The sequence below is a fragment of the Parapedobacter soli genome (assembly GCF_025460835.1).
Lineage (GTDB): Bacteria > Bacteroidota > Bacteroidia > Sphingobacteriales > Sphingobacteriaceae > Parapedobacter > Parapedobacter soli.
Map to the genome: position 1 here is coordinate 1 of NZ_JAMXAY010000018.1, position 57671 is coordinate 57671.

The window sequence follows — 57671 nt, forward strand, 5'->3', positions numbered from 1 at the left end:
CCCTGCAAATCCAATCCCCAAAATTCTTAAAAGCGAAATCCCTGCACGATGTTACGTTATGAAGGATCGTTGAGTTTTGAATGCCGATAACCGTAACCGAAATAAACCACGAGGCCGATAGCAAGCCATACCAGAAAAATGAACCAATTGCTTGCCCCCAGTTGTGACATCAGATAGAGATTTACCAGGATACCGGCAACAGGCAATAGCGAAAACCGATGGCGGTAGCCCATGATGCTAAGCACGACCCATACCACCCAAAAAATGATGATAAGTAATTTGTGCTCAATAATATCAGCGACTGGCATGTTACGCCATTCAGCAATGGCATCTTGTCCGAAAAGGTAAACACCGTAAACAGCTATCAGCAACCCCGCGGTAATCAGATACCGGCCGTTGATATAAGGTACTTTGAATTTTGATTGCTTTGATATCCCTGAATAGTCCATGTACAATACGCCGGAACATACCAATATAAAGGCAAAAAATGTCCCTACACTGGTAAGGTCTACAAAGAAATCCATCTTGAAGAACAAGGCGGGCACAGCTACCATGATCCCAGCAACAATTGTTGCGAATGACGGTGTTTTATATTTCGGATGGATAGTGGAGAACCGCTTCCAAAGGAGCCCGTCACGGCTCATGGTCATCCAAATACGCGGTTGGGCGAGCTGGAAAACCAGCAATGCACTGGTAATGGCTACCACCGACGTTACCGACACGATCCCCGCCATATAATCTACCCCCACGTATTCAAAAACAAACGACAGGGGGTCTTTCACGTTCAATTCCGTGTAATTGACCATGCCTGTCAGCACGAGTGTAATCAAAATGTAGAGAACTGCACAGATGAGCAAACACAATATCATGGCTTTTGGCAAATCGCGCTGTGGGTTCCGGCACTCTTCCGCCGTGGTGGATATGGAATCAAACCCGATAAAAGCGAAAAATACCGCCGCCACACCGCTAAGCACTCCTTCCACACCATTCGGGGCAAACGGCACCCAGTTCTCGGGCTTCACAAAAAAGGCCCCGCCGAAAATAACAAACAAGATTACTCCAATCTTGATGGCTACCATGATATTGCTTGCGGTCCTCGACTCCTTGATGCCGATATAAACCAGCCACGTGACCAGAAACGTGATTAACCCGGCTGGCAAGTCGAATATAAGTGGAACATCCCCAAAACGCGGGGCTTGCTCGAAAGCCATGGCTGCGGTGCGCTCTGCCGCAGACAACGCTTCGACACCATGCTCCTGCAGCCGCAAATGCGCCTCCGATGCATAGGCGGGGGCCATGGTCATCCACCCAGGCAGGCGAATACCAAACCCATTGAGCATACTCACAAAATACTGCGACCATGAAATGGCCACAACCATATTGGACACCGCGTATTCAAGGATAAGCGCCCAGCCGATAATCCAGGCAAACAATTCGCCAAAAGCCACGTAAGCATACGTGTAGGCACTTCCCGAAACAGGTACCGTACTAGCGAATTGCGCATAAGACAGGGCTGTAAAAACACAGGCAATGGCTACAAAAACAAACAGCAGTGATACCGCCGGACCACCGTTGAAACTGGCCAGGCCAATGGTACTGAATATACCCGCTCCCACAATGGCGGCCACACCGAGCGATACCAAGTCACGTACACCCAGCACCTTCTCCAGACCACCGGCCTTAGCCGATGCGTTTATAATCTGATCTACGGATTTTTTACGGAATAGTCTGTTTGCCATATCGATAATCATTGGCTTAGATTGACCAACAATGGCTCAAACATAAAAAAAATATTTCATCGCAGCGGCGTCGGTGATATGATTATTTAGGCAAATAACGATTTGGATGTCAAGCCAGGTGCATCTCTATATCATCGAAAATAGTATGGAAATCGGCATCCAACAAAGCTGCATAATGTGTCAGCGTGGCTGTCATCCGCTCCGTCTGGTCATCGGTAAGCCGTACGTCCCAGAGGCGGCGGCAGATACTGATGACAGCCTGTGTGATTTGATCAAATTGCCGGTAGCTACCCACATATTGGGCCCGCAAAAAACTATTGAAATATGTAAAGAAGAACGTGGTTTCGGGCACATCACATAGCAGCAGGAACCGACCAACAGCATCACGGTCTACCGCCGCCAGACAAGCGTAAAAATCAGACTCGTGCACAGACTGATGGCGAAGAAGCAAGTGATCCAATAATAGCTCCAATGCGATGTGTGACAGGAAGGAAGGCCGGATTGGCGTACCCGCCACCACGGGCGAAAGCAACTGCTTCAGCTCGTGCGTATGGGTGTAGAAAAAAGGGGCATTGTGAAAATAGCGATCGGCCTCCACGTGCCGTCCCCACCCCCGGTAAATCTCTCGGAGCTTCGGGTTACCATCGAAACGGTCCTCGTATTTATGGGGCAGTACGTTCACATCCTTATCTGCGTTCTTAATCAGGTCGGGCAACACGCACCCCACCACCAGCTCAGGGTTGCGGTTATAGCGTTCGAAATAATAATGTGAGAGAAAATTCATACGGCCCACTTTACGCACATTCAACACTTATTGTGCCAAGGTAACGATTTTACCCGATAATTTACCATGCTTTCTGCTATCTTTGCCGTCAGATTGATTACCGAATTGATTAGTTAGAATAATGGGCTTTGTTGACGAATTACGATGGCGGGGTATGCTGCATGATATCATACCCGGTACAGAAGAACAATTACTCAAAGAGAAAACAGCCGGGTATATCGGCTTTGATCCCACCGGGGATTCGCTGCATGTGGGCCACTTGACCCAACTGATGACACTGATCCATTTCCAGCAGGCCGGGCATCGCCCCGTGGCCCTCGTGGGCGGCGCAACGGGTATGGTGGGCGACCCTTCTGGCAAATCGGCCGAACGCAACCTGCTGGACGAAGATACGCTGGCGCACAACGTAGCCTGCCTGAAAAAACAACTGGCCAAATTCCTCGATTTCTCCGCAGGCGAACACGGCGCAATCATGGTAAACAATTATGACTGGTTCAAGGAATTCCGCTTTTTGGACTTTATTCGGGATGTGGGCAAGCATATTACCGTAAACTATATGATGGCCAAAGATTCGGTAAAAAAACGGCTAGAAGGGGAAAACGGCCTGTCATTCACCGAATTTTCATACCAATTGATACAGGGCTACGATTTTTACTACCTGTGGAAAAACCAAGGCTGTATGCTCCAGATGGGGGGGTCTGACCAATGGGGGAATATCGTTACCGGAACGGAGCTCATCCGACGCAAGGAAAGCGGCTCCGCTTACGGGCTTACCACCCAGCTCATCAAGAAGGCCGACGGCAATAAATTCGGAAAAACAGAGAGCGGTGCAGTATGGCTCGACCCCGAAAAGACATCCCCTTACCGCTATTACCAGTTTTGGCTCAATGCAAGTGACGAGGATGCCAAAAATTGGATTAAAATCTTCACTTTGAAGTCAAAGGGAGAAATAGAGGCGCTTATTGCGGAACACGACGCGGCGCCCCATCTCCGGGTGGTACAAAAAGCGCTGGCGAAAGACATCACCATACGCACCCACTCGGAGGCCGACTATGACACAGCGGTTAATACTTCCGAATTCCTGTTCGGCAATGGGTCTCTTGACTTTCTAAAAGATCTATCGCATAATGCGGTTCTGGATGTATTCGATGGCGTACCGACGTTCCGCATCTCACGGAACACGTTGAGCACAGGCATCCCCATAGTTGATTTATTGGCTGTAGACAGCGCTGTGTTCTCCTCAAAAGGGGAAGCACGCAAAATGATACAAGGTGGCGGCGTGTCGGTAAACAAGTCAAAAATCACCGACCCTGCACAGGAGCTCCACTCCGGCAACCTGGTGAACGACAGGTATCTCATTGTACAACGCGGTAAGAAAAACTATTTCCTGCTGATTGCGGAATAAGAACCGTGGCGACTGGGCAAATCGCCGCATCTAATGAATAAGGATGCCGTGCCCAAATCCCAGGGAGATGTTTTCAGTATCGCTGAGCAGCCCTTTCACCCACAAGGTGTAAATCATGCCTGCCGCAGGTTCAAACTCGAACGTATGTAGCACGTCTCCGCTACTATGTTCGATGAAATCCACGGTGCAGGTTATCCCGCCATCGATCGAAACGAAGTCGGAGGCCTCCTTAAATGCCTTGTCACTGATAATCAACGGGTCGACTGCATCTGAATGGATCTCGAAATCCAACGCCGGCGCATCCGGGCTTAAATGGATGAAGCGGATTTTTGCCTTCCCCTCAGCAGGCTCGGTCAGGTCATCTTCCGTGGATATGACTTCTATATTTTCATATCCTACCACATATAACGAATAGAAGCTTCCCGGCACGAAATTTACCGTTTTCTGAACAATGGGTTCAGCATTGGGGTAGTCCACCGGATCGACAATACTTACCACCCTACTATTAGGCCATGCATTCTTGTAGGGCAACGTATCGGAATAAGCGAAACCCTCATCTTCCCGTACGATATCATTGAAGTTAAGCTTATTATAGTCTAGAAATATATCGAGTTGACCCGATCCGGGAACCCCGTTCAACGCGCGCACAGCAGATACCCGGTATAATTGGTCGTCATCTTTAAAACATCCGCCCAACACCACACTGATGACTACTAATGCAGTAGCCAAAAACCATGTTTTCTTTTTCATCTTTACATTTACAGACTGCTTCATCTGACTCTCTTGTTTTAATTAACCCATGCTAACCTACGCCATCCAAATAACTGCCGATACATCTTCCCGGTTGGCACGTCTTATCATTCATTCTGAAAAAATAACGAGCTAGCCCGCGACATCGCTACATATCAGTAAAAAAATCAAAACAGGTATTGGATCCGTTTTGAACATTGCGTTACATGGCAACACGACCGATAATCAGCAAAAAATACGTAAGTTTGTCTCAAACAAAACGTGTACTTTACATGTCCGGAAAAGGGAACTCATTCAGAAAAAACGTTCGAAATAACACGGAGGGCCAATCTGCCAGACGGAAAAAGCGAGAACCAAAAACGTCAAAAACAAAATCACTAGGCATTTTTGGGAGCAAAGCGATAAAAATTGTGGGTTTGTTCCTGCTTATCCTGTCTGTATATTTCCTTATTGCCTTCATTTCATATTTATTTACCTGGAAAGAAGACCAAAGCTATGTATCTGCAGCGAATGGCGGCTGGCATACATTATTCCAAACACGCGAAGAGCTTGCCCTGGCCGGCGTGGATAGTCCGGTTGTGCAAAATTGGATGGGTAAGGTGGGAGCACTGCTTGCTCACCAGTTTATTTACAAATGGTTTGGTATCGCCTCATTCCTCTTTGTGGGTATTTTATTCATTATCGGGTACCGGTTATTATTCAAAGTAAAAATTATCTCCATTTGGAAGGTATTGGGATATGCCCTGTTTTTGCTGGTCTTCGTTTCGGTGGCATTAGGGTTTATCCACGGCTTCGTGAGTGATTACCCACATTTTTTGGAGGGTGAGTTTGGCTATTGGTCCAACCGCTTGCTCGAGGCACAAATCGGTACTGTGGGCGTAGCGGGGTTATTGATTTTCACCATTTTTACCACGCTTATTCTTTTATACAACCTAGATTTCAAACTAAAGCCACGCCGTAATGGTATCGGTATCCCGGATCAAACGGATGACTCCACATTGGAAGCGAACGTGATGCGCAATGAAGAACGTTATACCCAGGAGTCGGAATACCGCGTGGATCCTGTGGAGTTCAGCCTCAACCGTGCTCGGGAGGAAGAGTCCCGTAACGAGAAATTACAGCAAAACATGAGTACCTCCAAGTCGGCAAAGGTGGACGAAAGCGCCGCTCCGGATTTTACAGTGGAGGCGGCATCGGCGGAAAAGCCAGAGGCCAAGAACGAGCTCAAGACTCCTGCGCTGACCGTTGCCGCCATCAAAGAAGAAAAACCCAGTACGGCAGACGAGTTGGTTGAGAAAGTAGGGCAATACGACCCGAAACTGGATTTATCCGGTTATCAATACCCTACGCTCGACCTGTTGCGCGATTATGGCTCGGGCAAAATCACGGTGAATAACCATGAGCTCGAAGCGAACAAGGACAAGATTGTGGACACCTTGGGCAATTACAACATCGAGATATCCAAAATCAAGGCAACCATCGGCCCCACGGTAACACTCTACGAAATCATCCCCAAGCCCGGCGTACGTATATCGAAAATCAAAAACTTGGAAGATGACATCGCGCTGAGTTTGGCTGCATTGGGGATACGTATCATAGCTCCAATGCCTGGCAAGGGCACCATCGGCATTGAAGTACCCAACAGCCACCCCGAAATGGTATCCATGCGGTCGGTACTGGCAACGGAGAAATTCCAACATACCGATATGGATTTACCCATCGCATTAGGCCGTACCATATCAAACGAGGTATATATTGCCGACCTAACCAAAATGCCCCACTTATTGGTTGCCGGGGCCACCGGACAAGGTAAGTCGGTCGGTATCAACGCTATCCTTACGTCACTGTTGTATAAGAAACACCCTGCCGAACTAAAGTTCGTACTGGTCGACCCTAAGAAAGTAGAGCTTTCGCTATTCAAAAAGATTGAGCGCCACTTCCTAGCCAAGCTACCGGGAGAAGAGGATGCTATCATCACAGATACCAAAAAGGTAATCAACACGCTTAACTCGTTGTGCATCGAAATGGACGCACGGTACGATCTGCTGAAGAACGGCCAGGTACGGAACCTGAAGGAGTACAATAAAAAATTCGTGAACCGGCGCCTTAATCCTGAGGAAGGTCACCGGTTTCTCCCATTCATTGTGCTAATCATCGACGAGTTTGCGGACCTGATGATGACTGCCGGCAAAGAGGTGGAAACACCTATTGCCCGACTGGCCCAGCTGGCCCGCGCTGTGGGTATCCACTTAGTTATCGCTACACAACGCCCGTCGGTAAACATCATTACCGGAACCATCAAAGCCAATTTCCCGGCACGGTTGGCCTTCCGCGTTCTATCCAAAGTCGACTCGCGCACCATCCTCGACTCGGGGGGTGCCGACCAGCTGATTGGTCGGGGCGATATGCTGTTGGCAACGGGAAGCGATTTGATCCGGATACAATGTGCTTTTGTAGACACGCCCGAAGTGGAAGAAATCTCTGATTTCATCGGTAACCAACGGGGCTATCCATCTGCACTCCTCCTACCTGAATATGTAGGTGAAGACGGCGAGGGTGGTGCAGGCGACTTCGATATCAGTGACAGGGATTCTATGTTTGAAGAGGCCGCCCGCCTGGTGGTACTCCATCAACAGGGGTCCACTTCACTTATACAACGTAAGTTAAAGCTCGGCTACAACCGTGCCGGACGAATCATCGACCAATTGGAGGCTGCGGGCATCGTAGGACCATTTGAGGGCAGTAAGGCGAGAGAGGTACTATTCCCCGACGAATATTCATTGGAACAGTTTTTGGATGGGTTGAATAAAGAAGGTGAGAGATGAAAAAGTCGACTTTTAACGTAATCGCATTAGCAATACTTCTCGGAGGTATTGCTTTACCGGGATATACACAAACCGATGCTGGGGCAAAGGCGCTCCTCGACAAGGTAAGCCAAACCTACGGAACATACAAAACCATCCAGGCTGACTTCTCCCTTGAAATGAAGCAAGGTAGCCAGCAAACAAATCACAAAGAGTCTGGTACGGTTTATATGAACACGCCGGAAGGCAAATATCGGATTTCCATGGGTAACCAAGATATCATCAGCGACGGGAAAACCCAGTGGATGGTGCTCAAAGACATGGACGAGGTACAGGTTACTGATGTAGATCCCTCGTCTGATGCAATATCGCCGACGAATATCTTTTCTTTTTACAAAACGGGTTACAAATACATGTCATCAGCCGATGAGACTGCCGGCGGCAAACAGCTAGCGGTGGTAGAAGTTACACCCGAAGACACCAGTTCACCCTATTTTAAAATAAAACTGCGTATCGACGAAAAAACCCACTTGATACACGACGTGACAGTATTCGACAAAGGTGGGAATCGGTTCGTATACACCTTTAAAAGCACCAAAGCAAACCCACAGCTTGCCCCGAACATGTTTGTATTTAAACAAGCAGATTATCCTGAGATGGAAATCGTCGACCTCCGATAAGTTCGCTATTAATCGTCCTCCGCACGAGAAAGAAAGCTATAACGCACTCATTCGTGAGTCGTCAGCCGACGACGTTTCGGCTAGACGTATGGCATTGCTCCGGTAACCGTGGAGGTTCGGATGCTCGATGATTTCTTTTACCGAAATCAGTTTATACACATAGCTGCCTGTTTCCTTATTCAGCTTCAGCCGGAAATAGTTATCTTCTTTCTGCCTGTTTATGGCCCGTAAGAGTGCCCCCTCGCCGGCATTGAAGGCTGCGGCCACAAGAGTCCAACTATTGAACTCCCGGTATAATGCCTTGATATATTTGGCTGCGGCAACTGTAGACTTCTCGATGTCTTGGCGTTCGTCGGCGGTGTCGTCAACTCGCAATCCGAACGACCTTGCTGTGGCTGGCATAAACTGCCAATAACCAGAAGCGCCGCGGTGTGACGTTGTGCCGCTAGTAAAGCCGCTTTCAACCAAAGGGATGTACTTGAAGTCTTCCGGGACACCATGTGAACGGAGTATGGCCGCCACTTTTGGCAGGGCACTCAAAGCTTTACGGTGCAATCCATGCGAGCGTTGTTTTGCATAGGAATATTCGCGGAGGTAACGCATCATTTTTCCCTCGATCCGTTGGTCGCCTAACGGCAGGTTTTCGTCGGCGAAAGACAATGAAGCAAAGTAGGGGGTATTTCGGATTGCACTGATATCCTCTTGCATCAATAGCTGCAATGATAACGAATCATCAGTCCACTTTTCCGAATGTCGCTCATCAGCCGACACTTCGTGGGTGTACAGCTTAGAGAGCGACACCAGGAGTAAAACCGCGCTAAAACAGAGCAGTTGTTTTTTTATCATTCAAACCCTTTTCTGCAATTCAAACGCCGTAAAACGACACGTGAAATTGCTTGATCCAAAAAGCTGGCGACAAAAGTAAAAATTATATCATTAACATACAAATAGTTACAAAACAACACCTTGTATTTTAACATAATTTAACGTACCTTTTCGGGTTATTTTTTCGTAAAAAAAGAGCTATACGTCGTATAAGCGGTATTTTTTGACTACTTTTGCAGCTTACATTTTTTACGGTAAAAATCATGCCATTTAGTAACAAAAGGAACAGTCGGGACGACAACTCCAAACAGCGGCGCAGGTCAACCTCCAACCATCCCCGCGCGAAGGGTCGCAATTTTGCAAAGCAAAGAACTACCGATGACGAGCAGTGGCAACCGAATACAGGGTCAAGTAGATTCAGCGGAAAGCGCAAAAATACGGACGCCAGTACTCATCGGGACGGCACACAGCGGCGGGGCGGCCAGTATACTTCGGACAGGTCAGAAAGGCGTCCTTATGGCAATAAGCCATACGACCCATCCAAGAAACGGCGCGAGCGGACGGAAACCCGTAAAAACCCGCCGGTCGACAGCCGAACCCAAGACGACGGGCTTATCCGGCTAAACCGTTACATTGCCAACTCAGGTGTCTGTTCCAGGCGTAAGGCCGATGAGTTAATCGAAGCAGGTGTTATTACCGTAAACGGCGAAGTTGTCACCGAACTGGGCAGCAAAGTGGACCCTGCGAAAGATGACGTACGATACAATGGCGAGCGCTTGAAACGGGAGAAAATGGTGTACATACTACTAAACAAACCGAAAGATTATATCACCACAACTGATGACCCACAAGAAAGGCGGACGGTGATGCAACTTGTGGCCAATGCTTCACGGGAGCGGATTTATCCGGTAGGCCGATTGGACCGAAACACGACAGGGTTACTGCTATTGACCAACGACGGTAATCTCGCAGAGAAACTGTCACACCCACGAAATAACGTGGCCAAGATATATAATGTCGAGTTGGATAAAAATCTGACACAGGGTGATTTGAACAAAATAGCCTTCGGTTTGGAGCTCGAAGACGGGTTTGTAAAACCCGACGCCGTTAGCTATGTGCAAGGTGGCAGTAAACGTGAAGTAGGCATCCAGATCCACAGCGGCAAGAACCGCATTGTAAGACGCATCTTCGAGCACTTGGGTTACGACATTATCCGACTGGACCGGGTGGTCTATGCCAACCTCACCAAAAAGGACCTTCCCCGTGGCCGGTGGCGCCACCTCGAAGAAAAAGAAATCATCCAACTCAAACACTTTATCAAGTGATTGTAGATTATTTTTGAATTACGACTAATATCATGACAGATCCCAAATCCCTTACGTCCGTAGCTGCATTTCACAAAACATTCAAGCATCCGATATTACCGGAGCCAGCCATCCCCGACGAAAACCGTTGTAAGTTACGGGTGGCACTGCTGGCTGAGGAACTCGGCGAACTAGAAGAGGCCATTGCTGCCAACGACCTGGTAGAGGTAGCAGACGCACTGTGCGACCTGCAGTATGTGCTGTCTGGTGCCGTGCTGGAATTTGGTTTAGCGGATAAATTTGCGGAGCTATTCGATGAAGTACAACGCTCAAACATGAGTAAGGCATGCAAAACCGTGCAAGAGGCAGAGGAAACTGTAGCCCATTATCAAGCGAAAGGGGTGCCGTGCTTCTACGAACAAGCCGATGGACATTATTTGGTATACCGTACAGAAGACCGGAAAACGCTCAAATCCGTTCACTACTCACCCGCCGACCTGAAATCAATCCTACATAGGGACTGATAAACAACTTAACCTCGGCGTATATAATTACTGCCCTGGTAGGCCCCACGGCGCTCCAGTTCCTTATCGATGTAGGTCTGGATTGCGGATTTCCCCTTCCCCCAATTCGGGGCAATCAACAATTCTTGATCTGCCAATCCGAAGAGGCGCTGGATAACGATATCAGGGCGCAACAAGGGGATAAACTCGCAAAGGAAATCAGAATACTCCTCCAAGCTGAATACGTGGAATGGCTCACGTTTATAATGTACCCCCATGATGGAACCCTCCACAATGTGGAGGTGATGGAGTTTGACGAATTTAATCTGTGGGAACTTATTGATTTCATCTGCATAACGTAGCATCATCTCCCGTGTTTCCCATGGGAATCCGAAAATGGTGTGTACACAAATATCCAGCGGGCTTCCTTGAGCTAACGCCAACGCCGCCTCCAGCTCCTGATGGGTGCACCCCCGGTTAATGCGGCTCAATGTATCGTCATAGATAGACTCCATACCCATCTCCAAATCCACATCGTAGCGACCGGCATAACTCTCGAGCAAAGCTATCTTTTCAAAGTCAATGCAGTCGGGGCGCGTACCCACTGACAGCCCGACTACCTGCCCGGGCACGGTGCGCTCGGCCTCGGCCAGTGCCTCGTCATACATCGTCTTGAGGTAATGAACGGGCGCGTATGTATTGGTGTTTGGCTGAAAATAGATAATGAATTTTTCTGCCCCATAACCGTTTACCGCTCGTTGGATACCCTCTTCCACTTGTTGGCGGATCGTGGGCAACTTCCGGGCCGAATCGGGTGTAAAAGAATCAACATTACAATATGTACATCCGCCATATCCTTTACTGCCGTCACGGTTCGGACATGTAAATTGACCGTCTACAATGATTTTGAATACACGCTTACCCTCATATTTAGCACGCAGATACGCACCGTAATGGTTGTAAGGCTTCTGCCCAATGTCGAGGAGTGTGCTCATATAGCAGGCAAAGATACGGGTTTATGACGAAAAAAAACCGCCAGGAGCTGAAGCCCTGACGGTTTTATCCGTTATTATAGGATCAGTTAATCTTCTTCTTTAGAAGCGAGCAGCTGATCGTATTCTTCTTTAGAACCTACGATAATGCCCTCGTAGTCACGTAAACCCGTTCCTGAAGGAATCAGGTGACCTACGATAACGTTCTCCTTCAGACCAAGTAGATTGTCGCGCTTTCCGGCTATCGATGCTTCGTTCAACACCTTAGTGGTTTCTTGGAAAGATGCAGCCGAAATGAACGATTTAGTTCCTAATGATGCCCGGGTAATACCTTGCAACAACGGACTGGAGGTAGCAGGGATCGCATCGCGTACCTCCACGAGTTTTAAATCGCGGCGCTTTAACCCGGAGTTTACTTCCCGCAACTTACGCTGCGATACGATCTGTCCAGGTTTCAACTCATCTGAATCACCCTCATCTACAACAACTTTCTTGTCGTAAATCATATCGTTCTCCTCTACGAAGTCCCATTTATTTACGGCTTCGCGCTCCAAGAAGCGGGTATCACCCGGATCTTCAATCTCGACTTTCTGCATCATCTGATGCACAATGGTCTCGAAATGTTTGTCGTTGATTTTCACCCCTTGCAGGCGGTAAACCTCCTGTATACCGTTAACGAGGTATTCCTGCACGGCCGATGGACCCTTAATAGCTAGGATATCGGCTGGTGAAATCGACCCATCTGAAAGCGGCATACCGGCCTTTACAAAGTCGTTGTCCTGAACAAGGATGTGCTTCGATAACGGTACGAGGTACTTCTTAACTTGCCCGTCGCGCGACTCGATCGATATCTCACGGTTACCGCGTTTCACCCCGCCCAATGTTACCACACCGTCTATTTCAGTCACCACCGCCGGGTTAGAAGGGTTACGTGCTTCAAACAATTCGGTTACACGTGGCAAACCACCCGTGATGTCACGCGTTTTGCCCGTAGATCTTGGGATCTTGGCAAGGATAACGCCTTCCTTCACAGTAACACCGTCGTTAACAGATACGTGTGCCCCAACGGGTATGTTATAGGTACGGATAACCGCACCCTTGCTATCTACAATCTTGATTGCAGGGTTCTTCGTCTTATCGCGCGTATCGATAATTACTTTCTCACGGTGACCGGTTTGTTCGTCGGATTCCTCACGGAAAGTAACACCTTCGATAATGGCTTCAAACTCAACCTTACCACCGAATTCGGAGATGATAACAGCGTTGTACGGATCCCACGAGCATATACGTTGTCCCTTCGTCACTGTATCTCCCGCATTCACGTAAAGGAAAGCCCCGTAAGGGATATTGTTAGTCATCAGCACCTTTCTTGTTTCGGGCTCAATGATCCTAAATTCGCCCGACCGGCCGATAACTACTTGGTCAAGGACACCATCACCTTCATGTGGAACCGACCGGATGTTTTCGAGCTCGATAACACCATCAAATTTCGCAAATATCTGCGATTCTGCTGCAATGTTTGAGGCCGTACCACCCACGTGGAATGTACGCAATGTAAGCTGTGTACCCGGCTCACCGATAGACTGGGCGGCAATTACACCAACGGCTTCGCCCTTTTGCACCCGTTTACCGGTAGCGAGGTTACGGCCATAACACAACGCGCAAACGCCTCGCTTGCTCTCACAGGTCAATACCGAACGTATCTCCAGTCCTTCCACTGAAGAGTGTTCAATCCGATAAGCAATCTCTTCATCGATATCCTGATCGGCAGCAACCAGCAACTCACCCGATGCCGGATCGTACACATCGTGCAACGAAACCCGACCTAGGATGCGGTCATACAACGGTTCGACAATGTCTTCATTATCTTTCAGCGCAGTGGTATAAACACCCCTCAAGCCCCCGCAATCTTCGTCGACCACAATCATGTCTTGGGCTACGTCGTGCAAACGTCTGGTAAGGTAACCAGCGTCAGCCGTTTTCAGTGCCGTATCCGCAAGACCTTTACGCGCACCGTGTGTTGAGATAAAATATTCCAGTACGGACAATCCTTCCTTAAAGTTAGAAAGGATCGGGTTTTCGATGATTTCCCCGCCCGATGCGCCCGACTTCTGTGGCTTCGCCATCAAGCCCCGCATGCCGCAAAGCTGACGAATCTGCTCCTTGGACCCACGGGCACCCGAATCAAGCATCATGTATACCGAATTGAACCCTTGGTTGTCGGTCGAAAGGATTTCCATCACATTTGCCGTCAACCGGTTATTGATACGGGTCCAGATATCGATAATCTGGTTATAACGTTCGTTGTTGGTAATGAAGCCCATGTTATAGTTATTCATCACCTCCTCAACTTCTTTAGTCGCTTGGTCGATAAGGTCGGCCTTGGCATCCGGGATGTTCAAATCCTGCAGGTTAAACGAGAGCCCTCCTTTGAATGCCATCTGGAAACCGAGTTCCTTGATATCATCCAGGAACTTCGCCGCACGGGCCATACCGGTAATTTTCACCACTTTACCAATGATATCGCGCAGCGATTTCTTGGTCAGCAGCTCATTCACGTATCCGATTTCCTCCGGGACCACCTGGTTGAACAACACGCGGCCCACCGTCGTTTCAATGACACGTTCCTCAACACTACCATCGATGCCCTTAATTTGGGTCTTCACCTTGATCGAGGCATGCAAATCGATTTGCCTTTCATTATGTGCAATGATCACCTCTTCGGCCGAATAGAAGGTCATCCCCTCTCCTTTTACCACCCGGGTTTCGTCGGTTTTACGGCCTTTGGTCATATAGTAAAGCCCCAACACCATATCCTGCGAAGGAACCGTGATTGGCGTACCGTTCGCGGGGTTCAGGATGTTGTGCGAAGCAAGCATCAATATCTGTGCTTCCAGGATAGCCGCATTGCCCAACGGCAAGTGCACGGCCATCTGGTCACCGTCGAAGTCGGCGTTGAATGCCGTACACACAAGCGGATGGAGTTGGATTGCCTTACCTTCTACCAATGTCGGCTGGAACGCCTGTATACCCAAACGGTGCAATGTCGGCGCACGGTTGAGCAATACCGGATGCCCTTTCAGTACGTTCTCCAGAATATCCCATACAACAGGGTCTTTCCGGTCTACTATTTTCTTTGCTGATTTAACGGTCTTCACGATACCGCGCTCGATCATCTTACGGATGATGAACGGCTTATATAGTTCAGCAGCCATATCTTTAGGCAAGCCACATTCATGGAGCTTCAGATTCGGGCCGACTACAATCACCGAACGGGCGGAATAATCCACACGCTTACCCAACAGATTCTGGCGGAACCGGCCTTGCTTTCCTTTAAGGATATCTGATAGCGATTTCAGTGCACGGTTACCTTCCGTCTTTACTGCATTTACCTTACGGGAATTATCGAACAACGAATCGACCGCTTCCTGCAGCATCCGCTTTTCGTTACGGAGAATTACTTCAGGCGCCTTGATTTCCATCAGACGCTTCAACCGGTTGTTACGGATAATTACACGGCGGTACAAATCATTGAGGTCGGAAGTCGCAAACCGCCCCCCTTCCAACGGTACCAGCGGCCTCAACTCGGGAGGGATGATCGGAACAATCTTTACAATCATCCACTCCGGCCTGTTTTCTATGCGGTCTCGCGATCCGCGGAACGCTTCTACCACCTGCAGGCGCTTCAACGCTTCGTTTTTACGCTGTTGCGACGTTTCGTTGGCAGCTTGGTGGCGCAAATCATAAGAAAGCTGGTCGAGATCCAGGCGCTTCAGCAGCTCTTCAAGCGCTTCGGCACCCATCTTTGCGATAAATTTCTGCGGATCTGTATCATCCAAGAACTGGTTTTCCTTCGGCAGCGTATCCAATATATCCAGGTATTCTTCCTCCGAGAGGAAATCCATGTATTGGATACCATCTTCTTCTTTTACCCCCGCTTGGATCACTACATACCGTTCGTAGTAGATGATCATATCAAGCTTCTTGGTGGGCAGCCCAAGCAGATAACCGATTTTATTGGGTAAGGAGCGGAAATACCAAATGTGGGCTACGGGCACAACCAGGCTGATGTGTCCCATACGCTCACGGCGAACTTTCTTCTCTGTTACCTCTACCCCGCAACGATCGCACACGATACCCTTATACCGGATACGTTTATATTTACCGCAATGACACTCGTAATCCTTTACCGGACCAAAAATACGTTCGCAAAACAAACCATCACGTTCCGGCTTATATGTCCGGTAATTGATCGTTTCGGGTTTCACCACCTCACCGCTTGAGCGCTCGAGGATTGTCTCGGGTGATGCCAAGCTGATTGTAATGGAGGTGAAGTTGCTCTTTATCTTATTATCTTTTTTGTAAGACATACTTTCGTTTCTAAAGTTAAAACGCTATGCTGATTAATCCAACGTGATATCCAAACCTAAGCCTCTCAGCTCGTGCACGAGTACGTTGAACGATTCCGGCACAGACGGGGTCGGCAGGTTGTTGCCTTTAACAATGGCCTCATAGGTCTTAGCCCTACCTACCACATCGTCGGATTTCACGGTCAGGATTTCTTGAAGAATATTTGACGCACCGAATGCCTCCAGTGCCCACACTTCCATCTCACCGAAACGCTGTCCACCGAACTGGGCTTTACCGCCCAAAGGTTGCTGCGTAATGAGCGAATAAGGGCCAATGGAACGTGCGTGCATCTTATCATCAACCATGTGGCCGAGCTTTAACATATAAATCACGCCCACAGTGGTCGGCTGGTCAAAGCGCTCACCGGTCAGCCCATTATAGAGATACGTCCGTCCCGATGCTGGGAGTTTGGCTTTTTCCACCCATTCTTCCACTTCTTCGGTAGATGCACCGTCGAAAATCGGCGTAGCAAACTTCACTCCTAACTTCGTGCCGGCCCAGCCTAAAACAGTTTCATAGATCTGGCCAAGGTTCATCCGCGATGGTACCCCTAACGGATTCAAGACAATATCGACCGGAGTTCCGTCTTCGAGGAATGGCATATCCTCATCACGTACAATCCGTGCGACGATGCCTTTGTTTCCATGCCGGCCGGCCATCTTATCCCCTACTTTGAGCTTCCGCTTCTTGGCGATGAATACTTTAGCCATCTGAACGATACCAGACGGCAACTCATCGCCCACGCTGATCGCAAACTTATCGCGCTTATAGGCACCTAGCTCTTCGTTCAACTTGATGTTATAGAAGTGGAGCGTTTGCTTAATCAATTCGTTCTTATCATCATCGGTAGTCCATCCGGTCGGATTAATATTAGCATATTCCAGTTCGGTAAGGATACGTTGCGTGAACTTCGACCCCTTTGGTACCAAGAGCTCTTTATATACATTGTAAACCCCCTGTGATGTCTTGCCGTTCACAATCGTAAACAGCTTCTCTATCAACTTATCTTTCAGGGCCTTCAATGCCTTCTCGTGCCGGGCATCTAATTGGTCGAGTGCTTTTTTCTCCTCATCCTTCGCCACCTTTTTCGCACGCGAAAACAGCTTGGTATCGATTACCACGCCATTGATCGACGGCGGGGTCTTCAACGATGCATCCTTGACGTCGCCCGCCTTATCGCCAAAGATGGCGCGGAGAAGTTTCTCCTCAGGCGACGGGTCGGATTCACCCTTAGGGGTGATTTTACCAATGAGGATGTCCCCATCGCGCACCTCGGCACCCACCCGGATAATTCCGTTTTCGTCCAGGTCCTTGGTTGCTTCTTCTGAAACGTTCGGAATATCAGCCGTGAGCTCTTCCTCTCCACGTTTCGTATCGCGCACTTCCAACTCAAACTCCTCGATATGCAGCGAAGTGAAAATATCTTGGCTCACCACGCGTTCGGAAATCACAATGGCGTCCTCGAAATTAAACCCTTGCCAAGGCATAAACGCAACTTTCAAATTACGCCCCAGGGCAAGCTCGCCGTTTTGGGTGGCATAGCCCTCACATAGCACCTGCCCTTTTTCAACTTGCTGTCCTTTTTTAACGATGGGCTTCAAGTTAATACAGGTGCTCTGATTCGTTTTCTTGAACTTGATCAAACGATAGGTTTTGACGTCATCGTCAAAAGAAACCAATCGATCATCATCGGTACGTTCGTACCTGATTTTAATCTCATTGGCATCTACATATTCTACAACGCCTTTGCCTTCCGCATTGATCAGTGTGCGGGAGTCTCGGGCTACGCGTCCTTCCAATCCGGTACCCACAATAGGGGCTTCCGGGCGCAGTAGGGGCACCGCTTGACGTTGCATGTTAGATCCCATCAGCGCACGGTTGGCATCGTCATGCTCCAGGAATGGGATCAGCGACGCAGCGATGGATGTAATCTGATTGGGTGCAATATCCATCAAATCCAACATCTCCGGCTCGATAACCGGGAAGTCGCCCTCATACCTGGCTTTTACCTTCGGTGTGATGAAATTGCCTTTATCATCATATTCAGCATTTGCTTGCGCAATGGTTTTGCCATCTTCGTCTTCTGCAGACAGGTAAATCACGGGTTCCTCAACCACAACACGGCCATTCTCGACACGCCGATAGGGGGTCTCTATAAAGCCGAGGTTATTGATCTTTGCGTGTACACATAGCGACGAAATCAGACCGATATTGGGTCCTTCTGGTGTCTCAATTGTACATAACCTACCGTAGTGCGTGTAGTGTACGTCGCGCACCTCAAATCCCGCGCGCTCACGCGATAACCCCCCGGGCCCCAGGGCAGACAGCCTACGCTTGTGCGTAATCTCAGCCAACGGGTTGGTTTGGTCCATAAACTGCGACAGTTGATTGGTACCAAAGAATGAATTGATTACGGACGACAACGTACGTGCGTTGATCAGGTCCGTCGGGGTGAATACTTCGTTGTCGCGGATATTCATACGCTCGCGTATGGTACGGGCCATACGTGAAAGCCCTACGCCAAACTGTGAGTAGAGCTGTTCGCCCACAGTACGCACCCGCCGGTTAGACAGGTGGTCGATATCATCGACTTCTGCCTTAGAGTTGATCAGATTGATCAGGTACTTTACGATGGCAATGATATCTTCACGTGTCAGCACCTTGGTTTCATCCGGGGTGTCCAACTGTAATTTCCGGTTGATGCGGTACCTTCCCACATCACCCAGGTCATAACGTTTATCCGAGAAGAACAAGCGCTCGATAATCCCGCGTGCCGTTTCCTCATCGGGCGGTTCAGCGTTACGCAATTGCCGGTAGATATGCTCCACGGCTTCCTTCTCCGAGTTAGACGTATCTTTTTGAAGCGTATTGTAGATGATGGAGTAGTCTGCATTATTAGCAGTATCCTCTTTGGTGAGGATGATTGACTTCACACCGGCATCTATGATCAGTTCGATGTGGTCTTCTTCCAATACCGTTTCCCGTTCCAGCACTACCTCGTTACGGTCAATGGAAACAACTTCCCCGGTATCTTCATCCACAAAATCCTCGATCCACTTCTTCAATACCCTCGCGGCCAACTTACGGCCCACATATTTCTTGAGCCCCGATTTGCTTACCTTCACTTCATCCGCCAATTCGAACAACTCCAGGATATCCTTATCCGAATCGTAGCCAATGGCACGCAGGAGTGTGGTAACGGGGAATTTCTTCTTACGGTCTATGTATGCATACATCACGTTATTCACGTCTGTAGCAAATTCAATCCATGAGCCTTTGAAGGGGATTACCCGGGCTGAGTACAGTTTAGTACCATTGGTATGTCGGCTTTGGCCGAAAAACACGCCCGGTGAACGGTGCAGTTGCGATACGATTACGCGCTCTGCGCCATTGATTACAAAGGTCCCTTTCGGAGTCATATAGGGGATGGTCCCTAAATAAACGTCCTGCACAATGGTTTCGAAATCCTCGTGCTCTTCGTCGTTACACGACAGCCGCAGCTTTGCCTTGAGCGGAACACTATAGGTCAACCCACGTTCAATACACTCTTGTATACTGTAGCGCGGCGGATCGATGAAATAATCCAGAAACTCAAGTACGAAAATGTTCCTTGAATCAGATATAGGGAAGTTTTCGGAAAACACCTTAAACAGCCCTTCCTGGTGGCGGTTGTCGGAAGTCGTTTCGAGTTGAAAAAACTCCCGGAAAGATTCCAATTGCACGTCCAGAAAATCAGGGTAATCAATTACCTTCCTACTACTTGCAAAATTTACTCTTTCGTTTTGAATATTTTTGTTTGCCAAGGGAATAAGATTTTAGTTTAACTATTTAAACTGCACTTTGGGTGCTGCTTTCGCCTCGTTGAGGCACCCATACAGCCCGGATATGGTACTGGTGATAAGAGGAAAAGTCATAAACAGGAATAGACTCTGACGAAATTCACGTCAGAGTCTACCCCATTCAGGTGTGTTGTATGAACTGAATTAGTTGATCTCAACAACAGCTCCTGCTTCTTCGAGTTGCTTCTTCAGTGCTTCGGCTTCGTCTTTAGCAACACCGGTTTTAATTTCTTTCGGCGCACCGTCAACTAGGTCCTTAGCTTCCTTCAGACCAAGACCTGTCAAATCTTTAACCAATTTGACTACAGCTAATTTCTGACCGCCAGCTTCTTTCAAAATTACGTCGAAAGATGTCTTCTCTTCCGCTGCAGCAGGCGCATCGCCGCCAGCAGCCGGACCGGCAACGGCCACTGCAGCCGCAGCTGGCTCAATGCCATACTCGTCTTTCAAGATTTGAGCTAACTCGTTAACTTCCTTTACTGTCAAGTTTACCAACTGCTCAGCAAACGCTTTTAAATCTGCCATTTTATTTTTAATTTTTGAATTTACTTTTTAAAACTATTAACAACTTTTCGGACATTTCAATTGGAGGGATCCGATTAACCTCTCTCTTGTAAAGTTTTAACCAACCCGGCCAGCGTATTACCTCCTGATTGGAGTGCTGATACGACATTCTTGGCCGGTGATTGCAACAAACCAATGATATCACCGATAAGCTCATGCTTAGACTTAAGCTTGCTTAACGTGTCGACTTGGTTATCGCCAATGAACACAGCGGCATCGATATAGGCACCTTTCAAAACGGGCTTATCGCCTTCCTTACGGAGCTCCTTAATCAATTTCGCCGGTGCATTACCGACTTCCGAAAACAACATAGTTGATGATCCCTTCAAGATACCCACCAACTCTTCCGAATCGACTCCGGCTTCTACAAGTGCTTTGTGAATCAACGTGTTTTTCACCACTTGCATAGCAATCCCTTTGTCGAAGCACTTGCGGCGTATCCCATTGATTTTTGCAACAGTCAAGTCAGCAGTGTCGGTAATGTAAAAATTACCGTACGATTTAATCTGCTCAGCTAAAGCGCTAACAATTTCTTGTTTTTCTTCTCTTTTCATGATTAAATTCCTACTACTGATTTCGTTTCAATTTGAATACCCGGGCTCATCGTGGAAGAAAGGTAAATACTCTTGAAATAGGTCCCTTTGGCTGCCGACGGCTTCAATTTGGAGATCGTCTGCAATACCTCCAAGGCGTTTTCATAGATTTTCTCCGCGGGGAAAGATGCTTTACCTACAGATGTATGAATAATCCCTGTTTTGTCTACCTTGAAATCAATCTTACCCGCTTTCACATCGGTTACCGCTTTACCGATATCGGTAGTTACCGTACCCGTCTTAGGGTTAGGCATCAGGTTACGCGGGCCGAGAATACGACCCAACCGGCCTACTTTTGCCATTACACTGGGCATGGTAATGATGATATCAATATCGGTCCATCCACCCTCGATCTTGCTGATGTAATCGTCCAACCCCACATGGTCTGCTCCGGCCGCTTTGGCCTCTTCTTCCTTATCGGGAGTACAGAGTACCAATACACGCACGGTCTTGCCTGTACCATGTGGCAGTGTGGCAATACCACGTACCATTTGATTCGCTTTCCGTGGATCCACGCCTAAGCGTACATCGATATCCACCGACGCATCAAATTTCACATTGGTAATATCTTTTACCAAGGCAGAAGCCTCTTCCAAAGTATATGCTTTACCAACTTCAATCTTGGATAGTGCCGTTTTCTGATTCTTTGTTAATCTTGCCACTTTCTTAAACTGATTTCGTTAATTAATTATTCCAGGGCGCACTACCATTCACGGTAATACCCATACTACGTGCCGTTCCGGCAACCATGCGCATGGCAGATTCCAGTGTGAAAGCATTCAAATCAGTCATTTTATCCTTGGCGATGGTTTCGACTTGTTCCCAAGTGACACTGCCCACCTTCTTCCGGTTGGGCTCGCCCGATCCCTTCTTAACACCCGATAACTCCACCAACTGAATGGCTACCGGGGGGGTCTTAATGATAAAATCGAATGACTTGTCGCTATACACCGTAATCACGACGGGCAATACTTTGCCTGGCTTGTCTTGCGTACGAGCGTTGAACTGTTTGCAAAACTCCATGATATTCACCCCTTTTGCACCCAATGCGGGCCCTACTGGGGGAGATGGATTTGCAGCGCCACCCTTCACTTGTAATTTTACTAACGCACTGACTTCTTTTGCCATTTCTCGATTTTAAATTTAACTAAATAAATGTTTGTTAGTAAGTTGGAAGCATTTAACGTAACATTTAGATTTTGAAGCGCTTACTGCTTAACGACTATTAGCACCCCAAAATGGAGTGCAAAGGTACAACTTTTTTATTAATATCAAGCACAACGGAAAAAATAAAAGCCATCTTTCAGATTGGATGCCCTTATTCCTTTTCTACCTGAATGTAATTCAATTCGAGCGGGGTTTTCCGACCGAAAACCTTCACCATCACTTTCAGCTTCTTCTTTTCCTCGTTCACTTCTTCGATTTCGCCGGTGAACCCATTGAATGGGCCGTCGTTCACTTTCACGAGTTCACCTACGTAAAACGGCACATTCATCAATTCACCCTGCTCCGACATCTCATCTACCTTGCCCAATATCCGGTTGATTTCTGCGGGCCGCAACGGAATCGGGTTCCCTGCCTTATCGCCTAAAAAGCCAACTACGCTATTGATATTTTTGATAACGTGTTCAAGTTCACCGTCCAACGCCATCTCCAGCAGCACGTAACCCGGATAGAAATTACGCTCTTTGGCAACTTTCTTGCCATCGCGCATTTGATAATACTTTTCCATCGGAATGAGTACCTGGGGGACGAGGTGGTTGACACCTAAGCGATTTACCTCCGCTTCAATATACTGCTTTACTTTTTTCTCCTTACCGCTTACCGCCCGTACAACATACCATTTCAGTGGTTGATCTGCCATTTCTTCTTTCCCGCCAATTAAGACCCAATATTATAGAACAATTCCAGCGCGTTACTCGATGCTTTATCCATTGCGAAAATAATCAATGCAATGATAATTGATGCAATCAGTACGACCACGGCCGAATTCTGCAACTGCCCCCAAGTGGGCCAGGTGACCTTTTGGGTCATCTCGATATAGGAGTCTTTTATAAATTCAAGTACGTTCGCCATGTTCTGTCGATAATTAGCACGGGCACCAGGATTCGAACCCAGATCAAAGGTTTTGGAGACCTCTATTCTACCATTGAACTATGCCCGTGTTTTTTAGACACGATTAGCTAATCAGCACATTACTGATTAGCTAATCGGCTGGAGTAAATCCAACACCCGGAGGGTGGATTACTTAAGAATTTCGGTTACCTGACCGGCACCTACCGTTCTGCCACCTTCGCGAATAGCGAAACGGAGGCCTTTTTCCATTGCGATAGCGTTAATCAGCTTCACAGTGATTGTTACGTTATCACCTGGCATAACCATTTCTACACCATCAGGCAACGAAATTTCGCCCGTTACGTCTGTGGTACGGAAATAGAATTGCGGACGGTATTTGTTGAAGAACGGCGTGTGACGGCCACCTTCTGCTTTTGACAACACGTAAACTTCTGCCTTGAACTCCGTATGGGGAGTAACCGACCCAGGTTTACAGATTACCATACCGCGGCGGATATCGGTTTTCTCAATACCACGCAGCAATAGGCCTACGTTATCACCAGCTTCGCCATAGTCCAGGATTTTACGGAACATTTCCACCCCTGTAACGGTAGACTTCAAGTTTTCGGCACCCATCCCGAGGATTTCAACCGGATCACCGGTATTGATCACACCCCGTTCGATACGACCGGTAGCCACCGTGCCGCGGCCGGTAATCGAGAACACGTCCTCAATCGGCATCAGGAACGGAAGGTCCGTCAACCGTGGAGGAATCGGGATGTAGTTATCTACCGCTTCCATCAGTTCCATAATCTTTTCAACCCACTGCTCTTCGCCATTCAGACCACCCAGGGCAGAACCACGGATTACCGGGATATCGTCGCCAGGGTATTCGTAGAATGACAGCAGCTCGCGGATTTCCATTTCAACCAAATCCAACAACTCAGGGTCGTCTACCAAATCCACTTTGTTCATGAAAACAACCAATGCAGGTACACCTACCTGGCGAGCCAACAGGATGTGTTCACGCGTTTGGGGCATCGGACCATCCGTAGCAGCTACCACGATGATAGCACCGTCCATCTGGGCAGCACCGGTAACCATGTTCTTCACATAGTCGGCGTGTCCGGGGCAGTCAACGTGTGCATAGTGGCGATTAGCAGTCTGGTATTCAACGTGTGATGTATTAATGGTGATACCGCGCTCTTTTTCTTCCGGAGCGGAGTCAATCGAATCAAATGAGCGGGCTTCAGAAAACCCCTTGTCTGACAATACTTTCGTAATTGCAGCGGTAGTGGTTGTCTTACCGTGGTCAACGTGACCGATCGTACCAATGTTTAAGTGCGGCTTACTGCGGTCAAATTTCTCTTTTGCCATGTTTATGCGAATTAGTAATTTAAAATTTTAATGTATAAATGTTAACCTTATGTTACCCTTACGAGCCAATGATGGGACTTGAACCCATGACCTCTTCCTTACCAAGGAAGTGCTCTACCGCTGAGCTACATCGGCTTGCGTGTTTACAATCATGACCCCGACAATCACCAAGTGATGGGCTGACGGAGCACAATCGACACATTACGAGCGGAAGACGGGTCTCGAACCCGCAACCTATAGCTTGGAAGGCTATCGCTCTACCAATTGAGCTACTTCCGCTTGTGTGGGGGGAGAAGGATTCGAACCTTCGAAGCCGAAGCAACGGATTTACAGTCCGTCCCATTTGACCGCTCTGGAATCCCCCCAATCTTTTTTTGAGCCCCCTGCCGGGATCGAACCAGCGACCTACTGATTACAAGTCAGTTGCTCTACCAGCTGAGCTAAGGAGGCAATATCTCAAAAAAAACAATTTTCAAAAAACACCCCCCTTGTTCAGTAATCACCCAGCAACCTAAATGATTACCTGTCAATTCTAGCCAGCCGGCGAATAAGCTAAGGAGGCAACCCTCGAAAAACACCCCTTTTCTTAGGGACTGCAAAGATATATAAACTTGGTTTAATACAAAAATTATTTGCAAAAATGTAAATCTGCGGGGCACACCGATTTGACAGGGTATCACATTCCGCTTCTTATCCGTATCTTCGCCGCATAAATTACGCTATGGGTATCATACTCCGCTGTTTGCTTTACCTATTACTCCCAAGCCTTGTATTCCCGGCTATTTCGCAGGAACGCAAGGGCTTTTGGGACCACAAGCTTATCAAGCGTTTCGTTTCAGCCGACAAAGACACCACACGTTCAGCGGGATTCGTGGTACTGCCAGCACTGGGGTATGCACAGGAGACAGGATTGGAATTTGGTCTCGCTGGCGTTTACAATTTCTACGCGAACAAAGCAGATACCAACATCCGCACTTCCAACGTCACATTCATTGGTACGTTCACCACTCAACGGCAAACCAACCTTAAATTAGAATCCGATATCTGGACCACCGGCAACCGCTACCACTACATCAGCGAGCTGCGCTTCCGCAACTTCCCGTTTAATTTCTACGGGCTGGGGAATGAAACAGCCGCACAAGACGAAGATGTGGTGCTTATGCAGCTGGTCCGGGTTCGGTTGGAAGGCGAGCGCGAATTAACCCCCCATTACTACGCCGGGGTAAACATTGCTTACGAGCACTACAGATTTTCCGACAAGGAGAGCGGGGGTATTTTTGAAAGCAGCGAGCCCTATGGGCAACAGGGCGGGTACCACTTTGCACTGGGTATCTCACAGCTCTATGATACCCGGAACCGCAATACCTACACCACCAAAGGGTACTATGCACGGGCCAAATATGCTTACTCCCCGGGATTCGGCGGCGGCACTAATTTTCGGGGCAGCTTGTTCGATGTCGACCTGCGCACGTTCGTTCCGCTCACCGCGGCGCTCACCTTGGGTTTGAATGCCCACTATAAGACATCATTCGGCAGTCGAGTACCTTTCTATGTTTACCGCGAACTGGGTGGCGACATGATGATGCGTGGTTATTACAACGGCCGTTACCGCGACCGGAGTTTGCTAGCCGCACAGAGTGAATTACGCTACCGTTTCCATCCACGGCTAGGCGTAGCCGCCTTCGCAGGTACTGGCTCCACCTACCGCAATGGACTGTCTAACGCCCGCTTCGTACCTTCCTTTGGGGGCGGCATGCGCTACTTCTTCGATTTGGAACACCAGAGCAGCATCCGGTTCGAATACGGATTCGGCGAAAAGCGCCCGGGCGAAAAGCGGCAAGGAGGCTTCTACCTCGCGCTGAGCGAAGCGTTTTAATAAAAGTAGTACCCGATAGACAACCGCAATGACTTGCCAAGCGGATGCTCATTCGATACCGGCACCATATAGGCAAAATCAAAGTTGAGCGACCGGTACACCACGCCAGCACCCACTGTAAAAAACCGCCGGTTGCCAGCAGACGGGTGCTCGTAAAAATACCCCAACCGGCCGGTCAATAAGTCGTCATACTCGTACGCTGCACCGACACCCCAGGTTAGTCCCCGCCGCAATGCCGCCTCGCTGCCTTGACTCGCATTATTCCAAGCCATCAGCTTGTTCACATCTAAAGCCACCCCCAACGTATTTCGGTCGTCAAGTTCATAATCGACGTTTACACCTACGCCGAGATTGGTCGGCAAGGAGGCCCCATCGGCAGCATGGACAATCTTCAGGCCGATGTTGGACAGGTTTACCCCCGCCGACACTACCGCATCGTGGCCACCCCATATCACCGGACTGCTGAAATAGAAGGAAGCATCCGCTCCCACGGCACTGACCGGTTGTACGGTCACCCCATCAAATACCCCTGCGCCAAGGTCCGACCGGATGTACCGGACCGCCAATCCCAACGAAAAATACTCGGGAAATTTACGAACATACGCCACATCTGCCGCAAACTCTCGGGGTTTGTATTGTTGAAGGCCATTGCCCCAACTATCGGTAAAATCCACACTGCCATACGAGAAATACCGAATTGACCCGGCCAATTTCTGGCGGTAATCCAAGGTGTAGTATCCCGCCAGGTAGCTGAGATGAACATCATCTGCATACTGCCGCAGCCAAGGTATATAGGAAAGACTAATCCCCGCGCCATCTTCGGCAAAGGCATATTTTGCAGGGTTCCAATGCATCGAATTGGCGTCGGGCCGCGTCGCTACGCCGGTTTCCCCCATTCCCCCCGCACGTGAATCCGGCGCAATCGTTAGAAACGGCACCAACGTGTGGAGCGTGCTGGGTTGCCCAGGCTGTTGGGCGTGGAGCAACGGATAGGCCAGTATACACACAATGACTGTAAGCAATCGTTTATTCTTCATGTTGTAATCGTTTATGGTTTATGAATGATCAGTTTATCGCGGTACACCTTTCCATCTTCCTGGCGAATCACGATAAAATAGATACCTGTCCCCAGCCGGCTAAGGTCTATTGGCGTACCCACTCCCGCATGCATTTCCAGGCGTGTGGGCCTCACCATCTCCTGGCCGAGCACATTCGCTACGCGTACCGTCACCGCCCCCGTATAATTCGTAGAAATAATCGATGGCGTACCCGTTGAGCTCGGGTTGGGTGCCAGGATGAACGGCTTGGCCGACGGCTCCCGCTCAAGAACCCCATCACCAATGCTGACCGTCGCTTCCGTCACCGGTGCCTTCGATTCCCGATTACCTACCCGGTCGTCCGAAGTAACATAAAAGCTATAGGTCCCACCAATTTCCCCAACGAAGCTCAACGTATCTTGCGAAGTGCCAGTAAAGGGGAACCACTCCCCTCCATTTTCCGAAAAATAAATGTGGTAATACCCCAGCCCGGAGCCGCCGTCATTGCCGCTCAGCCGTAAGTGGACCACGGTATCCGCCTTTACCTCCGCGATGACTGTACTTTGGGGCGCCAATAGGTCCGTCGTATTTTGCCATATATTGGTTAGTATGGGTTCGTTTTCGTCAAATATAATGGACGCCCGATTACGCACAACCACGCCGTTGCCAATGTCTTCCCTGAGATTTACCGAATAAGACACCGACCCTTCACCCTCAGGGAAGTTGACATTCGGTGGTAGAAAACCATCCAATACGGGGATGTCACCGGTCTGCGGATCGACAGAAAAGAACTGCCATTCGATAATGCCGGTCAGCGTATCCAAAGCCGCATTGATTCGCACACGCAATGGTCTCCCCGGCACGGGGTCGAGGTCCAGGACAAATTCCTTTCTCCGTTTAGGCACCCGGTAATTATCCGTGCCGATCGTGACGTTACCGAATTCAAAGGAAGAGAGATCAAATACATTCGCATCCAACGTATCCAAGACGCGTACGATTTGTGCGGCAGCGGATGCAGTATCGACGTTTTCAAACGTTACCAGGAAAGACTGCCTGTCTACGCTGTTCACAAACCGACCCGTACCGACTCCGGATGGGCCGTAAATGGCATTCGGATCCATGGAACCTACTGACCGGGTTTCCTTTTCACGTTCGTCACGCGGCGTGAGCTCCCGATCCACTTCGTCCAGTAAATCCTTCAGTTGCTCGGCCAGCTCGGGGCAGTCGTCGAGTACATCCATCAACGCCTGCCGCTTGTCTTCCAAGGTTTTCAATTTATCAACGGTATCAAACATTTTCTCAAGCCTCTTCAGGCGGTTTATTTCTGAGGCGGCATCCGGAAGCTTGGATAGCTCGAGTAATTTTTCCTGATACCTCATCCAGGTATCCGACGACATGCCTTGGTTATTGGCCAGCCGCTTATTAATAAAATCCGTCTTCTGCTTCCGGGCATTCAGCATGTCCTGTCTACCTTGTAAACCTTTTGACAACATCAATTTCCCCACTTCTTCTGTGGCAGTTATCAGCGCATATTCGTTTGCCGCATCCAGGTCCTGCCAGATATCTGCGTAGGTTTCGGCGCTCATGTCATACCCATCCCACCACGACCAGAATTTTGCTCCGGCATATTTTGCGCTAACGCCCAAGTGTTTCTGCCCCACTTTCAAGGTTTTGGTCAACGTCTGCAACGGCACGTTCTTGGTATTATCTGCCATCATATCCACCAAGTCTATCATTTCCGATGCCGCATTCATCGAAACATCTGCATAATTAGGTGTTTCACACGACCCGAAATAGTTTGGCTTTAGCGTAAAGGTGATAAAATTCTGTGCACTCGGGCTGGTGGCCCGGACATTGAAAGGCAGCTCATAGGTGGTACCTGCTGGGACATGCGGGATTATTAACAGCCGCATATACCCATCGTAAGGTTCATTCTTGAATGAGTCGATCGGGGTGGCCGTATCGAGCTCCTCATAGATATGCTGGATTTCGGCATTGGACAGCGTAAAGGTGTCTCCATCATCATCGAAAATGGTCGTAGTGCCATCGGCGGGTGGTACGATTTGCTTGTGTTCAAAATTGAGGTCAACACTCTTTGGCCACAGCAACCCCACGATCACCCCCGAAGCGGTTACGTTGCCTTTGTTACCCACCACCAGGTTGAAGCGTGTTTCCCGGCCTACGCGCCATTCGTCAGGACCGGTTACTTCGGACCAAGTCGTAGGATAGACAAACGAGCCGATGGTGAATGCCCCCGGGTAAACCAACGGGTTTTCACCCGGTATATGGATGGTTACATCGTATTCACCTTCCTCGGCAAAGTGCAGGTCGAAGGTGGCGGTCATACTTGTCCCTTTCGGGCCCGCATACACGCCATCTGGCTGAAGCGTATTGCCGCCCTTGCTTAGCGTAATCACTGTGTTTTCCGACAACCCTCCTCCAAACACCTGAATCATGCCATCGCCGCCCTTGCCCACGGACGTGGGTGTGAAGTATTCCACACCTTTGAAATCAAACGTGTATTCGGCGGTATCAGTAAGCCCACAAACGCTATTCACCGCAATCAGTCTCGCCGTATAACTGCCAAAGCCATAGGTTTTCATCGGGAACCTACCGGTTGCGGCGGTACCATCGCCAAAATCCCACCGGTATTCGTCTGCGTTGCCCGCCGCAGCCCTGAAGCCGATTTCATTGCCCACCCGTTCAAAGTCAAAGGCCGCATGAGGCTGGTGGTCAATGTGGTCCATTTCAATTTCATACTGGAACGACCCCGTACCCCCTTGGTACACCCTTATATAGAGGCTGTCGGTTTGCACGCAAGCGAGGCTGACGGTATCGCGTACCCACACACCGTGGTCAACCGTGCTGCCACCCACTCGCTGCGAGGCCACCCCCCGTCGATTCGTATCATACGCATAGATGTGGAATCCGGCCGGCCGGCCACTGGTGTTCAACCCGGCTACGTATATATCAATATTACCGTTAGCAGGTACTTCGAGTACGTAATAGTCATTACGGTCCGTCACCCCATCGGCTACATACCCGATATGCCCTTCAATGGCATCCGCCACATCCACCGTCGTCGCCTCCTGAAACGTATTATCAGGTTCCCAATCAATCACGCCCTTTTCAACCATTTCATACCGCAGCGTATAGCTGAACGACCGGCTACTGCCTTGGTAAATACTGAAATACAGACTATCCGCAGCACGGGAATACAGCTCAATGGTGTCGCGGACCACCTCCCCCGCGGATACGTTACTTCCTACCGTCGTTTGCCTGGCGATTTGCCGATTGCTTTTATCGAAGGCGTAGAACGAGAAAGAACCGGCGCTTCCGCCGGTATGAACTCCCTCAAGGTATATCTTCACGGTGCCGTCTTCGGGCAACAGGGTTTTGTAGTAGTCGTACCGGTCGGTTACCCCGTCAGCCACGTAGCCAATATGCCCGTTTACCGTCTCTAGTTCCACCAAGTCTGCCGCTTGGTTAAAAGCGTCATTCACCTCCGGGTCATTGGGGCTACGATCCACTACCTCATACCGCATTTCATATCCGAACGAGCGACTGCTACCTTGATATACGACAAAGTATATACTGTCTACAGCCCGGGAGTGTATCTCGATGGTGTCGCGGATCACACCCCCAGGAGATACGTTACTCCCCACGGTGGTCTGTCTTGCGATTTGCCGGTTGCTTTTATCGTAAGCATAGAACGAGAAAGAGCCGGTACTTCCTCCGGTATGAACCCCTTCAAGATATACCTTCACCGTGCCGTCTTCCGGCAACAGGGTTTTGTAATAGTCGTAGCGGTCGGTTACTCCATTGGCCACGTAGCCAATTTGGCCACGTATGCTATCCCCTTCATTCACCACGATGGCTTGTGCAAACCCATTGTTAGGCTCGGCATCATCAGGGTGCTGGTTGAGCACTTCGTAGCTCAATTGATAAGTGAACGAACGGTTGCTACCTTGGTAAACCACAAAATAGATGCTGTCCACCGCGCGGGATGTGATGAGGATCGTATCCGTGACGCTTTCGCCTTCGGATACATTACCGCCAACCGTCGTTTGCCGGGCGATCTGCCGGCCGCCTTTGTCATACGCATAGAAAGAGAAGGACCCCGTACTGCCGCCCGTATGCGTGCCTTCCAGATAGACCGTCACCGTACCGGAAGCAGGCAAGAAGGTTTTATAGTAATCATACCGATCCCCGGCTGTCCCAATGTCGCCCGCAACCTCTTGTTCGGCTGCGATCAGGTTCGCCTGGTCAAGGGCATTATTCGGCTCAGACTCGGTCTGCGCGTACGATGCATGCATACCGCACACCAATAAGCATGTGAAAAGTAATTTATTTTTACCCATAGTTATAGTTGATTAGCGTGAAACCAATTACTACATAGCTATGGGGTAAAACCACAAAAGGTCAACAAACGAAATAGAAATATTTCAATGTTTTTTCTACGTATCGTTACTTAGCGATAAGCGACTCATTACCAAGGCACATCAAGCCTTGTCATCTATCCGGTCTTCATTTTACGCCGCGAAAAATAAATCCACCCCGCGACGAATGCAACGGCGGCCACCAGCCCGATAAGCCGATAGCGCCAACGACGTTCCGTATATATCGGGTCGCTATCACCAATCAGAGACAACCCTGCCCAGTAATAAGGATGGTCCAGTTCCCCGTCGTTTGCTGCTATAAAATCAAGTTTAGCGTTGCGAAGAGCTTCGCTCTTATCCATCCCTTTTGATAGGTATTCGTAAAATTTCGACACAATATCCGCATTCGTTTTCTCGTCGATTTTCCATAGGGACATGACCACGCCCGAACACCCCGCTTGCAGGAAACTGTGGGCCAACGAAATCACGCCCTCCCCGTTGCGTAATGCCCCGCGCCCCGTTTCGCAGGCCGTGAGCACTGCCAACTCCGCACGTAGCTGCATGCCATAAATCTCATAGGCATGCAAATACCCATCATCGGTGTCGGCGGTGTCGCCAGGCAAGGATTTTGCAAAAAACAATCTCGACTGCATGGGCGACAGGTTATTTATCTCGGCATGCGTACCGAGATGCAGTACGCGATACTGCGCTGCATGCGCTTTGAACGCCCCTTCCTGCGCCTGCTGTTCGGCAAACAGATCATGGGCAACGAAGCGGCCGATCTGCTGTGCAGCCTGCAACGAGAAGGGCTGCCTATTCAGGTAATAATACGGGTCATCCGGCTCGGCATTCGCGGCCGACGCCTGACGGAATGCTTCTTTCATTTCCGTGGAAAACACGGGAACGAACAGCAGTGCCTTCCCCCCGACCCGTTTCGATTTGGCCTCTTTGATACGAATGGCGCTTGATGCAGACAGCAGGTAGGAGAACGTATACTGTTTGATCAGGTAAGGCATTTTTCCGAAATGCATTTCGTTCTCATGTTGCAACAACAATTCGAAATTGAGGTAATACAGAGATGCATCCGGGATGACAAGCAAGCGGTTAGAATCAAAATAAGGAACGATTGGCTCGATTAACTCCCCGTAAAGCCGGTGTGACGAGGTTACGAATTGGCGAGCGGAAACGCCATGAAGGTGCCGCAATGCTTGGATGTCATCCAAGATTTCCTTTTCCATGCGGCGGACATAAAACCCATTGGCAGTAATGACAAAAACAAACACCGACTCATCGGTCACGGCGTAGTGGATGAGCGTTTCCCGTTTACCGAGCAATTTCTCACGGATTTCCGCAAGACTGTACGGTTCCAGATCGTATTTGGCGAGAAACGATTCATCGCCCGACTGCTTGAGGCTATCTTGGAATCGCCGGTAATCTTCCATGCTCCCCGTTAATAAACGAAGCAGGGAATCACTGGCTTGAGGTTCGTTGAGGTATTGTTCGTTGAGGCTGTTTATCCGGATGCGGAAGCCATGGTCGCGCGCAGCGGTCGGGTCGTCGCTACCTAGCGTAGCATCCACCATCAGGTTGTTTGATGCCAAGCGCAGTAGTAATGCTTTGCTACGTTCTGCATAATCTAATGCTTTTTCCAAATAGTCTGAATCGTTCCCTTCGCCGGATAATGCCCAACAGGATTCGACGCCGATCGAAAATAATTTTTTATTCGTATCGGCTTGCTCAATGAGCGAAGCCTGCGACCGGAACGCGTATAAATTAGCCGCGAAAAATGCACTGTACGCATCAATTATTTTGAGTATTTCTACCAAGTGTTGCCGTTGTCCGGTTTGGTTATATAAATCGTGAAGGATTGTAACCCGGTTCAGTAAGAATATGCAGGAATTAAAACTATAAGGTAAGCGCGGAACCCATTCCGATGGATCGGCTGGGAACTGCTCGAGTTGCATGGTGCGCAAAAACACGCTATCGGAATACGCCAAGGCTTGTTCAAAGCGTCCGGCCCGACGATAGGTTGTGCTGATGTTGTCCAAAAATGAAAGCGAACGGTTCTGCAATTGGGGAAAATACCGGCGAAAGTCGTCCCACGCAGCCTGTTGTATATTGATCGCCTCCTCCCATCGATCCAAATAACCCAATGTAGCCCCTTTGTCGGCTTTGGCATACAGGCTATGGTAAGAATTCCCCGATCCCATCCGTTGGTAATTTGCGATCGCTTTTTCATAGTAGTCGATAGCTTCTGCAAACCGGTCTTGGCTAAATTGGAAGTCGGCGTAATAGCTCTCAATATATGCCTTCTTGGTTAGCTCATCCGGCACATGCCCTTGCTGCAAACGGTACGCCCGTTCAAACGACCGCTCCGCATCAGGCGCCAATCCCAATTTTTGTTTCGTGCTTCCCAGCATGACTAGGGTCTCCAACATACCTGGTCCGAATTCACCAAAAATAGCGTCAAACAAGTTTTGGGCCTTGGTCAGGTACACATTCGCCAAATAATATTCATGCAGCGCATAGTACAATCCTCCCAGATTACTGTATGCCCCTGCCAGGAAGTACCCGTTGCCTGTTTCGAGGTAGTTGCCGTAGTGGATGTCCACGGCCTGGTGTTGGTGGTGTAAAGCTTCCTCATGCCTATTAAGTGCAAGGTACACTTCGGAAAGACTGTTGTGCATCATGCCCGTATTCGTATGGTCGTGCGGGTAATGCGTTCGAACGGCGCGCTCGAACTCCAAGCCATCTTGCAGGGCTTGGTTATAATCGCCGCTATAATAGCTGATGAAATAATTGGTCTGCCATATATTTACCATCAGTGCCCCACCCCTGCCCTGCACCTGCAGGTTCAGTTCGAAGGCTTGCTGCGTGTAATGCCGTGCCGTTTGATAATCCTGAGCCGATAGATGCAGCTGGGCTATTGCATGATACAAGATGACGTAATGCCTATTTGGCGGCAGGTCTTTATCCACAGAATCCTCGGCTTTTTTTAAATAGCGTCTCGCCCGCTCCAAATCGTACAGTTGTACGTCCAGCTGCCCCATACGCGTATAGGCCGCCACCCTGGCTATACTTTTGTGTGGCAAATCATCGATCGTCCCCAATGCCGCACGCATCAGTTGCCGGGCCTCCTCCAATCCGGACGTACTGGCATATACCAGGGCCTTATGCGTAACGGCAAACACCAGGCTGTCGGCCTTCCCGGCCCGTGTATACAAATCGATGGCCCGATCGATCGTGTATAGCGCGCTGTCCAAGTTGTTCTCGCGGTAATTACGCTGGGATTTATCAAAGTCGCTCTCCTGTGCATAGGCGAAACAACCGATTAATAAAAGCGATAAGGGTAGCAACCTTGAGACAAACATATCGATCCAACCTACTTCGCCATTCGATCCAACAATTCTACAGCTTCTTCTTTTTCGGGTAATTGCTTCAGCAGCCTCTTCGCCTGGACATAGTCTTTCTCTTTCAGCTTCAGCAATGCCAAATACCAGATTGCTCTTTCGTGGAATACCGAATGTTTATTTTCGGAAAGGGGCGCCAAGTAATCTAAGGCGACTGCATCGGCATTTTTATTCAAATATGCTATACCGGTATAATAATGCAAGGTATCCGTTACGCCCTTTTCAACAGCGAGCTGCTTCCATACATTGATGGCACCGTCATAATTCCCTTCTTTATACGATATCATCCCTTCATTAAACACATATTTGGCCGAATCGTTGCTCATCACCACCGGCAACCCGGGGTCAGGCCGGAAATAGGCTGCATACAGGTCATCTTCGGATACCATCTGCTGACGATACATCCACCATCCCACCAAGCCGACACCGATTAGTAACGCGGCTGCGGCCACATAGCGCCAATAAACAAACTGTTTGCCAGTTGTCGGCGGCGTTTTCACTTCCCGTTCAGTTGTTATGCTTGCGGTGAACGCACCGACCTCCACCGCGCCGATCAACTGCCGTTGTAATTCCACCTCGTCGCGAAGCGGCTTATCGACCGACAATAGACGCTCAAACTCCACACGCTCAGCAGTATCCATACTGCCAAGCAGGTACCGCTCGATCCGCTCAAACTCCTCGCGGCTGATATCTTGCCTGTATTTACTCATCGTTATGCTGCCTTTCCAAATAGATTTTCCGCAATCGCATCATACACCGGTACTTAATAGTTTTGACGCTTTCCTCAGTATTATTCATCGCAGCTGCGATTTTTGCCAACGACTGCCGCTTAAAGTAAAACCGGCCCAACAACTCCCTGCACTTCTCCCCGATACGGGCAATCGACTCGTTCAATCGCTGGTTCTGTTCCAGTTGCTTAGCCAACTGCTCTGTGTCATCAGCTTCCCCTTCAAATAATGACAGGTCATCTTTCAACACCAACCGGATGCGCCCCGACGATTTGAGCTGATTTATCCACTTGTATTTGCAGATCTGCCGCACATAGGCGTTGAGCTGTTCGGCATCCCCGCGAAATTTCCCCGCCCGCAGGTTCAGCCATGCAGCACTCACGCTTTCCTGAAAAACATCTGCGGCATCTTCAAGCGTACCTGAATTCTTCAGGATATACCCTTGCAGCCAACTAAAATTATCGGTGTAAACTTTGGTAAGCAGACGCTCCGGGTCTGCATTCCGCATATCTTTTAGGCTTTCCAAAATTAAGCATTGCTTTGGTTGCCCGAAAGATACATAGTTTTATTAACTACAGCGACAATTCCCGGTGTTTTCTCTTTTTTACTGTTTATTATCACTCAAATATCTTGTTCCTTGTTGGAACGACCGTTATCCGGATTCGACAAGTCCACTCACGGTTTCAACGTGACAATGACTTGGGCCATTCCTGTTCTGGAAGCAGCGCCAGCAATGAATTTGGCGCAGTCGGGCGGACCGATCCAAGTAGGGCTCCACCCCGACGTCGCCAGCACATAACCAAACTCATACTGCCCGTCAGCATTAAGCTGGCCGGTGGCGGCTGTCCACGAGGCACCCGTCCCCGTCACTCTCGGAATGACCTCCGGACTGAATTCGATAACTCTGGCCGAATAGCTTACGGCGTTTTCCACGGGATCGACGTAAAAAATCGTACCCGCCCCGCAACTGGTATAAACACCGTCATCCGTGGGGCCCCAGCTGATGACCGAAATGGGTACATAGATGATTTTCTTCGTTTCGTCATTCACGATGAACACTTTGCCTTCGAGCCGCTCAAACAGCTGGTACTCACTATCCGGTTGGCCTTTGGGCTTTACATAGATGGTAGCACTGATGTATTCCGTACCCGATTTGGTTTCGTTGTCTACACATTCATACACAATCGAATTGGCTGTAGTGGAGAGGGTCTTCACGTGAGAAGTCCCATCCCCGCTCAATGCCCCATATTTCCCCGCCGTGCTCCACGAAATGCGGTAATCATTTTCCGGGTCATTTTCTATCCGCACCATATTTCTGTTGATCGGCCGAATAAATAGCGTCACTTTGTTCTCACTCCCTTTTCGTCCGGAAACCGTGGCTTCTGGCCCAATCTGGTAAGCGCTTTTGTTCACCCGTACGTTTGCCGTATCCCGGCCAATCAGCTTATCATCGATGTAAACGGCGACATACACCTGCTCCCAGTTTTCTCCATCGGTAAGTGCACTGGTCTGCATTCCCTGGAAAACGATCTTTGAATCAGCGCTTCGGAATGTTTTCCCGGCATTGCCTTTACTGTCAGACAGGGTACTGTATTTGCCGGTTGTTGTCCATTCATACGAGCGGTCCTTCCCTTTATCCTTTTCGTCCAAGTCTTTGATTTCCGCACTGATTTCCTGTCGGCTGGAGGCGCCACTTGTGGATACAGCGGCCTCGCCCGGAGTAAGGGTCACCTTGCTGCGCCGGGCCAATACTTCCCATTCTTCCAGCCCCTTGGAATGGTACCAGTGATAGGATACGCGCGCCCAATCCGTACCCTGAAGAATGAGATCTGTTACTAAAAACACCCGGGTAAGCTTCTTGGCCACGTCCTCGATTTTTCCTTGGGCATCGGGTAATGCTTTTTTGAGCAACATAACCAACAACGTCTGTCCCTGTGTCGCCACCATCGCATCCAACGTGGCTATAAAAGCACCTGAAAAATCGCCTTTTACCATATTCTCCATGACCTTAGGCGTATTCAGTACAAGGTCTCCGAAAAGTTCGACCATCCCGTCTTCCTGGAGGGAGCCTCCAGCTTTATAGAAGCCCCCTACCAGTGGAACAAAAAAATCATTGATAAAATGGTAGGCAAAAACTCCACAAAAGGCTGTAAGTTCCTTTTTAGTCAGCCCATTTTCTTCCATTTCTTCCGACAACGATATTTTCGTGCCAGCGCCTAGACCTATCAGGCGTACTTTGTAATACGCTTCGGTCTCGTCCTCGTCCAGGTCCAGCGATACGGGGTCGGATGTAATCATATTGGCTTCCAGTCCTTTTCCCTGGATGTTATTGTAGACTGTACCGGTAAATGATGTGACTCCCGAAACAGGGTCTACCCAAAAATCAACATCCGGATCGGTGCTTGCTTCCAGCCGGGGCAGAATATCACGGAAATGCTGTTCGCCTTCTTTTTTAGACTTCATTTTATAGGCAAATCCTACTACGGCACGTCGGTAATGGTTGGTCACCGAAAGCCCCAAATCCTCGGCATGGAGGCGCAGGCCGCTGCGTATATCGTTGGCATCTACCCGTATGCTTGAAGCCCTCGTGCTCATCGACAACGATGTAGGTACAGGGGCTGAAAGCCCCATAGCGGTCTCGTTGTTTGACATCCACTGTTTCAGTGCAGGGACAAACGAGCCGGAAGACAATCCTTTGGGGTTATTGCTCCAAGCTGCCGTAAATGCCGACACCCAGTCTGACACGGCCGGTATTTTGTCTATATTATTCACAAAGACTCCGTGTAGCGTATCCGGCTGAAACGCCGTACCTAACACATAATACAGCAGCACCTTCGCTGTGCTGGCCACCGAGATGGTTTGCGTACTATCTGTAATGAATCCGGCCATCACAGGATTGTCGTCCTTGTCAAAAAGATACGCTATACCAATCTGGCCATCTTTTTGTATTACTTTCGTTTTCCCATCTTTATCTACGGGCTGTATAACGCCTCCTGCAAATAATTCATGGCCATTCAGATCATAAGTAGACCCTGCGGGCAATATCACTTGAGCATCTTTCAATTTGACATCAACCGGAACGGAATTGCCGTCATCGTCGTCAGGCAGGTTTGTGGAGTCTTTCTTACAGGAATTGGTCAGTGCCCCGATCAGGAGCATGAAGACTAGGGTAATTGCTTTGGTTTTCATTTTATCCAAGTTGAATTTCAAACTTCATCCTACTACTGGATATTCGGATTAAAAGGCGCCCTGTCGCGGTCATCCGGCACACCGTCATTATCCGAATCCTGGACGCTCTCGCGATCGATGAAGAGGAGCTGGTAGCCTATGGGAAGGAATGTTTCCAGCACCATCGCATCGTATTCAGCTGTTGGAGCCATAGTCATCTGTATACCCACGAATGAACTTCCCAAATCGGGCGAGGCATTGACGTTGGCCACAACCAACGCCGTGAAGTCACCTGCACGGACCAGCCGGGTAGCCACGGTCGACTGCATTCCCGGGGCCAGTTGCTGGGCGCTCCCGTTGCTACATACAATTGTAAATTGCGGATTGCCTAGGTTAGCAAGCATCTGGTTTACTTCGCTTTGCACCACCTGCTCGGCATTCGTCAAGCCGAAGAAAGTCGTCGTGACATAGCGCCACAGCACATTATTATCGTTGCGGAGCACGTTTACACCGATGGTACTGCTCCCGCTGAGCTCAAACGCTTGGTACCCTTGCGGCATCTGGAAGCCCAGTGCCGGGTATCCGCTGTGGATAAAATATCCTCCTGGATTCTTAATGGTCGGCAGACCTCCGGGGATGTCGCCCCGTAGCACACCGTTGTTCAAGTCCCAATACAAGGCCTGCACACCGCGTACATTGGGACATAGTTGTGATGTCATATTGGCCAACTGCGCCTCCGGTGAGGGGTTATCCCGCTTACTGCACGAAAGCAGTAAACAAACGGCAACGATGCAGATCATCCGTTGCCATGTTGTATGTCTTTGTAGCTGTTTCATCGTCAAGTTATTACTTACCTATACCGATTAACTTCCGGCATTTAATCAAATGGATACGCTATGAGTTTATCAACGGAATAAAGGCAAGGTGAACAGCTGAATTCATTTTTTTACGCCAAAAAAAAGCCGCTTTCTAAGGTTAGAAAGCAGCTCTTTCTGCAACTTTAATTCAGCGCGCGGACCTGACCCGGTCAGAATTCGTGGTCCCGCGACTCTCCCCACTCGGTATCCAGCGCAATGGAAAACCCGTTGATGGCACCCGTATCTCCAAGTAGCCGGCCGCGGAGCCGTAGCCGCACGTTGTTCCGTATCGATTGGGATATCGTTACCGTATTAAGCGCCACGCCACCTTCGCCATAGGCCGTCAATTCATAGGTTATGGCCTCATCCTCAACGAGCAATCCAAAAAACTGGTGCAATGCAATCCGATAGTCGTCGGCACCATCGAAACCGCTGAATTCGATCGTGTGGATATCCGACATGTGTTCCTCGGCTGGCTCGCCAAAAGGCGTATAGAGGAAATTACCGTGTTGCTTCGTTACCTCAATCTTTTTAACCCGCAACAAATCGGCGGCTAAGTCGGTAAAATCGAATTCGACAAGGCTATAACAACGCCTCAGTACTGCCTCCATCTCCGCATCGCGACCATCTACCACCAAATTATCCAATAACACGGCGTAGGTGACTGCCCGGTAGTCATTAAAATGCTGCCCGAAATAAAACTCATTCGCATTGGTGACATTATCGGGTAAAAGCATACCCTTATCAGATCGGTACGCCACAAATAGCACATCGTAACTGCCGTCTGCCAGCTTGATATCAAGCGCACCGCCCTCACCTAATGCCGTCATGGATAGCTGCTGCTGTTGTACCACGGCACCATCTCCGGCCGAAAAAACATAGTAATGCAACGTGGTGGGCACCGTGGGGTCGCCTGTTTCCACCTCGGCATTGTAAACACCGGACAAGCGGATGTTGTCCAACCGAACAGTGCCTTGTGTTTCATTGTAGTCACTGATAGTATCGCGATCACCGGCAAGGAAATCAAATTTTAAGTTCAACACAGTTGTTAGCCCGTCCCATATCGAGGAGAAATCAAACTGATAGGGATTTCTCTTTTGTTCCTCCATATTAGCAAATTGCCGGTTTTCAACGAAGGGCACATACGTCTCACCACCATCAAACGAATAAGAAAGTGAAAAAGCCTTTGGCCCCGTGTCAGAACTACTGATATCGAATGCGAATTCGGAAAGCGATTCTACACCCTGCAACGGCAGTTTCAATGTAACATTTCGTCCTCCACGAAGGCTAAATGCCTTACCCCCGGGATACGGTTCGACCGCAAAAGTCGAATTCGGATATGTGGGCGACGCAGCTACAGCCTCAAACGTAATCTCCGCCCCTTCCTCATCCACAGCGATATCAGGCTCCAAATCTTCAGCGTTGAACGACCAGAAGTAGAGGTACTGCGGTTCCAAACCGGGCTCGATGTTCTTCAATGCCTGCATACCGCCCAACCCATCGAAAGCCTGCAGAGCCGCCGACTTCATCCCATCCAAGGGGGTTACTTCGGCTTCGAAACCGGCCAACTTGAACGTGACATTCCGCAATTCATTCGTGGGTAACTCCGGGATGTGCCGCTTACAACCGGCAAACAAACAGACACACCATAAAATGGTGCATAATAAATAATCGGAAACGTGCTTTAAAGATCTCATTGGTATATGTAAATTGGTTAATAAGCATCCGTTGTGGCAGCATCCTCGCGATTGCGAATATGGGCTGCGACTTAATGCATGAGTCCAAGCATCATCCCGAAAATAACACAACGGATGGGAACAACCAATAAAACACCTGAATACAAAGCAAACGTTACAATGTGGTAAAAAAGAATAACCGTTAAGATAACTTTTAGTACGTTGAGCCTTCTATCATCATAAATATATTGAATTTAAATTAAAACAATGCCCACACCAAACCGACGTGGGCACTATACCATTTAAACGTTACGAAACCAGTCGCAACCGAAATCAGCTTTTATCTACGGACAGCGCCTTGTCTATTATGAACAGTAAACTCTGCCGGTGCGCGGCAGTCTGTGCATCCGTGCCTGAGGCACCTGCCAATTTCCCCTTAAGATCAGTTAGGGCCGCTAACGCGCCGGCTTTGCTCGCATAGTCGTAGCCCGTCTTGGCTTCCAGGATACCAACCAACGCCTTCACATAATCCGTTTGCAGGTTCTGCCGAATCAGGTTGACAGCCCCGCCAAGGTCAGCATCAAAGATATTCGCGGTCAGGTCTTGCATTACATCGGTTACTGAATAACCATTTCCATACAGGCTGCTGTTGCTGATGCGCGTCAGGGTAGTCGGATGAAGGATATGCGAGAGCGTACTCACCTGCAGCGACCTAAACGTATTCTGTGGCTTGTAATCTTCCGTGCCACTGAAAAAGTTGAAGCCCCGGCGCTGGCGTTGCAAATAGGGGAACAGTTCATAATCCGTTGCGAACGCATCGGGCGCATACACATATTTACCCAGCAGTTCCATGGCCTTTTTCTGAACGTCTACCGGCACCGGTGTATAAGGTTTGGCGTCCGTTCGCTGCCCCACAAAACTACGGTCCACATACACGCCACCGATATACCGGCTGATGGCTGCTGCCATGCTTGCACGCTGGCTATTCAGTTGGCCATAGCGCTGCAACAGCTCTTGGTATCCTTGGTTGGGGCGGCTGAACCGATCTTTCAGCTTTGGCATCATATCGTTTACTAATAGGAAACGCTCCTCCCCATAGGCCATCATATCGCTGGAGTGGTCATTTATCATCACCCGCGGGTCGATGGCCTTGCCCGGGCTCCGCATATCGTCGGCATCATTGCCAAAGGCCAGCTTGGGGTCGGTGCTCCGGCTTAAAATTTTATCTAGCCCTTTTGCTTCGTCCGCCTCCGAAAATGGCGTATAACCATATTCAATGGCCCAAATATCATAAGGCCCCGCTTTTGTGGTATAATAATCGCCCTGCTTACTACGGTCGCGGCTCACGTTAATGGCCGGATAGTCCATCACCGACCCCTGCAGACCGATTTTGCGTGTCAGTTTAGTATCGTGCAGTTGCTCAGGGCTAAGCATCTGGCTTGCCCGCATGTTGTGGTTCAAGCCGAGGGTATGCCCCATTTCATGCATAATCAAATAATAGAGGAATTGTTTATGCATTTCCTTTACCGTTTCCGATTTAGCAGCATCGCCTGCTTCGGCATCTAATGTTTCCACAACAGCAACTCCGGTCTGGAACTGCATACTGAGCTCGTTAGCGAGGTTGCATAATGCCATACGGTTCACTTGGGAGTGGTGCACATACTCTGTCTGTGCTACCGCTTGCTCCGGATTTTCCCACGGTAACGATGCCAATGCGGCATTACCGCCATTAAACAAATCGTCCATCACCGGTGTGCCCGCCCCCGATTTCCATTCTACCGTGATGTCGGCTCCTAGGATCTGCCCGGTCAGCGGGTTGAAAAAACTTGGGCCGATAGCGCCGTAGGTCGGAGTCGCTGAAGATTTCCAGCGGATCACATTATAAGTTATATCCGCCGGGTCCCAATCTGCATCATCGGGCATCTGTTTCATCACGATAGCATTCTTGAACCCAGCAGCTTCGAATGCTTCGTTCCACTTTTCCCCGGCCTCCTTGATTATCGGCCGGTACTCCAGCGGTGTGGTATTCTCTATCCAGAATACGATTGGCTCCACCGGCTCGCTGACCCTTGCATTCGGGTTTTTCTTTTCAAGGTGCCAACGGCTGATAAAATCTCGGTATGGCGTGGGCGATATCGATGTCAGGTCATCCACCTCTGCCCCGAAGTAGCCCACACGGGGGTCGTCGCGCCTGGGGCGGTAGTTGTTTTGGGGTACTTCCAGAAATGAATGTTGCATTCTCACCGTCACATAGCGCGCATCGGTGATATCTTTGCCGCCACCATTCATAGGGGCGGGGTTGTCATAAGTCAACCGCACCACAATATCCGTATTTTTCGGGAATGACCGCACCGTGTCGTAACTTGACTTCGCCGCATTCAAATTCCCCAGGTTGAAGACCGCTGTAGGCGGGATACCTGGAGGCATCACCGGTTTCACAGCGTCGAGCTTATTACTGATAAATAAACCATCAATCGGGATGAGGTAACCTGCACTATCGGAAGCAGCAATTTTCTCCGAATGGAATATTGTTTCTGCCACATCCGCATTGGCTGCCTTGCTCACCGGGTTATCCGGGTCATAATAAAATGATGTGTTTTTTCGTAAGAACTCAATTTTATCCTGGTTCTTCCGAATGCTGAACAACCACGTATCGCGGATCATATTCTCGTTGAGATACAGCGACGTTGGCCCCCCCATAGAAAAGCTCTGATAGATAAAATCCTTGTCCAACTGCTCTTTCGGGAGGTATAGTTGCAAACTGGCCGTAGTGGTATCCCGATATAGCGTAAAAAGCCCGTCGATTTTCTTGCTCGACTTCACCTTTTCATCGATACTCGGCTTTTCGTCTTTCTTCTTCTTTGCCGAGTCCGCTACAGCTTTGGCCGTGCTGTCTGGCGGGGTTACCTTAGTGGTATCCGGTTGGTTCTTCGGAAGGGTGTCCTGTAGCAGGTACAGTGCCCCATGGCCTGAAACGGGCGTACCTAGAAATAGGCCGCCTATTACAGTTGCTAGCAATACATACTTCATACGATTTGGTTAAAATTATACATTCATGTGTGGCACATCGTAGGCCAAGTGAGTCGTTCCGTACGACTCTTCCCATAAGACGCCTCTGCACCAAATTAGTTGCTCACGAACATCGCAAATTATCACCGTATCACCCGCAACTTTTACGTTACATATCAATTGCCTTAGTTAGACTGGCCTCCTTTTTTCGGCTTCCGGCTCACCACTATAACACCTACAACCAACGAAATGAGCAAAACGCCAAGCATAATATGTCGGAATGGGGTAACCGGTTGTAATTCCACCGGACTCAAATCGCCCATAATAGCCAAACCGGCCCAATATTGCGGTGCCAACAAGCGGCCTTCTGCCTGCTGGAGATAAACCAGTTTTGCACGCTGCAATGCCAAATCTTTAGGTAGCCCCATCTGTAGATGCATATAAAACGATTCGGTAATCACCATGCTCGATTGTTCGTCGATTTTCCACAGCCCGGCTAAAATGCTTTCACTACCTGCGTAGTTGAACGCGTGCGCCATCGATATCATGCCTTCTCCATTAAGATAACCGGATTTACCGGTTTCACAAGCAGTCAACACAGCCACATTGGCGATAAGGTTACAATTATAGATATCATACAGATACACCGAGTTCTCCGTGCCTGCAGCACCGTCGTTAGTAAAAATCAACCGGGAATATTCGGGATGGTCGTTATTGGCCTCGGCATGTGTACCGATATGGATAATACGATGATAGGCTGCATTAGAGCGGAACGCTTCAGCAGTCGACCGTTCCTCCACGAATAGCCTACCTCCCCATTCCCGCTGCATTTTATGTGCAAGTTTCACCGTAAATGGTAGTGGAAGGAGCTTTGTATATCCTCTGTCCATGGATAACGAATCCCGCCTGGCCGATGACAAGTACGCCGCTTTATTCCGGTCCGAAAATACCGGCGCAAATGCTACAAAATTATCCTTCATAACCGTACTGGGATTACCCGGCTTCAACGCCAACAAACTATAATGATACGATATGGCATATTTATTCAACAGGCATACTGCTGCCAATTCCCACAGGCTCGCAACGGGCACAGGTGCTAACATGTCGAAACTTACGTGATGCAGTATGCCATCGGGCACCACGATGACGCGACTACCTGTTAATGATGGCTCCAACGGCTGCCAAAGTATTTTATATAGTTGATGGGCCGCTTCCAACAATGGCCGTTCTCCTTGCCCGAAATCACGTAATAGTTTCACATAACGTTCCAAGCTGTCGTTAGCAAGTGGTGTAAAGGCCCATCCTGAGGCCGAAGAAACAAACGCAAAAAGACTTCCGCTAGATAGCACATACCTGATTACCGTCACATTTTCGGGCAGGGACCAGCCTATCCCAGCCAGCGCAATGCCTTCCTCAGCATAGCGCATCTGATAATATGCCGGGAACCGTTGTTGCAGTTTATTCAAGAAAGTATTCCAGTTATCAACCGCGTGCCGGTAAGCACCGACTGCATTGTCGTCATTAGGGTTCTGTTGAAGGCTGATATGGATATTCTCCCGCAGCCGCTCCTCTTCTTCTAGCACCGAGTCCGGCACATGAGCAAACTTCAGGGCCTGCTGATAGTCCATCCTCGACCGCATCCGCGAATAAATCGCCCCCTCGTGGATATTCAACCCCTTTCTAAGCTGGGTGCTGTCATTCGTTTTCAGGTAAAGCTCAAAATGAAGCTTTTTGATGAAATCGGTCAACGTTTGATGGCTTGCGATATGAGCCATAATGTCTTTCTGGTCGGTCAGTATCCGTTTCTTCCGATCGATGATTTCCGTTGCTTGCGCCAACTCCGCCAGCAATGACTGTAGTTCCGCGATACTCTTGGTTGGCGACAGTTCATAGGATGCCTTTGCGCGGATGAGCAAGGGCGACACTTTCTCCCCTTCGGTTTTGATAGAATCCTCCAGCGTAACGCTCTGACCTACAAACTTATTGATTTCGGCCAACGCACGTTGTGCATAGCCGTACGCTTGCCGGAAATCATGGCATTGGAACGCCAACTCACCGAGATGTTGAAGTTGGTAAAACGAGAGGAGTGAACGCTCGTTACCGGCGTCTCCCACGTAGCGCAGTGTCTTCACCGCAAGCGCTGTCGCCGTATCACATCGGCCCAGCTTCGCTTGGAAAGACGCGTACTTACGCAAAAACTCAAGATAAATATTGTCATACGTATCGGCGAATGCCAGCGCATACAGGCTGTCTGCCTTTTTATAGTACCTCTCTGCCGACTCATCCGAATGCTGTCTCTCTCCGATCAGTGCTAGCGCATAACATGCATCGGCATCCCAAAACAGGTAGTCCGCGCCGGCTCCTTTGATGGCCTCTCTTCCTTCAATAAGATATTCGCTCGCTTTCTTATAATCCGATGTTGCATAATACAGTTGCCCCAGGAGGATCTGTGAAATAAAGATCGCCGGGTCGTCTGCCTGCAGACGCTGCTTTTTCTGTTCAAACGAATACAATAGGAGCTGTTCGGTTTTTGCATAATTCCCCAGTTCCTTATATGCGCCACCAAGATTGTCGATTGCCTCAAACTGGAGCGATAGGGCTTGCTTCTTCTCATCCGCATAACCTGGCATCGACAAAAACTCCCGTAATAAGGCGATGCATTTCTCCATCGATTGGATGGATTGGCTGGTCCGGCCCTGAAGGCTGTAAACGCCGGCTAGGTTATTCAAAAGGAGCGCCTGCCTGAAGTGCGTATTCAGCGGCGAATCATCAATCTGCTTCACCGCTTCGATAGACTTGTCAAAAAAATATTCCGCGCTGTCTAATTTAGCCGAATACCATGATAGTACGCCAAGCGACATATACGTCTGGTAAAGTTGCTTTTGGTCCGGGTCAGGCTGCTGCGACACCAGGTCCGTAGCAATAAGGTAGTGTTTACGGGCAAGATCCAGGTTGGCCATCCGCCGTGCGTATTCGCCAAGATTACGTTGCATCAGCGCTAGCCGCTCGATTGGCGTATCTGTCGCCCGCTGGGCGAACGACAATGCTTCAAGATGTGCATCATACGCCCGTTTGTTATCGCCCATCAACCCGTAGAATTCTCCCAAATCGGCATAGGCCTCACGCAATGAACCCGATTGGGCTCCAAACGACTCTATCTTTCTGACCAGTTCCTCGGCGGTTTGTTTGGCTTGTGCTGCCCCATATCTTTCGTGAGCGACATCACCGGCTAATTTCACGTATGACGCCAGCGAGTCCCCTTGCTGCTCCTCTATGAGAAAATCCAGGTGTTGTTGAAGTAATTGATTGGCCTCAGTTACGTTATTGTTATCCAACAATTGTCGTACCTCGGTTTTTATCTGCGCTTCTTGTGCTATCCCTGTTGTAGCCAGGAATGCAATGGGAAACAAAACAGCTAAAAACACAAGGCATTTCATGGAATTGACGTAATATCGTTTAAGAGGGAATCCTTGGCGTGGTGCTCGGTACGGCGCAACTGCATTAATGCATCGGCTTTCCTACCTTGCTTCAACATGGCCAGCGCCTTATACCAATAGGCATCAGATTGGAATACAGAGGTCGGAGCGGCGGTTACCTTGTCGAGGAATACCACCGCGGAGTCGGGCTGGCTGTTGGCTAGGTAAGCAACTCCGATAAAATAATTCAGTGTGTCGTTACTCCTATTTTCCACCAATAACGGATACCACTTACCTATGGCTTTTCGGAAGTCACCGGTCTTATAATCTACCATGGCTTCTTCAAATTCATAATTGTCTGACGTTCCCATTAGTGTTGGTAAGCCGGGGTCGGCCTTATAGTACCGACTGAACAGCTTCTGTTCCTGTGGTTGTGCCGATCGGAAGAACCATAAGCCCACCATAGTCAACACCAATACGGCCGCGGCGGCCAGCCATCGTATACGTTGCCAAAGCGGCTTACTACTAGTAGAAATGACAGCCTCTTCAGGTTGCAACTCAGCATGGAATAAATTTAACTGTTCAGCGATGTTGGCCTCCTTTATGCCTACAAGCAGTGCACGGACTTCCTCTACTTTCCTTTCAAATACTGGGTCGTCCCTTAAACGTTCGTCAAATACCGAACGTTCATCCGCACCCAATTCATCATTCAAATACTCGCTAATGTATGCCAGCTCTTCTTCGTGCAAATCGTATGACGGCTTCTTTTCCATTATTTCACTCCCTCCTTAAGCACCAGTTCACGCAATTGTTTCAGACAACGGTATTTGTTGTTTTTCGCACTAGCCTCCGTCCAGGCAAATTCGGCGGCAATTTCCCGCAGACTTTGTTTGCGGAAGTAGAACCTTCCCAGCAATTCACGGCAGCGCGCTCCCAAATGCTTATATTGTTTTTTCACGGCGTTGATGTAATCATCGGTTTCTTCGCCTCGTTCATCCGATACAACGTCAGATTCGTGCCGTTCATCAACCGGCACCATATATCTATTTTTTTGTTTTCGCAATTCGTCAATCCATTTATTTTTTCCTACCCGCATGAGATAGGCCTCAAAATCCCCTTCGTCGCGAGGCAAAAACCTTCCAATCTGAATGTTTCTCCATACGGCAAGGAATGCCTCTTGATAAATGTCTTTAGCATCATCGCCTCCCCCGGAATTTTGCAAAATATAGCGTTCTAAAGCCTCATAATTTGCGATGTAAAGCTGTTTCAATACCGCTTGTTCATCAGAAATGATTCGCTTTACAAGGGAGTCGTCTGGTAGTCGGAAAGCAGGTTGGTCCATACGGTCAGCATAGTTTCCGGCTAATTTAATGTTTTATCTCAACAACCTATCAATTTTTGTCCTGTATTTGTTCAATTCCCTTCAGCCACACCTATTATTTCAATCTACACCTAGGGGCTGAACGCCAAATCCTGGGGACTGGCCTATAATATCCTGTCACTGAATTTCTCCGAACGCTATGTAGTTCTTCTCCTTTCGGCTATACACATCGGCAATATCCACCTGCACCTCGGCAGGAGGCTCCAGCTGTTTGCTGTCTTTTATGCAGGCTATAGCACCGGTTAACACCGGGGCAACTAACCAATAATGAAATTTTGCAGTCGTCATAAACCGAATTTTAGTTGTTTATAGTATTATCGTTGAGGTTAAAAAAGGTCATCAAATAGACCGCTATGGGATAGCAGCACAATTGATAGTGATTATTCCTACTGTTTTCGGTAGGTTTCCTTTATCAAACTGCCATCACCACCCCGATAGGTAACTACAAGCTCCTTACAAGTGAAGCTTAAGATCGTAGACGTGCCTGAGTTTAATATTAGCATGCGGCTACCTACATTGACATCCCACGTGCCGGAAGTGCTTCCACTTGGGTCACATATTTTGCCCGCATCTGTGTAAATGAACGTCCCATCCGCCCTCAATTCGTTGATATCATCTAACTCACAGTCGTCGTAGATGTCATGAAGTGCGTCGCGCTCACCGGCTGCCCCAACATAGCTGGCGGCGACGATTTTATATTTACCTGCAAGGGCCGCGACAGAAATCTCACACTCTTCTCCCGTATCATCCAGTTCTTTTTTCTTACAACCGGTAAAGAGGGATGAAACAATAAACAGTGTGGTTAGTGCAAAAAATAACGATCTCATGGTGTTCGCTTTAGTCAGTAATTATTCTTGTTAATGCTCATTTTGTTAAGCCGTACATATACTATTTACATATCGTAAAACAGCCAGAACGTCATCATAAAATTAAAAAGGGCACCCCCCTACAGGAAAGGCACCCCTCATTAAACACATGGAACGGCCGTTAATCAGTTGAGTAGCAACTGAATATTGAATTTCACACCCAATGTTACATGAAATGCCGTTACGTCTGGCTCTGTACCGGTGTTTTGACCATCGAAAAACTCTTTGTTTTTCCCTTCCAACGAAAAGAGACCTTTGGCGAACACAGACAATTGTGGATTGAAGAAGTAAGCCACGCCACCGCCCACATGGGGGGTATGCGCCTTTATCCTAACATCCACATAGCCTTCTCCGTAGCTGATGTCGTTCATGCCGAGTGTCCGGTTACTATAACCTGCTTGGACAAAAGGGCGCCATGCGTGGATTGTACCTAAAAAGTTCAACCGCACGCCAATATCCAACTGACTCATCGACATGGATTTAGCGTCTACATTATCCATGGTTATCGAAGAATATGTGAAGCCCAGGTAAGGCTCGATCAATTCGGTAATCCCGTAACTCGCCGCCACGCCCGCACCGTACCCACTTCCCGCATCCTCAGCAAGGAGTTCGTAATAATCCGAACTCCACCCCATCATATTCACTCCTGCTGCCAGATTCAAACCTTTGATGGTTGAACGTTGCATAATCTGTCCGCTAGCAGTGAGGCAGCCTACTGCCACCGCCAATACAAATGTTAATATCGATTTCATATCTTTTCTTTTTTTACTTTTTTACAATCATTTGTCAACTAAGGTACATCCACCCCTTTCTCCAACATCACTACAAAATCGGGTGATGCCAACATATCCGATAGCCGGCCACTCAGCTCGCTCTTGGCGAAAGGGATGGTCCGCCCATTGACGCTGCTGACGCCATTGAACCGGATACTCACTTGTTTCGAGCCCACCCGTTGGATTTCGGCTGTTGCGAGTGCTCCTACAGGAATAATGGTATACCCCTTATAGGTTACGGGCTTGGTAACAGAAAAAGAGAGCTTCCGGCCTTTTTTCAATTGGTCTTCGGCCAGCTTTTCTCGCAGGCGCAGGCTTACCGCAACCTGGCCATCCACTACCATACCGGCAGGCGGCGTCTTATCGGATACTGGGTGTATCTCCTCTTCTACCTCGGCAGGCCTTGGTGTCGTCTCTGCTACCGGCACGCTTACGTCGCTGGCGGTGGTCGTTTCCTCTTCCGACTTCGCAACCTGAGTGACCCCATCCACCGCCACGTCACCGGTCTCCTGTTGTGTGGTTCCCGACTGAGACACCCGCCCAGACTGATCCGGCACACTCCCTTCAGCGGGTGTTTTCTCAGATTCGGTCATAGCTAATAGCTGTTCTACATTGGCCATAGTTGCCGCATCCGTTCCAGCCGGTATACCTGCCACAGAAACTGCCGCACCCATATCTGCTTTCCCACCTTCCACTCGATCTGATTGCGCTTGCTTTTTCTCAACGGACTGGCCGCTACGGGGCCAAATCAAAAACACCATCGCTAATACCACCAATATCACTGCCGCTATACCGACCCCATAAATTACATTGCGGTACTGCTTCTCTTTCACCATCCCATCGGTTGATATTGCCGGGGAGGGCCCGCCACCTATCGCCGTCGGTTCGAACACCCTCGTTCCGGGCACATCGGCAGCCGGGGCTGCGCCGGTCACCATCAATATTTCCGTCGGGGCAGGAGCACTTTTCTCACGCGGCATACGTACCGCTCGATAATTTGGGAATGTGCGGAGCAATGCCTCTCGGAATTGGCTCGTATCGGCAAAACGGCGAGCGGGGTCTGCTTCCATCGCTTTGGCGATTATGCCGGCTAATTTACGCGGCACTGTCTTTTTCAATTTATCCAATGGCAGCGGATTACCATTGATGATGGCCTGCATCAGTGCGAACTCGCTTGTCCCCTTGAAGGGCAATACACCCCCGGCGGCCAATTCGTAGGCTACAACCCCAAGTGCATAGCAATCCGACGCCGGTGAAGGATCCGCTCCTTGAATCAATTCAGGTGCAAGGTAATCCAATGTGCCGATTACGCTTTTTACTTTTGTAAGGCGATTGGCTTGGTCAGAAATCCGAGCAATACCAAAATCCATGATCTTTACGTCACCCTGCGGTGTAAGCATAAGGTTCGCCGGCTTGATGTCTCGATGCAATACATTTTTTTGATGTGCGTATCCCAACCCATCTAATAATGCAACCAAAATAGGCACCAGTGTATCAGGCTCCAATGCACCATTTTTACGCAAATAGGCATCCATATTATCACCCGCTACGTACTCCATAACCATATAATGGTCACTACCTTCTTGGATATAATTATAAAGCAATGCGATATTGGGGTGCGACAACCGGCTTAATATCCGGGCTTCGTTTGTGAAGCGCTGCAAAAACGTAGGGTCATACACCAAGTTAGCATTAAGGTTCTTGATGGCCACTTTGCGGTCAAGGGCCAGGTCAACAGCCAAATAAACTTTGCCCATGCCTCCTTCGCCCAAAAGCGCATCCACCCGGTATCCCTGTATGGTTTTTCCAATCATGTCGTCACGGATTTGGCTTACTGTTTTCTAAAAATTCCTGCGTGTTCTTCAACGCCGTATCCTGTTCCAATGGCTGTATACGGCCCAGTACCACCGTAATATTATCGTGTCCACCGCGGCGCTTTGCTTCATCTACCATCTCCCGGGCCGTATCGGCACGGTCAGCACCCTCATTCAAGTATGTCTTGATCTCATCATCCGATAGGTACTCATATAACCCGTCTGAACAGAGGAAAATAATATCACCGGGTGCTGCGCCGCCTTCTTTGCACGATACTTCGGGCTCTACCGTGGCTGCCGCACCCAGCGCCTGCATCAGGACATTCCTTTTCGGATGCTTGTTCGCCTCTTCGTGGGCCAACGTCCCTGTTTGAATAAGGTACTGTACATACGTTTGGTCCGCTGTCATCCGTGTCAGCTGCCCTTCGCGCCAATGGTATGCCCTGCTGTCACCGACATGCGCAACGTATAAGGCATCGCCGATAGTGACCACGGCTGTACATGTCGTGCCCATTCCCTTATGGGGCTCTTCCTGGCCTGCTCGGTATATCTCCGTATTGACCAAGTGGAATGCCTTCTTAAGCCGATCCAGCACCTCCCCCCGTCCGCCGAAAAACAGTTTTGATATCCGCTCCACAGCCATCCTGCTAGCCACCTCGCCACTGTTGTGCCCGCCCATGCCGTCCGCCAGCACCAGCATCATACCCCGGTCCACTCGCATACTTCCATTTTCGGGGTAAACCGCAGCTGCACTGTCCTCGTTGTTAGACCGAACGTTGCCCACATCCGAGACAATCTGGATATTCAGAGGCCCAACACGCCCTGCTTGCGCCAGGATTGCCAACGGCAGGTCGTGCCACTTGCCCGGTCGAAACCATTTGGCCCATGTTTTCATATACGCGATTGCCTACGGAGGAATAACAGCCCAATCACCGACAGCAGCGAAGCACCCAGCAATGAGTAACCTGCTGTCTTCATCCGTGCATCGCCCGTGGCTATCACGCTCTCCGTTGGCCGCTTGTATTTGATGGTGATGTAGTTGAATTCATCCTTGTCAAATTCCATCCCGGTTACATCCGTCGGCAAAGTAACCCGCATATTGGTTTGGAGCACGTTGTAGCCCATATTTTGGGAGATCGAGGCCGTGAAACTATTTTCCGTGATTTTAACGGGTTGCGTTTCTCGGAGCCCCAATTCGGCTATCCAGTTATCCTTACCGAGGTATTTCACTGCACCTTTCGCTTTGTAGGTCAGCCGGAAGCTGCGGTCCATCTCGTTGGGTTCATAATTGAAATCGTAGAGGTACAGCGGGCTTAGTGATTTCTCGATATTACGTTTCAGATTAGAAGCATTCCCGGCGCCATAGGCATAATTCCACCACTGCCACTGCATTGCGTTCAATTTACCGGAAATAGTAAACGTGGCATTTCCTGCCGAATCGATATGTGCCTCGCTATTGAATATCATCGGTTCCTTCACTGTCTGCTGCCCCAATACCAGCAACGTGGCGATCGCCATAACGGTAACCACGGCAAAAAGCTTTTTCATGATTTTCATCGTTAATAAGTTTATAATTGTTGGCCTTGTTGATTAAATACCAATGGCCCGCCCATGGCCATCCGCTGTCCCAGCTGGTCCACCTTCACACGCATGAACGCATCGTCGGTAAGTTCCATCGGATGCACGCCGTTGCTAGTCAGCTGCCTCACATCGATAATCGAGTAGCCAGGTACACCCTGCTGCGCCTGCTGCATGAATTCATTGAGCTGCTTCATTCCTGCTTGCAGGGCTTGGTCGGCTGTGGCAATATAGCCCAACCCTGCTCCTCCAACGGCCGTCGCTTCGATAGCTAGGTATTGCCCATTCACGCGTACGCCTGGATAGGCGTGGCCCGGCACAAAGAAAATCACCGGGTCGAGGCCCTCGCTCGCAAAAACACTTGCGTAGAGAAAAGCCATTTCGATGCATAAGCCCGTATTGCCGGTTATCACTTCGCGGGGGAGCCGTATTTTCTGCTGTGTACTCACAATGTCGCCTATTTCCTGTTGGACGCCGCTGGTGCCACTGTAAACCATGCCTGTGCGACGGGTGGCTTCATATACGCCCATCATGAATCGCATCACCTCCAGTGGTTCCTGGCTTACACCCGCCGTTGCACCCCCCAGTACCTTTTCCTGTACCTGTTGCGTATAATACTTTACAATCGGGTCTTGCGGGGTAATGAATACCGGTGCCAAGTCGTTATTGTCCTCGAGATCCGTTGTGCCCCTGATTTCGTTCATCGGAATGTTGGTATAGAGGTAGTCATTGCGGCTCAGCATCTGGAATGGATAGGTCTTCTCATATTTCTCCGGGTTACCGGCATTCGTGTAGGTAATGCGTATCTGCATCCGTTCGCTAGACTGGGTGGTCTTTTCTACCACCCGCTGTGGAAACTGCGGATAGATGGTCACTACCGATGCGCCTCCCGGCAAGATGTATTTAACCTCTTCGGCTGTTGTCCAGTCGATATACCCGGGCACAGCATAATCAACCTTTACGTCCTGCAATTCGCCGCTGCCTTTATTGTCGATGACCACCTTGCTGAAATAAAACCGCCCGTCGAGTGCCATCGGGTTGGCATACACCTTATAAGCTGCCGGCATCATCGCTTGCAATGGGAATATCTGGATATCCAGCTCACCATCGCCGACCATCTTCGACACAGAGGTCTGCTTGGTGAATCCCATCCATAACACCAGCGCCCCAGCCAATAATAAAAGGGCCGGCAGTGCATACAACCACGTTGCTTTCGTCTTCCGGTTGGTTACCGGTACATAGTCCATCACCGGTTGGGTATCGAATGCACTTGTAGGCGCAGCGATATCGATAACCTGCGTGGGCTGAGCCATCGGAACCGGGCGCGGGTCGAGGTCAAACACAAACACCGGACCATTGCCACCCAGCTTGATTTCATCGCCCGGGCGCAGCTCCGTGACTCCCGATATCCGGCGGCCGTTGACATAGGAGCCATTCCGCGATCCGTTGTCTTCAATCGTTATCCGGCCATCTGGTTGCCGCACGATCCGCGCATGCTGCCGGCTTACCATAAGCTCACGCTCGGGGTCGAACCGGATTTCACTGTCCGGATCACGTCCAATCCGCAATTCGGGCAATGAAAAATCAAAGGTTTCCACCTGGTCGGCCTTGATACCCTCCTTGTACCTGATTTGATACTGTTTTACTGTTCGTTCCATCATCAGAAATAATTTTAAATGTGTTTAAATGATCAGCTTATTCTAAGTACCTATCGGGGTATACATAAAAAGGTCAACAGAAAAAATGAAAAACATCAGCCTAGGTTACTGTCCACATGCAGGGGTTGCTACATCAATCAAAATTCGTACATTAGTAGCGCACACCTAACTCATTAATAAATATGTAAAACTACATGGAAAAGAAAATCCTTTTGAACGAGCGCGACCTACCGACTCAATGGTATAACATCGTCGCTGACATGCCGAACAAGCCCTTGCCGCCGTTACATCCGGCCACCAAGCAACCTGTAGGTCCAGACGACCTCTCACCCATTTTCCCGATGGCACTCATCGAACAGGAAGTATCCGCAGAGCGGTATATCGACATCCCTGAAGAAGTGCAGCAAGCCTATCGCATCTGGCGCCCTACCCCGCTGATACGGGCTACCAACCTGGAGAAAGCATTAGGCACAGATTGTAAAATCTATTACAAATACGAGGGGACTAGCCCAAGCGGCTCACACAAGCCCAATACCGCCATCCCACAAGCATATTACAACAAACAGGCGGGCGTGAAGCGTATCATCACCGAGACGGGTGCGGGCCAGTGGGGGACGGCCCTGAGCTTTGCTTGCAGCCAGTTCGGTATCGACTGTGAGGTATATATGGTACGTATCAGCTTCGACCAGAAACCCTACCGTAAAATCCTGATGAATACCTTTGGCGCAACGGTGCATTCTTCTCCCACAAATCATACCCAAGCCGGCCGGGACGCACTTGCCGCCAACGCCGATACCCCCGGCAGTCTTGGTTTAGCCATCTCGGAAGCCATTGAAGTAGCTGTGGGCGATGAGCATACAAAGTATGCATTGGGATCGGTGCTCAACCACGTATTGCTCCACCAAACCATCATCGGCCAAGAAGCAAAGAAACAAATGGAATATACGGGCGATTACCCGGACATTATCATTGCTCCATTGGGCGGAGGCTCCAATTTTGCAGGCCTCTCTTTCCCTTTCCTGCGAGATAAAATAGCGGGCAAGCCACTACGTTGCATTGCGGTTGAACCTGCATCATGCCCCAAGCTCACCAAAGGGAAATTCATGTATGACTTTGGTGATACCCAAGGGTACACGCCCCTATTGCCTATGTACACATTGGGACACACGTTCACTCCGGCCGCCATACATGCCGGGGGGCTGCGCTACCATGGCGCCAGTGTGCTGTGCAGCCAATTGCTTAAAGACGGGCTCATCGAGGCGCAGGCGATCCAACAGCTGGAATGTTTCGAAGCCGGTATCCTGTTTGCCAAAACTGAAGGTATCGTACCAGCCCCAGAGGCCAACCACGGTATCGCACAGGTCATCCGGGAGGTCAACAAAGCCAAGGAAGAAGGCGTGTCAAAAACTATTCTTTTCAAC

At 49.3% G+C, this 57671-nt stretch carries 40 protein-coding genes and 5 tRNA genes (1 of these 45 running past the window's edge); 7 read left to right on the forward strand and 38 right to left on the reverse strand.

The annotated features are described in order from the left end of the window. Positions 1 to 56: 56 nt before the first annotated feature. Both NGM62_RS09705 and NGM62_RS09710 read right to left on the reverse strand, forming a co-directional pair. A complete protein-coding gene (locus NGM62_RS09705) occupies positions 57 to 1739 on the reverse strand; it encodes an amino acid permease (protein ID WP_262247533.1) in 1683 nt (560 codons plus the stop codon). A 109-nt stretch (positions 1740 to 1848) separates the two neighbouring features. Further along, positions 1849 to 2523 carry an ACP phosphodiesterase gene (locus tag NGM62_RS09710; protein ID WP_262247535.1) on the reverse strand — a complete coding sequence of 225 codons (675 nt, stop codon included), beginning with the start codon at positions 2521 to 2523 and terminating at the stop codon, positions 1849 to 1851. A gap of 121 nt (positions 2524 to 2644) precedes the next feature. On the opposite strand from NGM62_RS09710, the gene tyrS reads away from it, so the two are divergent. Beyond that, complete coding sequence (tyrS, locus tag NGM62_RS09715; protein ID WP_262247536.1) at positions 2645 to 3928, forward strand: tyrosine--tRNA ligase; 1284 nt, start codon at positions 2645 to 2647, stop codon at positions 3926 to 3928. A gap of 30 nt (positions 3929 to 3958) precedes the next feature. Here the strand turns inward: tyrS and NGM62_RS09720 are convergent, their stop codons facing one another. Further along, positions 3959 to 4702, reverse strand: a complete 744-nt coding sequence (locus NGM62_RS09720) for a DUF4397 domain-containing protein (protein ID WP_262247537.1) — start codon at positions 4700 to 4702, stop codon at positions 3959 to 3961. 248 nt (positions 4703 to 4950) lie between these two features. Here NGM62_RS09720 and NGM62_RS09725 point away from each other — a divergent pair, with 248 nt between their 5' ends. Both NGM62_RS09725 and NGM62_RS09730 read left to right on the forward strand, forming a co-directional pair. Continuing rightward, entirely contained in the window at positions 4951 to 7503 is a 2553-nt protein-coding gene (locus NGM62_RS09725; RefSeq protein WP_262247538.1) for an FtsK/SpoIIIE family DNA translocase, read from the forward strand. Then, positions 7500 to 8162 (forward strand): LolA family protein, encoded by a 663-nt coding sequence (locus tag NGM62_RS09730; RefSeq protein ID WP_262247540.1) that lies wholly within the window; start codon positions 7500 to 7502, stop codon positions 8160 to 8162. Before NGM62_RS09725 ends, NGM62_RS09730 begins: the two co-directional genes overlap by 4 nt. Positions 8163 to 8198: 36 nt before the next feature. Here NGM62_RS09730 and NGM62_RS09735 read toward each other — a convergent pair whose 3' ends face one another. After that, complete coding sequence (locus tag NGM62_RS09735) at positions 8199 to 9008, reverse strand: lytic transglycosylase domain-containing protein (RefSeq protein ID WP_262247542.1); 810 nt, start codon at positions 9006 to 9008, stop codon at positions 8199 to 8201. A 242-nt stretch (positions 9009 to 9250) separates the two neighbouring features. On the opposite strand from NGM62_RS09735, the gene NGM62_RS09740 reads away from it, so the two are divergent. Both NGM62_RS09740 and NGM62_RS09745 read left to right on the forward strand, forming a co-directional pair. After that, positions 9251 to 10312, forward strand: a complete 1062-nt coding sequence (locus NGM62_RS09740) for a pseudouridine synthase (RefSeq protein WP_262247543.1) — start codon at positions 9251 to 9253, stop codon at positions 10310 to 10312. 32 nt (positions 10313 to 10344) lie between these two features. Beyond that, positions 10345 to 10815: a nucleoside triphosphate pyrophosphohydrolase family protein gene (locus NGM62_RS09745; RefSeq protein ID WP_262247545.1), complete on the forward strand. Its 471-nt coding sequence runs from the start codon at positions 10345 to 10347 to the stop codon at positions 10813 to 10815. 8 nt (positions 10816 to 10823) lie between these two features. Here the strand turns inward: NGM62_RS09745 and NGM62_RS09750 are convergent, their stop codons facing one another. The 15 genes from NGM62_RS09750 to NGM62_RS09820 form a co-directional block, all read right to left on the reverse strand. Further along, positions 10824 to 11789: a TIGR01212 family radical SAM protein gene (locus NGM62_RS09750; protein WP_262247546.1), complete on the reverse strand. Its 966-nt coding sequence runs from the start codon at positions 11787 to 11789 to the stop codon at positions 10824 to 10826. Positions 11790 to 11875: 86 nt separating this feature from the next. Beyond that, positions 11876 to 16156, reverse strand: coding sequence for a DNA-directed RNA polymerase subunit beta' (rpoC, locus tag NGM62_RS09755; RefSeq protein WP_262247548.1), 4281 nt, complete (start codon positions 16154 to 16156; stop codon positions 11876 to 11878). A 33-nt stretch (positions 16157 to 16189) separates the two neighbouring features. Then, complete coding sequence (gene rpoB, locus NGM62_RS09760) at positions 16190 to 19999, reverse strand: DNA-directed RNA polymerase subunit beta (RefSeq protein ID WP_262247550.1); 3810 nt, start codon at positions 19997 to 19999, stop codon at positions 16190 to 16192. A 180-nt stretch (positions 20000 to 20179) separates the two neighbouring features. After that, on the reverse strand, positions 20180 to 20560 hold the full coding sequence (gene rplL, locus NGM62_RS09765) for a 50S ribosomal protein L7/L12 (protein WP_188505204.1): 381 nt from the start codon (positions 20558 to 20560) through the stop codon (positions 20180 to 20182). Positions 20561 to 20634: 74 nt separating this feature from the next. Beyond that, entirely contained in the window at positions 20635 to 21153 is a 519-nt protein-coding gene (gene rplJ / locus NGM62_RS09770; RefSeq protein WP_262247551.1) for a 50S ribosomal protein L10, read from the reverse strand. Positions 21154 to 21155: 2 nt separating this feature from the next. Next, the gene (rplA, locus tag NGM62_RS09775; protein ID WP_262247552.1) at positions 21156 to 21854 is read right to left on the reverse strand and encodes a 50S ribosomal protein L1; all 699 of its coding nucleotides are present in this window, start codon (positions 21852 to 21854) and stop codon (positions 21156 to 21158) included. A gap of 22 nt (positions 21855 to 21876) precedes the next feature. Next, positions 21877 to 22320, reverse strand: coding sequence for a 50S ribosomal protein L11 (rplK, locus tag NGM62_RS09780; RefSeq protein ID WP_262247554.1), 444 nt, complete (start codon positions 22318 to 22320; stop codon positions 21877 to 21879). Between the two features lie 190 nt (positions 22321 to 22510). Then, entirely contained in the window at positions 22511 to 23056 is a 546-nt protein-coding gene (gene nusG / locus NGM62_RS09785; protein ID WP_262247556.1) for a transcription termination/antitermination protein NusG, read from the reverse strand. Between the two features lie 17 nt (positions 23057 to 23073). After that, a complete protein-coding gene (secE, locus tag NGM62_RS09790) occupies positions 23074 to 23268 on the reverse strand; it encodes a preprotein translocase subunit SecE (protein ID WP_262247557.1) in 195 nt (64 codons plus the stop codon). Between the two features lie 17 nt (positions 23269 to 23285). Then, positions 23286 to 23356: transfer RNA gene (locus NGM62_RS09795), tRNA-Trp, on the reverse strand. 80 nt (positions 23357 to 23436) lie between these two features. Continuing rightward, positions 23437 to 24624 (reverse strand): elongation factor Tu, encoded by a 1188-nt coding sequence (gene tuf, locus NGM62_RS09800; protein ID WP_262247558.1) that lies wholly within the window; start codon positions 24622 to 24624, stop codon positions 23437 to 23439. Positions 24625 to 24687: 63 nt separating this feature from the next. Beyond that, positions 24688 to 24759, reverse strand: a tRNA-Thr gene (locus tag NGM62_RS09805). A 71-nt stretch (positions 24760 to 24830) separates the two neighbouring features. Then, positions 24831 to 24903, reverse strand: a tRNA-Gly gene (locus NGM62_RS09810). Between the two features lie 5 nt (positions 24904 to 24908). Further along, positions 24909 to 24989 (reverse strand) — tRNA-Tyr (locus NGM62_RS09815). A gap of 12 nt (positions 24990 to 25001) precedes the next feature. Further along, positions 25002 to 25074, reverse strand: a tRNA-Thr gene (locus NGM62_RS09820). Positions 25075 to 25345: 271 nt separating this feature from the next. On the opposite strand from NGM62_RS09820, the gene NGM62_RS09825 reads away from it, so the two are divergent. Next, a complete protein-coding gene (locus NGM62_RS09825; protein WP_262247560.1) occupies positions 25346 to 26500 on the forward strand; it encodes an outer membrane protein assembly factor in 1155 nt (384 codons plus the stop codon). Here the strand turns inward: NGM62_RS09825 and porV are convergent. From porV to NGM62_RS09920, 19 genes are all read right to left on the reverse strand, one after another. After that, complete coding sequence (gene porV / locus NGM62_RS09830) at positions 26497 to 27537, reverse strand: type IX secretion system outer membrane channel protein PorV (RefSeq protein ID WP_262247562.1); 1041 nt, start codon at positions 27535 to 27537, stop codon at positions 26497 to 26499. The two genes, NGM62_RS09825 and porV, sit on opposite strands and share 4 nt — an antisense overlap. An 11-nt stretch (positions 27538 to 27548) precedes the next feature. Then, on the reverse strand, positions 27549 to 31898 hold the full coding sequence (locus NGM62_RS09835; protein ID WP_262247563.1) for a DUF7619 domain-containing protein: 4350 nt from the start codon (positions 31896 to 31898) through the stop codon (positions 27549 to 27551). A 155-nt stretch (positions 31899 to 32053) separates the two neighbouring features. Further along, a complete protein-coding gene (locus NGM62_RS09840) occupies positions 32054 to 35287 on the reverse strand; it encodes a CHAT domain-containing protein (RefSeq protein ID WP_262247565.1) in 3234 nt (1077 codons plus the stop codon). 11 nt (positions 35288 to 35298) lie between these two features. Next, positions 35299 to 36036: a hypothetical protein gene (locus NGM62_RS09845; protein ID WP_262247566.1), complete on the reverse strand. Its 738-nt coding sequence runs from the start codon at positions 36034 to 36036 to the stop codon at positions 35299 to 35301. Next, on the reverse strand, positions 36029 to 36580 hold the full coding sequence (locus tag NGM62_RS09850; protein ID WP_262247567.1) for an RNA polymerase sigma factor: 552 nt from the start codon (positions 36578 to 36580) through the stop codon (positions 36029 to 36031). The genes NGM62_RS09845 and NGM62_RS09850 overlap by 8 nt, the downstream gene beginning before the upstream one ends. A gap of 149 nt (positions 36581 to 36729) precedes the next feature. Next, entirely contained in the window at positions 36730 to 39243 is a 2514-nt protein-coding gene (locus tag NGM62_RS09855; protein ID WP_262247568.1) for a hypothetical protein, read from the reverse strand. Between the two features lie 32 nt (positions 39244 to 39275). Continuing rightward, positions 39276 to 40058: a hypothetical protein gene (locus NGM62_RS09860; RefSeq protein WP_262247569.1), complete on the reverse strand. Its 783-nt coding sequence runs from the start codon at positions 40056 to 40058 to the stop codon at positions 39276 to 39278. 191 nt (positions 40059 to 40249) lie between these two features. Beyond that, on the reverse strand, positions 40250 to 41776 hold the full coding sequence (locus NGM62_RS09865; RefSeq protein WP_262247570.1) for a hypothetical protein: 1527 nt from the start codon (positions 41774 to 41776) through the stop codon (positions 40250 to 40252). Between the two features lie 312 nt (positions 41777 to 42088). Beyond that, entirely contained in the window at positions 42089 to 44785 is a 2697-nt protein-coding gene (locus NGM62_RS09870; protein WP_262247572.1) for a zinc-dependent metalloprotease, read from the reverse strand. A 164-nt stretch (positions 44786 to 44949) separates the two neighbouring features. After that, complete coding sequence (locus tag NGM62_RS09875) at positions 44950 to 48201, reverse strand: CHAT domain-containing protein (RefSeq protein WP_262247573.1); 3252 nt, start codon at positions 48199 to 48201, stop codon at positions 44950 to 44952. After that, positions 48198 to 48953 (reverse strand): hypothetical protein, encoded by a 756-nt coding sequence (locus tag NGM62_RS09880; protein ID WP_262247574.1) that lies wholly within the window; start codon positions 48951 to 48953, stop codon positions 48198 to 48200. Before NGM62_RS09880 ends, NGM62_RS09875 begins: the two co-directional genes overlap by 4 nt. Then, positions 48953 to 49522 carry an RNA polymerase sigma factor gene (locus tag NGM62_RS09885; RefSeq protein WP_262247575.1) on the reverse strand — a complete coding sequence of 190 codons (570 nt, stop codon included), beginning with the start codon at positions 49520 to 49522 and terminating at the stop codon, positions 48953 to 48955. Before NGM62_RS09885 ends, NGM62_RS09880 begins: the two co-directional genes overlap by 1 nt. Before the next feature lie 156 nt (positions 49523 to 49678). Then, positions 49679 to 49849: a hypothetical protein gene (locus NGM62_RS09890; protein WP_262247576.1), complete on the reverse strand. Its 171-nt coding sequence runs from the start codon at positions 49847 to 49849 to the stop codon at positions 49679 to 49681. 98 nt (positions 49850 to 49947) lie between these two features. After that, positions 49948 to 50388, reverse strand: a complete 441-nt coding sequence (locus NGM62_RS09895) for a lipocalin-like domain-containing protein (protein ID WP_262247578.1) — start codon at positions 50386 to 50388, stop codon at positions 49948 to 49950. Positions 50389 to 50552: 164 nt separating this feature from the next. Continuing rightward, on the reverse strand, positions 50553 to 51179 hold the full coding sequence (locus tag NGM62_RS09900) for a porin family protein (protein ID WP_262247579.1): 627 nt from the start codon (positions 51177 to 51179) through the stop codon (positions 50553 to 50555). 38 nt (positions 51180 to 51217) lie between these two features. Beyond that, on the reverse strand, positions 51218 to 53014 hold the full coding sequence (locus NGM62_RS09905) for a serine/threonine protein kinase (RefSeq protein WP_262247581.1): 1797 nt from the start codon (positions 53012 to 53014) through the stop codon (positions 51218 to 51220). A 4-nt stretch (positions 53015 to 53018) separates the two neighbouring features. Then, positions 53019 to 53909 carry a Stp1/IreP family PP2C-type Ser/Thr phosphatase gene (locus tag NGM62_RS09910; protein ID WP_262247582.1) on the reverse strand — a complete coding sequence of 297 codons (891 nt, stop codon included), beginning with the start codon at positions 53907 to 53909 and terminating at the stop codon, positions 53019 to 53021. Next, positions 53906 to 54562 carry a hypothetical protein gene (locus NGM62_RS09915; RefSeq protein ID WP_262247584.1) on the reverse strand — a complete coding sequence of 219 codons (657 nt, stop codon included), beginning with the start codon at positions 54560 to 54562 and terminating at the stop codon, positions 53906 to 53908. Before NGM62_RS09915 ends, NGM62_RS09910 begins: the two co-directional genes overlap by 4 nt. Before the next feature lie 20 nt (positions 54563 to 54582). Further along, positions 54583 to 56253, reverse strand: a complete 1671-nt coding sequence (locus tag NGM62_RS09920) for an FHA domain-containing protein (RefSeq protein WP_262247586.1) — start codon at positions 56251 to 56253, stop codon at positions 54583 to 54585. Between the two features lie 191 nt (positions 56254 to 56444). Here NGM62_RS09920 and NGM62_RS09925 point away from each other — a divergent pair, with 191 nt between their 5' ends. Beyond that, positions 56445 to 57671, forward strand: partial view of a TrpB-like pyridoxal phosphate-dependent enzyme gene (locus NGM62_RS09925; RefSeq protein WP_262247589.1) — the 5' portion only. It continues 129 nt past the right edge of the window; 1227 of the gene's 1356 nt are visible here — the first part of the coding sequence; the start codon lies at positions 56445 to 56447; its stop codon lies off the right edge, out of view.

Excerpts from the sequence above, each read along its gene's own strand:
- NGM62_RS09705 (WP_262247533.1), bottom strand. The coding sequence starts at position 1,739 with ATGGCAAACAGACTATTCCGTAAAAAATCCGTAGATCAGATTATAAAC.
- NGM62_RS09710 (WP_262247535.1), bottom strand. The coding sequence starts at position 2,523 with ATGAATTTTCTCTCACATTATTATTTCGAACGCTATAACCGCAACCCT.
- tyrS (WP_262247536.1), top strand. The coding sequence starts at position 2,645 with ATGGGCTTTGTTGACGAATTACGATGGCGGGGTATGCTGCATGATATC.
- NGM62_RS09720 (WP_262247537.1), bottom strand. The coding sequence starts at position 4,702 with ATGAAGCAGTCTGTAAATGTAAAGATGAAAAAGAAAACATGGTTTTTG.
- NGM62_RS09725 (WP_262247538.1), top strand. The coding sequence starts at position 4,951 with ATGTCCGGAAAAGGGAACTCATTCAGAAAAAACGTTCGAAATAACACG.
- NGM62_RS09730 (WP_262247540.1), top strand. The coding sequence starts at position 7,500 with ATGAAAAAGTCGACTTTTAACGTAATCGCATTAGCAATACTTCTCGGA.
- NGM62_RS09735 (WP_262247542.1), bottom strand. The coding sequence starts at position 9,008 with ATGATAAAAAAACAACTGCTCTGTTTTAGCGCGGTTTTACTCCTGGTG.
- NGM62_RS09740 (WP_262247543.1), top strand. The coding sequence starts at position 9,251 with ATGCCATTTAGTAACAAAAGGAACAGTCGGGACGACAACTCCAAACAG.
- NGM62_RS09745 (WP_262247545.1), top strand. The coding sequence starts at position 10,345 with ATGACAGATCCCAAATCCCTTACGTCCGTAGCTGCATTTCACAAAACA.
- NGM62_RS09750 (WP_262247546.1), bottom strand. The coding sequence starts at position 11,789 with ATGAGCACACTCCTCGACATTGGGCAGAAGCCTTACAACCATTACGGT.
- rpoC (WP_262247548.1), bottom strand. The coding sequence starts at position 16,156 with ATGTCTTACAAAAAAGATAATAAGATAAAGAGCAACTTCACCTCCATT.
- rplL (WP_188505204.1), bottom strand. The coding sequence starts at position 20,560 with ATGGCAGATTTAAAAGCGTTTGCTGAGCAGTTGGTAAACTTGACAGTA.
- rplJ (WP_262247551.1), bottom strand. The coding sequence starts at position 21,153 with ATGAAAAGAGAAGAAAAACAAGAAATTGTTAGCGCTTTAGCTGAGCAG.
- rplK (WP_262247554.1), bottom strand. The coding sequence starts at position 22,320 with ATGGCAAAAGAAGTCAGTGCGTTAGTAAAATTACAAGTGAAGGGTGGC.
- nusG (WP_262247556.1), bottom strand. The coding sequence starts at position 23,056 with ATGGCAGATCAACCACTGAAATGGTATGTTGTACGGGCGGTAAGCGGT.
- secE (WP_262247557.1), bottom strand. The coding sequence starts at position 23,268 with ATGGCGAACGTACTTGAATTTATAAAAGACTCCTATATCGAGATGACC.
- tuf (WP_262247558.1), bottom strand. The coding sequence starts at position 24,624 with ATGGCAAAAGAGAAATTTGACCGCAGTAAGCCGCACTTAAACATTGGT.
- NGM62_RS09825 (WP_262247560.1), top strand. The coding sequence starts at position 25,346 with ATGGGTATCATACTCCGCTGTTTGCTTTACCTATTACTCCCAAGCCTT.
- porV (WP_262247562.1), bottom strand. The coding sequence starts at position 27,537 with ATGAAGAATAAACGATTGCTTACAGTCATTGTGTGTATACTGGCCTAT.
- NGM62_RS09835 (WP_262247563.1), bottom strand. The coding sequence starts at position 31,898 with ATGGGTAAAAATAAATTACTTTTCACATGCTTATTGGTGTGCGGTATG.
- NGM62_RS09840 (WP_262247565.1), bottom strand. The coding sequence starts at position 35,287 with ATGTTTGTCTCAAGGTTGCTACCCTTATCGCTTTTATTAATCGGTTGT.
- NGM62_RS09845 (WP_262247566.1), bottom strand. The coding sequence starts at position 36,036 with ATGAGTAAATACAGGCAAGATATCAGCCGCGAGGAGTTTGAGCGGATC.
- NGM62_RS09855 (WP_262247568.1), bottom strand. The coding sequence starts at position 39,243 with ATGAAAACCAAAGCAATTACCCTAGTCTTCATGCTCCTGATCGGGGCA.
- NGM62_RS09860 (WP_262247569.1), bottom strand. The coding sequence starts at position 40,058 with ATGAAACAGCTACAAAGACATACAACATGGCAACGGATGATCTGCATC.
- NGM62_RS09865 (WP_262247570.1), bottom strand. The coding sequence starts at position 41,776 with ATGAGATCTTTAAAGCACGTTTCCGATTATTTATTATGCACCATTTTA.
- NGM62_RS09870 (WP_262247572.1), bottom strand. The coding sequence starts at position 44,785 with ATGAAGTATGTATTGCTAGCAACTGTAATAGGCGGCCTATTTCTAGGT.
- NGM62_RS09875 (WP_262247573.1), bottom strand. The coding sequence starts at position 48,201 with ATGAAATGCCTTGTGTTTTTAGCTGTTTTGTTTCCCATTGCATTCCTG.
- NGM62_RS09880 (WP_262247574.1), bottom strand. The coding sequence starts at position 48,953 with ATGGAAAAGAAGCCGTCATACGATTTGCACGAAGAAGAGCTGGCATAC.
- NGM62_RS09885 (WP_262247575.1), bottom strand. The coding sequence starts at position 49,522 with ATGGACCAACCTGCTTTCCGACTACCAGACGACTCCCTTGTAAAGCGA.
- NGM62_RS09890 (WP_262247576.1), bottom strand. The coding sequence starts at position 49,849 with ATGACGACTGCAAAATTTCATTATTGGTTAGTTGCCCCGGTGTTAACC.
- NGM62_RS09895 (WP_262247578.1), bottom strand. The coding sequence starts at position 50,388 with ATGAGATCGTTATTTTTTGCACTAACCACACTGTTTATTGTTTCATCC.
- NGM62_RS09900 (WP_262247579.1), bottom strand. The coding sequence starts at position 51,179 with ATGAAATCGATATTAACATTTGTATTGGCGGTGGCAGTAGGCTGCCTC.
- NGM62_RS09905 (WP_262247581.1), bottom strand. The coding sequence starts at position 53,014 with ATGATTGGAAAAACCATACAGGGATACCGGGTGGATGCGCTTTTGGGC.
- NGM62_RS09910 (WP_262247582.1), bottom strand. The coding sequence starts at position 53,909 with ATGAAAACATGGGCCAAATGGTTTCGACCGGGCAAGTGGCACGACCTG.
- NGM62_RS09915 (WP_262247584.1), bottom strand. The coding sequence starts at position 54,562 with ATGAAAAAGCTTTTTGCCGTGGTTACCGTTATGGCGATCGCCACGTTG.
- NGM62_RS09920 (WP_262247586.1), bottom strand. The coding sequence starts at position 56,253 with ATGATGGAACGAACAGTAAAACAGTATCAAATCAGGTACAAGGAGGGT.